Here is a 55,179-nt window from a genome sequence, read left to right on the forward strand (position 1 = left end):
CAATAAATTTGAGGAACTCGCGGTAGCGAAATAAAAACTGAAGGATACCTATAAAAAAGACCCAATAATTTTTAAATTATTGAGTCTTATATCAAAATTAATTCACTAAAAAACTGTATCGTTTTTTCAGGGCATTACAAAAACTCTTTTCTAGAATTCAGCACTTTTTGGTGCTCTTGGGAAAGGTATTACGTCACGGATGTTACCCATACCTGTCACAAACAATACAATTCTTTCGAATCCTAAACCGAAACCAGAGTGAGGTGCTGTACCGAACTTACGAAGCTCCAAGTACCACCAAAGCTCCTCTTGAGGAACGCCCATCTCATTCATTCTAGTCAACAGCTTGTCATACGACTCCTCTCTTTGAGAACCACCGATGATTTCACCAATACCAGGGAATAAAACGTCCATTGCTCTTACTGTTTTACCATCATCATTTTGTTTCATGTAGAATGATTTGATGTCTTTAGGGTAATCTGTAAGAATTACTGGCTTCTTATATTCTTTTTCTACTAAGTATCTTTCGTGCTCAGATTGTAAATCAATACCCCAATCTACAGGATATTTGAATTTACCTTTCTTGAATGGCTTAGATCTCTTCAATACTTCGATAGCTTCAGTATAAGTCAATCTTTCGAAGTCATTTTTAGAAACAAAGTCTAAACGCTCTAATAAACCAAGGTCTGAACGCTCATTTTGAGGCTTACCTTTTTGCTCTTGAGCATAACGCTGGTCTAAGAACTTCAAGTCATCAGGACATTGCTCCATAGCGAAGTCGATCAAGTATTTGATCATTTCTTCAGCAAGATCCATGTTGTCATCCAAGTCATAGAACGCCATCTCCGGCTCAATCATCCAGAATTCCGCCAAGTGACGAGAAGTGTTTGAGTTTTCTGCACGGAATGTAGGTCCAAATGTATAAACCTCACCCATTGACATTGCTCCAACTTCTGCTTCCAACTGACCAGATACTGATAAGTTCACTGCTTTACCAAAGAAATCTTCTTTGTAATCCACTTCACCGTCCTCTGTTTTTGGAGGGTTTAAAGGATCGAAGTTTGTTACTCTGAACATCTCACCTGCACCTTCAGCATCAGAACCTGTGATGATAGGCGTGTGCATATAAAGGAATCCTTTTTCGTTGAAGAACTTATGGATACCGTATGCTAAAGCGTTTCTTACTCTGTATACCGCACTCATTACTTGTGTACGAGGGCGTAAGTGAGCTTTCTCTCTTAAGAATTCTAAAGAGTGTCTTTTTGGTTGCAAAGGATACTCATCTGGATCCGCATCACCTAAAATTTCTATCTTCTCAACAACGATTTCGATGCTTTGACCTTTACCTTGAGATTCAACTACTTCACCGTCAATTGATACAGCAGCACTAGTAGTTAATCTTTTAAGTAGATCTTCGTCTGTATTTTCAAAATCTACCACTGCTTGCAAATTATTGATAGTAGAACCGTCATTCAAGGCAATGAAACGATTGCTTCTAAATGTTCTAATCCATCCTTTTACAGTTACTTTGGCTCCAACTTCACCGTGGGCCAGCAAGTCTTTAATCTTTGTTCTTTTCACTTGCGTGGTAGTTTAAATGTTTAAAATAAAAATGACATACTAAATATGTATGTCGAAAATTGAGCACAAATATAAAAAGTTTAGCCTAGTTTTATAGTTACTTTACAACGATTTAATGATTTATGCACTCTTTTATATTGATTCTATTCGAATTGATGTCTCTAAGTCATAATTAACAAAGGTTAATACGCAAAAGTATGTCCTGCCAATTATTTTGAGTAGAATAGAATGTTGAAATGGATAGTACCAATTAAAAATAGTTCCGTTTTATTAATTCAGATTTACAACATCTGTTATTCTTTAAATTCATCTAACTCTATCGACTAATGAAAAGCAAACCAATCCTAGCAGGAAGTGCTGGTGTTATAGTGTTAATCCTATCGTATTTTTTCTTTTTTAATGAATCCTCAGAAGAAGTATTACTGACTAAAGCAAGGTTTGGAGACCTGCATATCAACGTTTCCACTACGGGTGAACTAGAAGCCAAAAACTTCGTGGAAATTCAAGGGCCTATGAAAATGCAACAGGCCGGAATTTGGGAAACAAAACTCAACTCTTTGGTTCCTGAGGGAACTGTTGTCAAAAAAGGGGATAAAGTAGCTCAATTAGATGCTTCATCTTTGGCTGACAAACTCACACAACGTCAATCTGACCTTACAAAAGCCGAATCACAATGGGAACAAAATAAATTGGACACGGCACTTCAGCTTAGTCAGGAAAGAGACAAAATTATCAACCTTGAATTTAGTGTTGAAGAGAAAAAATTAGCATTGGAACAATCTGCTTTTGAACCCCCTGCCACAATCAAACAAGCAGAAATAGAAGTGCTCAAAGCAGAAAGAGATTTAAAGCAAACAAAGTCAAATTACAGCGTGAAGCAACAGCAGCTAAGTGCCAAAATGAGGGAAATTACTGCCACTCTAAATGAAGCGAAAAGGAAGGTTCAGTTTCTACAAGACTTGTTTGCAGAGTTTACCATTTTTGCCCCTGAAGAAGGAATGGTGATTTATGCAAAAGACTGGAATGGCAAGAAAAAGAAAGAAGGATCTACCATCAGAGGATGGGACCCCGTGGTGGCTACTTTGCCCGATTTATCTGTTATGATTTCAAAAACTTATGTCAATGAAGTCGACATCCGTAAAATTAAACCAGAGCAAAAAGTAATGTTAGGATTGGATGCTTTTCCTGATAAAGCACTGACTGGAAAGGTAACCAAAGTAGCCAACGTAGGAGAACAGAAACCTAACTCCGACGCTAAAGTTTTTGAGGTGATTATTCTTGTCAATGAATCTGACAGCACCCTCCGACCTTCTATGACTACTTCTAATGTGATTCAGACCAATTTTATTGAAAACACATTACTTCTGCCTTTAGAAGCCATCCATGCTGAAGGTGATTCTATCAATTATGTTTATAAAAAAGCTGTCAGTGGGTTTGAAAAAAGAGAAGTGAAAACTGGTGAAATGAATGATAAAGATATTGAGATTTTAGAAGGACTTTCTCCTGATGATGTGGTGGCATTGTCTACACCTACCAACGTTTCTAAAGATATTATTTTAATTCAATAAGCAATGGACAGAATACTTATCAACCTGTCAATTGCACTTGAAGCCATTTTAGCCAACACCGTACGATCCATCTTAACTGCTTTGGGTATCATTTTCGGTGTAAGTGCTGTGATTGCCATGCTTGCCGTTGGTCAAGGTGCACAACAGGAAATTTTGGATCAGATGAAACTGGTGGGTGTGAATAATATTGTGATCACTCCAAAAAAAGAGCAATCTGAAGAGAAAATTGCTCAAATGAATCAAGGAGACAAGGAGAAATATTCTCCAGGATTGACAATGCTCGATCTTGAAAATATTAAACATACCATCCCCAACATTCAAAAAGTCAGCCCTGAAATTGAGCTTGAAACTTATATTATTAAAAATGGTATCAGAAGGTCTACAAAATTAATTGGGGTCGAAAATGCCTATTTTGAAATCTATAATCACACCTTATCCTCTGGTACTTTATTTTCTGGTACTCATTTCAAATTTGGTCAAGCCGTCTGTATTATTGGTCGTGGTATTCAAACTAGATTTTTCAGTAAAGAAGATCCCATTGGAAAACAAATCAAATGTGGTGGTCAGTGGCTTACTGTTGTAGGAGTTTTAAAAGAGAGAAGTTCAGCATCTAAAAACTTAGAAAAATTGGGGATTAGAAATGCCAATTTGGATGTTTATATCCCTCTTCAAACCATGTTGATTCGATATCAGGACAGAGCAAAAGTCACAAAGTCTGATATTCAGCAAGCGGCTAGAGATGAGAATAGAAATAACAATGATGAAGAAGAACCAAAAACAGTCAACTATCATCAATTAGATAAAGTGGTGATTCAAATGTCTGAAAGTAACGAGCTTGCTTTAGCCTCTGAAGTTCTACAAAGAATGTTGACCAGAAGACATTTGGACAAAATTGACTTTGAAATTTCAATTCCTGAAATGCTCTTAAAACAGCAGAGAAGGACCAAAGATATATTCAATATTGTCTTAGGTGCCATTGCTTCTATCTCTCTTATTGTTGGCGGGATTGGGATCATGAACATTATGCTGGCTTCTGTACTGGAAAGGATTAAGGAAATTGGATTGAGAATTTCTCTAGGTGCCAAAAAGCACGACATCATTCTTCAGTTTCTATTAGAGGCTGTCTTAATTAGTCTTTCAGGAGGTACAACTGGTGTGATACTAGGTATCGTCTTGGCTGTAATGATTTCTAATATAGCCGACATTCCAACGATCGTTTCTTTCTCCTCTGTACTTATTTCATTTGGTGTGGCCACTTCTATCGGGGTGATCTTTGGTATTTCACCAGCAAGAAAAGCCGCTAATCAAGACCCAATTGAATCTTTGAGATACGAATAAACAAACCATTACTTCAAATGAACTTTAAAAACGCTTTTATATATATTCTTCTATTCTTGAACACTCCCCTATTTGCTCAAGAATTGATGTCGCTGGATCAGGTAATCAGTATTGCCAAAGGGCAGTCACTTTCTTCTCAGCAAGCAGAAAATAGAAAGGAAAATAATTACTGGGTTTACAAACAATTTAAATCCAATTACCTTCCTCAACTTGTTTTAGATGGCTATTTACCTGATTTCAACCGTTCCATCACACCCGTAACACAGCCCGACGGATCGAACGAATTTAGAGGTGTAAGTATGTCCACTTCTCAACTAAATTTAGCTTTACAACAAAATGTTGGTTTAACAGGCGGTTCAATTTATGTTGGATCAAGTCTACAAAGAATTGATAATTTTGAAGGTTTGAATCAAGGTGTTAGTTATGCCGGTCAGCCTTTGGTTATTGGTTTCAATCAACCGCTTTTTAATTTCAATCCTTACAAATATGATAAAGTCATTGAGCCTTTGAAATATGAGGAATCTCAAAAGAAGTTTTCCGAGGAAATGGAACAAGTGGGATATGATGCCACTGAGTATTATTTCAATTTACTGCTTGCTCAAGTCAACAAAAAGGTGGCCGAAACTAACCTTTCAAATAATGATACTATCTTCAAAATTGGTCAAGGCCGTTATAACTTGGGGAAGATTGCTGAGAATGAATTACTCCAGCTCGAATTAAGTGTTATTACTTCAGAAAGGAATTTACAGTCTGCCAATCTGGAAGTTGAAAGAGCCACTTTAAACCTTTTTACTTTTCTAGGTTTAACACCTTCTGACAATGGTGTAAAACTATCTCTCCCTTCAGAAATCCCAGATATATCGATCAGTTCTGATGTGGCTGTGGCTCAAGCAAAACTCAACAGACAACAATACATTAGTTTTCACAGAAGAAAATTAGAAGCAGAAAGAGCCGTTGCTCAAGCGAAGGGTGAAACAGGTTTGCAAGTCAATTTAAATGGTCAGTTTGGTTTAACACAGCAGGCCGGTCAACCTTCAGGTGTATATCAAAATCCGAATGATCAGCAACAGTTTCGTTTGGGCTTCAATATACCCCTTGTCGATTGGGGAAGAAGAAAGTCAAGAGTAGAAACAGCCCTTTCGAATCAAAGACTGGAAGAAAGTACGATTGCACTGCAAGAGCAACGCTTTACGCAAGAAATCTATATGCTGGCAAGGCAAATTCCAATCATCAGAACAAGAGTTCTTTCCACTGAGCGAGCAAAGCTGGTTTCTGAGAAGAGTTATGAAATTGCAAGACAAAGATACTTGGTCGGTAAAATTAGTGTGACGGACTTGAATATTACATTAAGAGACAAAGACAATGCTACAAAGGAGTATCTAGCGGCCTTGAAAGAGTATTGGCTTTCTTTTTATAGATTAAGAGTTTTCACGCTTTATGATTTCCAGAAGAATGAAAAAATTGGATTAAACTAATTTTGGTCTGCGAATTGATATAGTCATAAGTGATAACTTAATTGATCGTATAAAAGATTAAACATAATGAAAAAGATTCACCTTACCTTGGCGGCATTATTCTTCCTTATTTTTTCATGTTCAACAGAACAAACACAAAAGGAATCAGGAGAAGAGGAATATGAAGTGGAAGTAGAAGATTTAAGTAAAGTAGATTCTAAAGCATTATATCTTGAAATTGATTCTCTTAAAAAAGAGGCTTTTGCTTCTGAAGAGTTGAAAATTTCGAAAGCCAAAATGATTGTTCAGATTCTTAATCGCTCCAATGCGAAATTAGATAAAGAGAAAAAGAAAACGGCAAAGTCAGCTATTTCTAAAGCTTCAAAAGCAAAGTATTCTAACTCTAATTTCAATAATAATGAAGAAGTGATGCAATACGATCTACGTATCAGTGAAATGATTGCCGCCCTCAATGATTTGATTGACTCTGTTGATGATTTAGATGCTCAGGAAGAAACAGAGATGATGCTTTCAGAAGTTTCTGACGCAAGTGCTAGAGATACTTTTACAAGAGGATATTATAATAACGCGGTCAAAAAATGGAATAAAATGGCCAAGGATCATAAAGATAAATTGGAAAAGGAAAATCCTAAGGTGAAGATTACTTCGATGGATTATTTTTATGGGGAGGAGCCTTTGTAAAAATATTCTTCAAGAAAAAAGCCTTGTGAATTGTAGTAATTTTCACAAGGCTTTTTTTATTGCTTTTTTAATGATGGTGATAACACATTCACATCCCCATCAATATCATCAGGAACTTTTAATCCTAAAATCTTAGCCACTAAAGGATAGATGTGTATATTTTCAAAGGAATCTATTGTTTTCCCTTTTTGAAAATGATCACCCACACCATAAAAAACTGCATGCATATTTTTCACTTTATATGGATCATAGCCATGCATACCATTACTCACACTTCCTCTTAGATTCCTGAAGGTCATAGGAGGAATTGCCTCACAGAAAATAGCTGGAATACGTTGTCCTTTTGAAAAATGAAGTCTTTCAGGTACTTCTTCTTTTTTATAAACTACAAAACCTTTATTTTCTTGTGCTTTCAATTCTTGATAGGCTTTTTCGATATCAGCTCCTTTTTTAGGATATAAGAAGTATTGAATTCCACCTCCATTCACACATTCAAAATCCTTATATCTTCCAAGGCTTTCTAAAACAATTGAATTCTCTACATCCACCTGTTGCATACCATGATCCGAAACAATAATCAAATCAATAGGATGAGCAGAGGCTTTTACAACTTCGTATAGTTTTCCAATTACTTGATCTAAATATTCTACAGCTTCTTTTGTTTCATTTGCATCAGGCCCGAATAAATGTCCTTGTGTATCTACTAATGAAAAATAAGTAGCGATAAAAGTAGGTCGAACATCATCATCCAATGCTAGCCATTTTTCTATTTGATCTACCCTTTCAAAATAAGGTGTAGGTTTGTTGTATTTAAAATAATATGAAGGTGTCATCCCTTCTACTCTTGCGTCAGATACCGGCCAATAAAATGTAGCTGATTTCTGCCCTTGCTGTTCTGCCAAATTCCATAATGGCGTTCCTTTAAACCACGATCCATCTTTTTTACCAAGCCCAACTTTATAATGTTGTTCACGCTCAGGATCATAAAAATTATTGTGCACCAAACCATTGTTTTGAGGGTACATACCTGTCACAATAGAATAATGGTTAGGAAAAGTTTTGCTAGGATAAGCAGGAATCATAGACTTTGCTTTCACTCCATCCCTTGCAATCTTATCCAGATTGGGTGTGTTGTACTTTTCGGAATAATCGTATCGAAATCCATCTATAGAAACTAAAATAACGGTGTTTTTTGGCTTCTTCTCCTTCTGATGGATTTGGCAAGAAAAGAAAGTTAGTGGTAGAATTACCAAAAGCAGGTAACGATTCATTGTTCTTATTTACAGAAAGTTATTGATATATAATATACAAAAATAAATCTGATACTGTTGATCACAACCTCTGTTACCTTTTATTATGTAAATCAATTTAGAGTAAAGTTCAATTACAGATTCAATCAATTGAGTCTCAACAACTGATGATACTTTATCCTTTTCAAAAGCTCCATTTTATCACCCTCAGATTATTGAATGACACTACACTTGTCATATACCTTCAACTAATTTTAGGTCAACAAAAACAAAATAACAATTAATAAATAAATATTTTTAGGCTTGTCTAAATTTTTTACCTAGATTTGCAACAACAGATAATTAGTCAAATAGAAAACGAAACAACAAGCCATGAAGGCCTACCTAACTACATTTATATTTTTAGCTATTAATTTACTTAGCTTTGGAGGAGATAAAATAACTGTCAAAGGACATGTTACTTCTCATAATGAACATATACCTTTTGCTACAATTTCAGTAAACGACGGTGAATTTGGAACATCGTCAGACGAGACTGGGCATTTTCAAATCCAATTAGAAAAAGGAATTGAATATTCAATAATGATTTCTGCTGTAGGTTATTTACCTGTCACACAAAGTTTCAAAGCTAGAGGCGGGTCTGAAATTCACTTCGACTTGGAAAAAGACCTTCTACAATTAAATGAAGTGATTGTTTCAAGCAGTAGAAGAGAACAAAGCCGTAAGGAAACATCAGCAGTGGTTAATGTTGTGGGTAAAGAAATTTTTATGGCAAGTAACTCAAAAGTGGTTGCGGATGGATTAAACTTTGTTTCAGGAGCTAGAGTTGAAAATACATGTGGTAATTGTGGTGCAAGTGCTTTAAGATTAAATGGACTTGAAGGACCTTACACTCAGATTTTGGTAGATAGCAGACCTGTTTTTAATGGTCTTGTAGGTGTTTATGGTTTAGAGCAGATTCCTGTATCAATGGTTGATCAAGTAGAAGTCGTAAGAGGTGGGGGATCTGTATTATTTGGTGCAAATGCTATTGGCGGTACTGTAAATATTATTACTAAAGCCCCTCAATTCAACTCTTATGAAGTAGGTACTAACTTTGGTACAATTGATGGAAAATCAAACGATATCAATACTTATTTCAACACTTCATTAGTTTCAAAAAATGACAAAACAGGAGCCTACATTTATGGTTCTTATAGACATAGAGATGCTTGGAATGCTAACCCTAATGATATCTGGTATCATGAAGACGACATCAATCAAGCAAACCCAATTAAAGATAACTTCTCACAATTGCCAGAGTTAAAAACGGCTTCTATTGGTACTAAAGTTTATCATCAATTCAATGATCAAAATAAAATCACAGCAGATTTTAAATACTTGAATGAACATAGACGAGGTGGAAACAAATTAGATTTAGCACCACATGAAACCGATATTACTGAGATGATTGATATGAATATCTTAGGAGGAAGTGTGAATTACGACTGGTTTAGCCAAGACAAGAAAACACATGTCAATGCCTATTCTAATCTTCAATATGTCAATAGGGACAGTTATTACGGAGCAAACCAAGCTCCTGATGGATATGGTTTGACAACAGGTACAACTTACGTTGGAGGTGCTCAAGTAAATAGAGACCTTGGTAAAATGTTCAATGCAAACACTTATTTTGTAGCAGGTGTTGAATATATTTTCGATAAAATTGAAGATCAGAAAAATGGTTATACTGATCCTGAAACAGGTGAAAAAGTAGGAAATGCTATCATCTCTGATCAAGAGTCTAGCACAATGGCTGTTTTTGCTCAAAATGAATGGAAAGGAAAAAAGCTTTCTGTATTAGTTGGAGCAAGAATGGATTATGTTCAGATTAATGACTTGGCAAACGCTGAAAATAATAAGAGTGTACCTGCTATTAACCCTAGAATCAACTTAAAGTATAACTTAACAAAAGATATGCAAATAAGAGGTGGTTTTGCTACTGGCTTTAGAGCACCTCAAATGTTCTCTGAAGATTTGCACGTTGAAGTACAAGGAGGACAAGCGGTGAGAACTGTTTTAGATCCAGACTTAAAGCCTGAAACTTCACTTTCTTATAATTTAGCGTGGGATTGGGAGAAGAAAATTGGTAATGTACAAACCTACTTCTTAGTTGAAGGTTTTCATACAAGAATCAAAGATAGATTTGATAACCAATTGACTGAACTTGACGATGGCACTTTAATCAACTACAAGAGAAATTCCCTTTCTGATGCAGTAGTTCAAGGTTTCAATATCGAAGCTAAAGTAGCCCCTTCTCAGAACTTAGATTTCCAAGCTGGCTTTACTATTCAGACTGCAGAATATGAAGAGGAAAACCAATGGGGTGATGAAGAAACAAGTACTTCAAAATATATACTAAGAACACCTAATCAGTACGGATCATTTACGATGAATTACCGTCCTGCACAAAAGTGGCAAACTTCACTGACAGGTGTTTATACTGGTAGCATGCATGTACCTTACATTCCTGGAGGTTTTATCAATGGTGAATTGACAACTGAAGAGGAGCTGATTAAAACAGAATCATTTATGGATATGAGTGTAAAAGTGTCTTACACTACTAAATTAAGCAAGAATGCGAATATCCAATTCGGTGGTGGGGTAAAGAACATCTTCAACCAAATGCAAGATCAATTTGTAAGTGGTCCTGATAAAGACGCCGCCTTCGTTTATGGTCCTATTACTCCTAGAATGTTTTTCTTTGAAGTGAAAATTGGAAACCTCTTGAACTAATATTTAAGTTCAATTCATATCACACGGTGAAAAAAGCGCGATTCATAAACGAATTATGAGTCGCGCTTTTTTTTGTTTTTTTTCTTTTTAACTGGAGTACAATCGAAACAGAAGTCCGATAACTTTTCTAACTCACTTTGAATCTCTAAATGTTTACTCTCTAGAACCTCTTTTTTTCTCCCAAAATCAGATTCATTAAGAAGCTGAGACATTTCGGATAACATTTTTTGATGATGCATTGTAAAATAGGATTGAAAAATTGAGATGTTGGAAAATGTTTTTTTATTCAAAAATAACTCTTTTCTGATTTTCCTTGTGTACAATTCTGCTAAATCAAATTCTACTTGTGCATAATCAACCATACTCTGTGCCATCTCCATATTAGGTGCTGTTATAATTGCAGCGTTAGAATTAAATGTAGCTTTAAATGCTTGATTAAAATTTTTCTTAAACATTAATTCATACCCAGTCATTTGGTACCCCATTTCCAACATCACTCCTGATTGAATAGAATAAGATGATAGTGTATTTGATACTTGGGTGCTAGGAGATCGAAAATCTTCAAATGTTAGTTCAATATCTTCTTTCCATTGTATTTTCATTTGTCCGAACGCTGTAAAAGAAAAACAGCAGATCATTAATGTTAATATCAACTTCATAAATTAAAGAGGAGTTTGTTTAATAAATAGTTTATTTTTCAAATATAATTCTTTTTAAAAGAAAAAAGGCCTAACATGTTAATGTTAGACCTTTGTTATATCTATAATTTATATGACTATCTGTGCATCATATTTTCCATTGCTGCTATATTTCCTGCTTTAAAATTGGCTTCATCAACCATTCCTCCAATAAGGAATAAATCTATTATCCATCCTATTCCAAAAACTCCTCCTGTTAAAAGATAAACAATTCCTGAAGTTGTTTTTCCTAAATAAAATCTATGTATTCCTAAAAGTCCGAAGAAGAACCACAATAAATAAGCAACTAAACTTGATTTCATTTTACTATTTGTTTTTAATTGACACTTATTATATAATACGATTTTCAATAAGCTAGGTTGCATGTTTTATTAGAATTCTTGTAAGATTGTATATTCCGTATAAATCAAGACTTAAGTACCTGTTCAAAATTATCTATAGCTTAAATGCATTTAAACTATATTTAATTATGATCAGCTACTTATGAATTTTAAATGGATATTATTTGTGAATCGATTATAAATATAAGGGCAAACAAAAAAGGGCTAAACACTAAGTGCTTAACCCTTCAAATATAACTAAACGTTAAAATTAGTTCTGATAATCAGTCTCGTTACCTGAGAATGATGCACGAGTGAATTCTCTGTTCAATCTTGCGATATGAGAAATAGAGATTTCTTTCGGACATACAGCCTCACATGCACCTGTGTTAGTACAAGCACCGAAACCTTCAGCATCATGTTGCTCTACCATTGCGATCGCACGACGCTTACGCTCTGCACCACCTTGAGGTAATAAAGCTAACTGAGATACTTTCGCTGAAGTGAATAGCATTGCTGAAGCATTTTTACATGCAGCAACACAAGCACCACAACCGATACACTGCGCAGCATCCATTGCCTCATCCGCTACAGTTTTAGGGATAGCAATTTCATTTGCGTCAGGTACACCACCAGTAGATACTGTAACGTAACCACCAGCTTGCATGATTCTATCAAAAGAAGTACGGTCTACAACCAAATCTTTCAATACTGGGAATGCAGAAGCTCTCCAAGGCTCAACAACGATAGTTTCACCGTCATTGAAAGTACGCATATGCAACTGACAAGTAGTGATACCGTGCTTAGGACCGTGAGGCTTACCATTGATATATAAAGAACACATACCACAAATACCTTCACGACAATCGTGATCGAAGTGGATAGGGTCGTTACCTTTCTTTAATTCGTTCTCGTTAAGAACGTCTAACATTTCTAGGAAAGACATATCAACTGATACATCCTTTACTTCATATGACTCAAATTTACCCGGCTTGTTTTCACCAGCCTGACGCCAAATTTTAAGTTTTATATTAATTGTTTTTCCTGCCATGATCTTCAAATTGTAGGTGTTAGTTTGCTAACAACCTGTTTGTTGATTTTGTTTGAAGAAGAGTTGAGTCACCCCAACCCTTCGATAAATTACTTGTAAGAACGTTGCGTTAACTTCACGTTTTCGAATACAAGGTCTTCCTTAGTTAATGAAGGATCTTTACCTTCTCCTTCATAACCCCAAGCTGCAACATACGAGAACTCTTCGTCCTGACGTAATGCCTCACCTTCTTCAGTTTGTGATTCTTCACGGAAGTGACCACCACAAGACTCAGAACGGTTGTGTGCGTCAATTACCATCAACTCACCTAATTCTAAGAAGTCTTCTAAACGTAATGCTTTCTCAAGCGTCATGTTTAACTCCTCGTTAGCACCGATTACTTTCAAGTCTTTGTTGAACTCTTTACGTAATTCTTGGATCATACCACGAGCTTTCTCCAAACCTTCTTTGTTACGTGACATACCACAGTATTCCCACATGATGTGGCCTAATTTCTTGTGGATATCATCAGGAGTTTGGTTACCCTTGATATTTAATAATTTATCGATTCTTGCTTGCGCTTCTTTTTCAGCTTGAGCAAAAGCAGGATTTGATTTATCAACAGCTTGACCTAATGGAAGTGTTGCAATGTAATCACCAATTGTGTAAGGGATTACGAAGTAACCATCCGCTAAACCTTGCATTAATGCTGATGCACCTAAACGGTTAGCACCGTGATCAGAGAAGTTCGCCTCTCCTAATGCATAAAGACCAGGAACGTTAGTTGATAAATTGTAATCTACCCAAAGACCACCCATTGTATAGTGAACTGCAGGGTAAATCATCATTGGAACCTCGTAAGGGTTGTCGTCAGTAATTTGCTTGTACATGTCAAACAAGTTACCATACTTCGCCTCGATTGTTTTCTGTCCATCACGCTTGATTGCATCAGCGAAATCTAAGAATACAGCAAGACCAGTAACACCAACACCTCTTCCTTCGTCACATACCATCTTCGCGTTACGAGATGCTACGTCACGAGGTACCAAGTTACCGAATGAAGGATATCTTCTTTCTAAGTAGTAATCTCTTTCTGATTCAGGAAGTTTCATAGCTTCAGCAGCTGTGATCTTCGCATGTTTTTTATCTTTTGGAACCCAAACACGACCATCGTTACGTAATGACTCTGACATCAACGTTAATTTCGATTGGTAATCACCGTGTACAGGAATACAAGTAGGGTGAATTTGCGTGAAACAAGGGTTAGCAAACTTAGCTCCTTTCTTGTATGCTCTCCAAGCAGCAGAACCATTTGAAGCCATTGCGTTTGTAGAAAGGAAGAATACGTTACCGTAACCACCAGTACAAAGCAATACAGCGTGACCTGCGTGAGATTCAACTTTACCAGTTACTAAATCACGAGTTACAATACCTTTAGCAGCACCGTCGATAGTTACTACGTCAAGCATTTCTTTACGTGTGTGCATTTTTACTTTACCAGTGTTCACCATTTTAGTCAACGCTGAGTATGCACCTAATAGTAATTGTTGTCCCGTTTGACCACGAGCGTAGAACGTACGGGATACTTGAGCACCACCGAATGAACGGTTGTCCAATAACCCACCGTAATCACGAGCGAATGGTACACCTTGAGCTACACATTGGTCAATAATTTCTGTAGATACTTCCGCTAAACGGTGAACGTTTGCTTCACGTGATCTATAGTCACCACCTTTAATTGTATCGTAGAATAAACGGAAAACTGAGTCACCGTCATTTTGATAGTTTTTAGCGGCGTTGATACCACCTTGTGCTGCAATTGAGTGAGCACGACGAGGTGAATCTTGGAAACAGAACGCGTCTACATTGTATCCTAATTCTGCTAAAGTTGCAGCAGCTGATGCTCCTGCTAAACCTGTACCTACGACAATGATATTAAATTTTCTCTTGTTCGCAGGGTTAACAAGTTTTACGTTGAATTTATGTTTTTCCCACTTCTCGGCTAATGGGCCTGCAGGGATTTTTGATTCTAATGACATTCTATTCTATATTTTAATGTTATTGATTAATAACTCTGTAATGTTTTGTTTTGAAAAGTTGTTTTATTAACTGTTCAAAAACATTACAACTGGAATTGCTCCAAATAATGCTGGAACGATAATAGAATATGCTTTACCTAATAAAGCGATAATTGGAGTGTATCTCTTATTATTTAATCCTAATGTTTGGAAAGCACTTGCAAAGCCATGCCATAAGTGGAATGCCAATACAAACATAGAAATTACGTAAGCTGCAACAATCATTGGATTAGCATAAGATACGGCAACTACAGAATAAAGGTCTTTCATTACTACACCATCAATAGTTGTAGTTGAAATTTCGCCTCTTAATTCGTGCATCACTGCCCAGTATTGTGCTAAGTGAACTACTAAGAATACTGCGATTACAGATCCTAACACTCCCATGTACTTCGATACTTGAGAACCGTCTTTGTTTGTTACTTTGTAAGCTTCTCCGCCTCTAGCTTTTTTGTTTTGTGCAGTTAAAATAATTGCGTAAACAATGTGAGCTACGAAGAATGCCTTAAATACAGTTGCAATAAATTGAACTGCAGGATTGGTAGACATAAAATGTGCGTAAACATTAAAAGCTTCAGCCTTTCCAAATAATAACGTCATGTTACCAGACACGTGTCCGGCTAAGAATAAGATGAGTAAAATACCTGAGAGAGACATCATAATCTTTCTCCCGATTGTACTACTCAACGATTTCTGCCAACTCATAAAAATTAACGTTTAGATAAATATTGTGGTGAGATAGTTCTCTAATTTATTTCGTTGCAAAATTATACCTCAACTAAAACAGATACAATAATCGTGGTCAGCAGAACCTTATTTTGAATAAATCTAAACAACACAAACAGTTCACTTTCTGCCTAGATTTCTCTGTTCATATAACACTGAATTACAATGCAATACAACCTTGTAAATAAGATTTAATAGTCGACAAGACACTTGTAAAAGTAAAATGTTTCCTTTAAAAGGAAACAAAAGTCATCTTTTCAAATTAATGTAAATGCATAAAAAAAGGCTACGAATTTTCGCCAATTCATAACCTTTCATTAAATTACTATATTTTACCTTTATGATTCTAACATCCCAACCCAAGTAGTAAAGGCTGAAAAGTTCGTTTCAACGGGTTTAGTTTCAAAAATTCCAAAAAGAGTGGAACCCGAGCCAGTCATACTAGCATACATTGCTCCTTCCTTATACAATTGCTCCTTTATCTCTTTTATCTGCGGATAATTTTTAAAGATGCCTTGCTCAAAATCATTATTGACTTTCTCCTTCCAAACTGTCACTTCACCTTCTACCACCTTTTTCAAGTCTTCTTCTAATTCCATTGGAACCACTCCTGAATAAGCCTCTTTTGTTGAGATATGAATATTAGGATTGACCATCATAATCCATTTCCCTGAAAGGGATAAATCAATTTTAGAAAACACTTCCCCTCTACCTGTTACCCACATCGGGTTATTGGTAATAAAAAATGGACAATCACTTCCTAACTCCAAAGCGTATTCTTCTAGTTTTTCAACAGATAGATTTAATTCAAAAATATCATTCAACATTTTCAAAGCATAGGCACCATCAGCAGAACCTCCACCTAAACCTGCTCCAATTGGAATAGCTTTATGCAAATGCATTGCTACAGGTGAGATATCATAATCTTTTTTTAATAAGTGATAAGCTTTTAAACATAAATTTCCTTCAGCATCACCAGGTATATTAATCCCAGTACTGGAAAAGGACAATTCTTCACTTGGCACAATTTCTAGAACATCAGTCCATCCTATTGGATAGAAACACGATGCTATATCATGGTACCCATCTTCTCTTTTGTTTGTTATGGCTAAACCAATATTAATTTTAGCGTTTGGAAAGGAAATCATTATTCAATTGACGATTGTAGTTTTACTTGGAACAGCGAAGTTACGAATTGAAATGATTAATCTATACGTTACTTGACGAATTTTCTGTATAACCAATTATTAAAAATCAAGCCTATTATAATTAAAATCCCCCATTGTGTTATAATAGTGGCATTTGAATATACATCAAAGAAATTCCATTTACCTTCTTTCGTAAACCATGGTGCCTCACTATACCCTTGAGACATCCACCACCAAACAAGGAATACACCGATACCTATATTAAGGTACATTGCTATTTTATAAAGTAATGTTGGTATAATAATACTGGAGTCTTTATCGATATAACCTTCTTTAAATTTTTCAATTCCATTCTTTTGCACAGCAAAATTGATAAATAAACCTGAAATCAATAATCCAAGTCCCCATACCCAATCTTGATTCGAGAAAAAGTCCAAAGAAATGGCAGATGGCATTCCAAAAGCAATACATAAAATAGCCGTAATGATACTAGCCTTCGTTCTTTTGAATTCCAAATCTGTAAATGTTTTAATGCACAACTCAATCATACTGATTAAAGAACTAAAAGCGGCCATTGTGAATGCGATAAAAAATATAACCCCTAGAAACTCTCCATAAGGAATTCTAGCAAAAAGTAATGGAATAATCGTAAACGTCAAAGCTGTGTTCCCAGATTGTAAATAAGAGATCGCTTGAGTATCATCAACAGCAATTGCAAAAACGGCAGGCAAAATGGCTATACCCGCTATTAAAGACGCTACATTATTGCCAATCCCACTAATCAAGATATTAAAAGTCACATCTTCTTTTTCTCTGGAATAAGAGGCAATTGTTAGCATCAACCCCCAACCTGCTCCTGTACTCCATGCGGACTGTGTAACAGCTTCTATCCAAACTTTTGAATTGAAAAATAATGTAGGGTCAATATGAAACATGTATTGTAACCCTTTTGGTCCATTTTCTGTCGATAATGCCACTGCTGAAACTAACAGCATCAAAAAAAGGAGCGACGGAATGAGTATTTTATTTACTCTCTCCAAACCTTGCTGTATACCTTTGTATAACATAAAAACGGCAAACAAAACCACTCCAATATGCAGTGATACAGTCAATACACTCCCATTCGCTACATTCAGCCAATATTGATCTAGAAAACTTTGATTCAAATTTTCAAGAGCTGTTTTATCTTCTAATAACGTTGTTGAAAGCCCTACATATCTCAACCCCCAAGCTGTTACTACAGAATAATAAAACGTAATACCCAGTGTACAAACCGTAATAAAGAACCCCATCCAAGTGTACTTTTTTCCTGCCGCTTGAGCAAAAGAAGCTATTACTCCTTGTTTAAACTTTTTTCCGATAGAAAACTCTGAAAGTAAAATTGGAATTGACCATATAAATAAGAATAAAAACCATAGAATGATAAATGTTCCCCCATACTGCCCTGCCAAACGTGGAAACCTCCATAAGTTCCCTGCTCCAATAGCCATTCCTAATGAAGCTAAAATTACACCCCATTTACTACTGAACTGTTCAACATTTTCTTTCATAGTCTCGTTTGTTTATTATGGTTTAAATCACTAATTATTAAATTAGCTATGGTTTAAGTTGAGTTTAAAACTCCAAGTTAAAAAATAAAATTGAAGGACAGAGATGATTGAATCGATAAAACACTACATAAAAACATACATTAGTATAAGATATGGTTTAGCTGGAGCTCTCTTTTTAGGTGTTTTAGTTTTTGGTATCAATTACTATGATGCACAATCTATTCCTTTAGCCACAACTGCGGCATTAAAACAAAGTGCCTATACATTCCTTTTTGGTGGCTATGTATCGGCACTTTGTGAGAGATATACCTCGAAAGGTGAGTTTATAAAAGGAGTTTTGATTCCTTCAACTATAGCAATTATTGCAACTTATACAGTTCATTCCTTTAAAGGAACCCCTAACCCGGAATTATCAACAGTTCCAACTTTGATTTTTGCTCCTTTAGGTTTCCTATTTATTGCTAGGAACAAAAAGAAAGAAATTCAAAAAGAAAATTAAAGTGACCTCGCTATTCTCAAACCTAAGAAGTTCATCTTTACATCAGGTTTATCAAAATTACGGTAAGCTGGCCGGCAGAAAACTTCTTCACTTATAAAAGACCCTCCTCTATACACTTTTGTAGTTCCATTTTGAACGCCTTGAGGATTAGTTTTAGTGGCCTGTTTATAAGAAGACTCACTGTACCAATCATTGACCCACTCCCATACATTACCTTGCAGATCATAAATTCCCAATTCATTTGCTACTTTAGTACCAACTTCTTGATGTTGATTATCCTGTGCATTTGTGATAATCCAAGCTCTTTGGGAGATATTCTGAGAAGCAACATCTGTCTCAGATACTTTCTTTCCTCCTCGAGCAACATATTCCCATTCAGATTCGGTAAGTAAACGGTAATCTTTACCTGTCAATGTATTTAACTTTTTCAAAAACTCCTGACAATCATCCCATGAAACTGTTTCCACTGGATGGTTCCCCATTTTCATCTCACTGGGATTATTACCCATTACAGCTCCCCAAAGTGCTTGTGTCACTTCATATTTACCAACGAAAAAACCATCAATAGTAACCTCATGAACAGGAACAGACGGATTTACTCCATTATCTAATAAAAGATCTCCTTTTTTGTCTCCCATTTTAAAAGTGCTTCCTTTTACGAAAACCATATCAAAGCTTACACCTTGTGCTGTATCTGAATAGTTTTTTTTCTTTTGTGCAAAAGATGATTGAAATATCAATAAGCAAAAAAGAAATAGAACGGATTTTGTCATTTTATTGTACATGAAGCAATTCAAATAATTTAGTTTAAAGTATATAGTGTTTATTCCACCTTTACAGATGTATCATTTTATGAAAATAAATAAAAAAGGTCAAATAATGCTCTTTATTTGACCTTGTATTTATACTTTATAAAAGTTTTTTAATAATATCTACAATAGTAATCCCTTCTGCTTCTGCCTTAAAGTTTCTTACAACCCTATGTCGTAAAACGCTTACAGCTACAGCTTTGATATCTTCTATATCAGGGGAATATTTACCGGATAAGATTGCATGACACTTTGCTGCTATCACTAAATATTGTGATGCTCTTGGCCCTGCACCCCAATCCACGAATTTATTAGTATAATCATCTGCCAACTCAGAATTTGGACGAGTTTTATGCACTAATTTCACGGCATATTCAACCACATTATCAGCAATTGGAACTCTGCGGATTAAATGTTGGAAATATAAAATCTCTTCCGATCCCATTACTCTCTGTACCTCTTTTTTCTCATCATTAGTAGTTGCTTTCACAACATTTACCTCATCTGCATACGAAGGGTAATCCAAAATAATATTAAACATAAAACGATCTAACTGTGCTTCAGGCAAAGGGTAAGTACCTTCTTGCTCAATAGGGTTTTGTGTTGCTAGTACAAAGAAAGGCTTCTCTAATTGAAACTCTTGGTTAGCAATCGTCACCTTATATTCTTGCATTGCTTCCAAAAGAGCAGACTGTGTTTTTGGAGGTGTACGGTTAATCTCATCAGCTAGAATAATGTTTGAAAAAATGGGACCCTTAACGAATTTGAATTTACGATCTTGATCCATGGTCTCCGCACCCAAAATATCTGAAGGCATCAAGTCTGGCGTAAACTGAATTCTACTAAAGTCTAAATCTAAAGCCTGAGCCACAGTATTGATCAATAGGGTTTTCGCTAATCCTGGAACACCTTGTAATAAGGCATGTCCTTGACTAAAAATAGCCGTCAATACAAAATGCACGGTATCTTCCTGACCAATTACAACTTTCCCTATTTCCGCTTTTAATTGATTATATTTTTTATGTAATGCATCTGCTGCTTCTTTATCAGATCCAAAAGTGATTTTTGATGTCATGTTTTAATTGTTATTCTAGCGACATTATTGATTGCTAAAAGCAAAATAAAAAATCAATGAAGTATTCACTTATCAATTCATCCTAAATTTTAGGACAATTGAAATTAGTTGTTTTTAGGGAATAAATCAAGAATCAATTCATATGTCTAACAACAAAACTTCTCTGTATTTCAAAGATAAGTCAGATAGTAAAAAATGAAAGGGCCTTCCTATATTTCAAGGAAAGCCCTCTAATTGAAGAATGATCTCAAAAATGAGCTACATCAATCTATGTTTATTCAACTTCAACTTCTCTTCTACCTGTTCCGTAATCAACATCTAATACGATGTCAACACCTGGAAGAGCCATAATAGATGTTACTCCATTACTTGAATCAAAATCAGGCTCACCTCCAAGAATTTGGAAGCTTTGGTTACTTGTGATTTCGTTTACATTTTCTCTGTAACCTTTACCACCAACAATGATTAAATCACCGTCATCAAAAGTGTTGTCCCAGATATCACCATCCATATCTTGGAAAACTGAAGGAATCCATGCTAATGATGCAGTTTCTACTTCAGCAGGACCAACAGTTGTGATAGTAATAGCAGGCACAGTAGTTTTATCATAACCTTCACCTTCATCAGTAACCTCAAAACCAGTCACTTCTCCATGAGAGTTAATTCTTACTTCTGCTTTAGGAGCTACTGGTTGTTTAGCTTCAACAACGATTGTTGGCTCAGCTAAGTAGTATCCTTCTGTTTTCATCATGTTTCCAACATAAGACATTACTAATTCACCAGCAGTGATTTCAAAGCTACCATCATGGTTATATAATTCACCACCAATTGAGCTACCAGTTCCATCTGATGTAGATACACCAAGGATAGCACCAGATTTATCTTCTAAGACACGAGGTTTTTGGAAGTAGCTTGATCCACCTGCATTTACTGCAAATGCATATTGCTTACCAAATAATGACCAAGTTGCAGCAGCGTCAGCACCGTTACCACCTGAAATAGTGATTGTAGGTGTATCAACGTAATCTCTACCACCTTTACCATCTTCGATATAGATACCAGTTACTTTACCATTTAACATACCCACAGCTTCGAAATCACTGTCAGAGTTAGATGTAATTTTAATGTAACCTTGGTGATCTTCAGTTGGACCTGACTCGATCGCATAGTAACCATTTTTCTCGATGTTTACAGCAGTGATTTCACCCTTAAGAGTAATATCATCAGCTTCAACAAATGCTTGTCTTGTGAAACCAGTACCTGTTGGAGCGTCAATTGTAACAGTTGGCTTAGCAGTATAACCTGAACCTACGTTAGTAATTGTAATACCATCTACTTCGAATCCTAAAACAGCTGAAACTGTTGCTTGTGTACCTGATAAAGTACCTGGGTGAGCGATATCGATAGTTGGAGTATCATCGAAGTTAGAACCGTCATTTGTAACGATTACCTCATTCACTGCACCTAAAAGATCGAAACTAACTGAACCAGTTGATGATCCTCCAGAGTAATCAACATAGTTTTGTGGATCACTTACATCAATACTGATTGTGTAGTATGTAGTGTTTGTAGGATCTGTTGCATCATCTGCAATATTACCCCAACGGTAACCTGAACCTGCAGACGAAAGTGTTACGTTTGTAATACTACCGTTAATATATGCTAAGTAAGAAGCTACTTCAGAACCTGTTTTATTAGTATCTGTAATTGTAATTGTTGGCTCAGAGTTATAAGTACCTGTCTCATCCAAGATTAGGTTTAAACCACCAATCATAGTTACTGTTCCAATATCACCTACAGTAATTGTACCTGCAGCAGCGTCTGTAGCTTCTTCGAATACTTCAATATTAGTAATTGATAATGAAGATACTGTTGCTACTTCAGTTGAAACGTTTGTTGTAAATGGACCAGCAATTTCACCTGAACCATCAGCAGTAGCGTTAAATCTACCAATTTCGTCACCACCATTAGACACTACAATATAGTAATCTTCAGAAGCAGTTAAACCAGTAATTGCAGTTGTTAAAGTGAACCCTGTAACTGAAGCATCCTCTAAATCACCAAACGTTGCCGTTGCATTATCAGAATCTACACCTGTAGAGAAAGTAACTGTAGGCTTAGTTGCTGCATCATCAAAAGCATCGTTGTTGTCACCAGAGAATTGGTAACCTTCACCTGCACTTACTTGAACAATGTTGTTAACAGGACCTTCGATATCAAAATCAATTACAGCACCAGAACCAGCACCATACTCTTCGTCAATTGTAATTGTAGGACGACGGCTATTAGTATAACCACTACCTCCACCTGCAAGAGTTACTTCTGAGAAAGAACCTGAAAGGTTTGATACAAATGAACTACCATTAGATGGTGTAGCTGTGATAGTTGGAGTACCAGCACTAAATGCATAACCGCTACCTCCGCTTAATGAAGTTAATTCAGCAATACTACCATCTACTGTAGCTACTGCTGTAGCTCCAGAACCACTTCCTCCAGAAATTGTTACGTTTGGCACTGAAGTATAACCTTTACCGCCGTTTGTTACAGTGATTCCGTCAACCATACCTGAGAATGAAACTGAAGTCATTAAATCAACTTGATCACCTTCTACAGGGTTAAGGTCATTCATAGGAGTAATCTCTAAATCAACTACATCGTTTAAAGTGTTATCATCCCATATAAAATAATCTGCACTTTGAGTTTTGATTGTAACAGAAGCAACTGTTCCTTCAATTCTTGTATAAGCACAAGCGTCAACATCAGTAGTAGAACCTGAGATTTCAATGTTTACTGCATCATCTCCTTCACCACCAGTATAACCGCTACCAGCATTTGTGATTACCACTAAGTCATAGTTTTCACCACTGTTACGATCAGCATCTGTTACCCACTCATCATCAGTCAATGATCTTGGAACTACTGAACCTGTTAAAGTTGCACCGCTACCAGCTACTGGAGGAGTTTCAATTTCAATAGTTGCACCCAATACGTCTGGAATATCTTGGTCTACATAATCACTTGAGCTAGGCTCAGTTTCTAAATAAACAGAAGAGAATGTAGCTGCGATAGACTCAACTCTTGGTTTTTTCATGTTTTCACCTTTGATTTTGTTGAAAGCGATCTCTTGGTCAGCAGAGAAGTCACTAAATTTCAAGCAAATCGGTAAACCTTTAACAGCAGTAGGAACTCTTAAGTTGTATGTACCACCTGTTGTTGTTGTTGAAGAAACTGATCCCTCGTATACTGCTTTTAAGATACGTGGAGATAAGAAGTCTTGGTAGTCGATACCATCAATTTCTCCATTTGACATGTGCGAGTCTCCTGCGTAGTTATCTAAATAACGCTCAGTGAAATCTTCGTTTGAAGCATCAATTGAAGCAGAAATTCTAACACCGTCAGGAATTGCAGTTCTTGTTGCTGATACTAAACTAGAAACATAAACAGCTTTACCGCTGATAGATGATGTTCCTAAAGAATCCGCAGTGTTGAATACTGGAATAATAGTAGACGCATGTCTATATTGTAAAATATCTTTATCCTTTTCTAAGAAAGTTGGCATCCAAACCGAATCTTTCTCATTGTAGTAATAAGTAGAGTCATTTGACGAGAAAGGACCTACTAAAGAAAGAGCCTCAGGAGAAAGGAATTCAATGTTCATTGAAACAGGAGTATGGTCTGCTAATTCAACATTAACAGTTGCTACACCTGGCTTTACGTTAGCGAAGAACGCAAATCCTTGCTCATTAGCAGTAATTGTCGCTAATGAATCACCTTGGATGAAAGTTACAACAGCAGATGCTCCTGAGTGAGTATCCATTGTTCTAGCATTGTTAGAACTGAAAGAAGCTTCATTACCAGAAACTACCTTTACTGTATAATCGATTAAATAGCCATTTGTCTTAAGGCTGTCCATGATTCTTGCCTTCTCAAGAGAGTCTTGGAGTAAAGCGTTTTGTTCTGCGAGATTGGCCTGATCATTTAAGAAATCTTGCTCGGAATACTCTTTATTACATCCGATTAAACCCGCGAAAAGGAAGGAAGAGGCAATAACTAAGCCTTTCCAGTTTTTCCAACTGTAATTCATGATTTTGTTGTAATAGTTTTTTAATAGATTGATGTTTTCTATTTGATTGGGAGATTATTAATGAATGAAATAGTTAAAATTGATACATTGTAACATTAATACCCAAATGAAATAGTTAGCATGAAAGAATTATTCTTTAACTCTTTACCAGTTTGTGCTTCAGTGTTTAACTGTGAAGCGTTGACGTCGTCCATTCCTAAATTGTAACGAGCTTCAATTCTCATTGAGTAATCATTTACAATCTCTGGAATTTTAACACCAAGTGAAAAAATTAGTCCCCACGTATGACGTTTATATTCGTCATAGACATTTTGTGCTTGAGTTGGAGAAGTCTCCATTGCATCGCCTAAAGAATAAGTTCTTTTTGCGTTCTCATGTGCAGCAAAATTAAAATGATAGATACCACCAGCTCCAACATAAGGAGCAACACTTCCGACTGGCAACTCGTATGTCAGCATCACTGGAACCGAGACGTTTTGCAACAATACACTTCTATCGTGTACTTTTACTTGGTCTACTGAACCAATGTTGTAAGTTCTGATTTCATCTGGCTTACTTCCACCAGTCTGAAAATAGAGAACCTCACCTCTAACATTAAGTCCGTCAAAAATTGAGTAGGATCCATAAGCACCCAGAGCAAGGCCGTAACGTGTCCCTGAGTATCCTTCAAACGTACTTGCCGTTCCTCCTAGCGTAACTCCATAACCAAATTTGCTGTAGGCATACTCATCATCTCCAGAATAAGCATCTGAAGTACTAGCATCATCTGCTTGCCCCTCTGAAGAGGATACAGTTTCAGTAGTTGTTTCTGAGTCATTAACAGTCTGTGCATTGGCATGAAAAAACGTTAACAGGAGTAAGGAAGTAATAATAGTTAGCTTACTCATTTTTAACATTTTTTGAAATAATTAATTTACGTCACAAATGTATACCATAATATTTGATAATTCAATACACCTTTTATTAACAAAACATCAACTTCACTTCATAAAAAACTAAAAATCAAGGGAAAACACGCTTGTAATACTAAATAAAACACATTGTTAATGTTTGTTAATTACAAAACAAAAAGGGCATAATAATTTTTGTTATTATGCCCTTATTAAACCAATGCAATTATATATTTGATTTATTATATACCTTCTAAAATATTACATCCATCAAATTCAGGATCAATTTCGATGAAGACATCATTTTTTGCTGTTTTAATCCACTTTTCTAAGATCTCATTTTTCTGACTATTGAGCGTTGCTTGCTGTAACTTCTGATAGTCGTCTTTCAAATTAGCATAATGTGGAGGTTTGTAATCAGAATAATAAATAATTCTAACTGCATCTTGCCCATCCTCTGTACGGTATTTTAAAGGCTTGGAAGTATTGCCTACTGTCATCGTATCAATAGCGAAGAATACAACCGGATCCAACTCATCTGTGGCCATGTAAGAACTACCTGTCACGTTGTTTTTAAAATACCCAGCGTTGGCACGTGTGGGTTGATCATCAGAATATAAGTTTACCGCTTTTTCAAACCCCAAAGTATCTGAATCTGCTATCAACGTTCTAATACTATCAAGGAAGGCTACAGCATCTTTTACATCTTGGTAATTTGATTTCGGTCTAATTAAGATGTGTCTAGCTCTAAATCTACCACCTCGTCTTTCCAACAACTGAATCAAATGATATCCAAAATCTGATTCTACTGGATCTGCAATTTCATTAGGCTCAACTGTCAATGCGATTTCTTCGAATTCTGGTACCAACTCACCTCTACCATGCCATCCAAGGTCTCCACCTTTCCTAGCTGATCCATAATCCTGAGAGTATTGCTTTGCTAAAACTCCAAAATCTTCACCATCTAAGATTCGTTTTTTGATGTCGATCAATTGTTGCTTTGCTTTTTCCTTTTCAGATTCTGACACTTGTGGTTCTCTTACAATCTGACCTACCTTCACTTCTGCTGATAAGAAAGGAATACTGTCTTGAGGTATAGACTCAAAGTATTTTTTTACTTGCTTAGGAGTAATTGTAACATCAGAAATGATTTGCTGTTGCATTGTCTGCACCGTCATTTGTTCTTTTACTTGGTCTCTCAAATCATCTCTAAGATCATTTACAGAACTACCCAATGTTTTCTCCAGTTTTTCTTGAGAACCTGCTTGGAGAATAAAGTATTGCATACGTCTTTCTAATTCGTCAGACACTCTAGCATCATCCACTTCAATGGAGTCAATCTGAGCTTTTGCATACATAATCTTATTCACGATCAATCCTTTCAGGATATCACATTTTGCTTCTTGTTTATCATTAGGATATTGTCCATTGGCAAGCATTTGCTGATAACCAGCCTCAACTTCAGATAATAATATAATGTTATTATCTACTTTGGCTATAATTTTATCTACAGGCACAGCATCATCTTGTGCGAAAAGCGATGTTGCAAAAAGGAGTAAAAATCCTATTAAGGTGTAAGTACGTTGATTCATATTGACTCTATACTTCTATTTTTAAAGTATTTTCTGTTTAGCGTTTATTCTTCTGAGACAAAAATCTCATATTCATTATTCTTTGTAGCTTCGTCATATAATTGACTTTCCAACTCACTACGAAGCTTTAATTTTCTTTTACCTAAGATCACTTTCTTTACTTGTTGAGACACAAATTGTAAAGGTGGTGTCTGATCAACTATCTTATAATCATCGATTTTAAAGATATATGTATTTGATTCATCACTAGCCTCCCAAAGTTTATCTCTCTTCAATAATTTGGTTACCTCAGATTGTGAGTTCATAAATGGAGTTCCAAAAAGAAGTTCATCCAAATCTAACCACACAGAATCTTCCAAATGTACAAAATCTGCATAAGCAAAAGCAGAAGATCTCAATTTTTCTTTATCTCCCTCTTTTTTACTCTTTATCCAGCCTTTCACCTTTTTTAATTCCGGAGCCGAATTTGGATATCTTAAAAATGATCCTCTAACGATATTTGTTTTAAGTATAAAATCATCTGAATTCTGATGATAGTAAGACTTGACTTGTCCCTCTGTCACCACCGTATCAAGATGTGATGTAATATACTCTCGCTCATATTCATGCATGATCAATTGGAACTTATACTCTTCTAATCTCCTATCTAAATCCAATTTCTCCACATCTACTTTAGAAGCGGCCTTTTCAAGAGTAATTACTTTTCTAACCCACGTATTAATGTATCTGTCTCTGATATTGATAGAATCTTTTCGTGACATTCTTGCTGTAAAAAGATTTTTTATTTCAGTATCATATAACACTTTGTCGTTTACTCTAGCCAATGGAATCCTAGAATTCTGTATATTCTCTTCTTCTATTGCCTTTGAAAATGATTCTTTAATTTGATCACATGATGAGGCAAACAAGAGTAAGCCTATCAAGCTATATATGTAGAAGTTTTTCTTAATCATAAGGGCAAATTTAATTAATTAGAATTGCCGTGCATTATTCGTGACACACAATACTCCCTTTTTGATGAAAAAAAAGTATTAAAATTCTTTAAATTTAATCCCAAACATCAATTCTAAATACCCTTGAACACAGGTTAAGCTCGAAAAAATCTCCTATATTTGGACTTTAATGGATAAAAAGACTTGACCGGATATGGAATCAAGTTTTTACATAAAGTAAGAATTTTAATATGAATGCATCTCAGCTGAAAGAGTTGAAAAACCGTGTCAACGCATTAGATGGATACCTTGATATATCTTCAAAGAAAAATGAAATAGAAACCAAAGAAGCTGAAACTACCGTGGCAGGCTTTTGGGATGACCCCAAAACAGCGGAAGGTCTTCTTAAAGAAATCAAAGGTTTGAAATCCTGGGTTGATAAGTTTGATGAAATCAGTGCATTGCTTGAGGATTTAGAAACACTATTTGAATTTTTTGAAGCAGGTGATGTTGATGAAGAGGAATTGGATGCTGAAGGAAAGAAAACAGAAGAGGCTATTGAGGCGTTGGAATTACAAAAGATGTTGAGTAATGAAGAAGACAGCCTAAGTGCAATGATGGAAATCAATTCTGGTGCTGGCGGTACAGAATCCAATGACTGGGTAGAGATGCTTTTCAGGATGTATAAAATGTGGGGTGAATCACATGGCTATAAAGTAAAAGTCGTCAATACTAATGAAGGAGATGTTGTAGGTTTTAAACAAGCAACACTTGAATTTGAGGGCGATTTTGCTTACGGTTATCTTCAATCTGAAATTGGTGTACATAGAATGGTACGATTAAGTCCATTTGATTCCAGTGGTAAAAGACATACCACTTTTGGATCTGTCTTCGTTTATCCCGTAGTAGATGATTCTATTGAAATTGAGGTAAATCCTGCCGATATTACTTGGGAAACTTTCCGTTCTGGTGGTGCCGGTGGACAAAACGTCAATAAAGTAGAAACTGCCGTTCGTTTACGTCACACATCAGGCATTATAGTTGAATGTCAACAAGAGCGTTCTCAATTACAAAACAAAGAGAAAGCCATTAAAATGTTGAAATCAAGACTCTACCAACAAGAGGTAGAAAAAAGGAATGCAGAGAAAGCTAAGGTAGAAAACTCTAAGAAAAGAGTAGATTTTGGTTCTCAGATCAGAAACTACACAATGCATCCTTATAAATTGGTAAAAGATATCAGAACAGGTGTAGAAAAAACAGATGTTCAGAAAGTATTAGATGGAGATTTAGATGATTTCATCAAGGCATTCTTAATGCAAAATTAATCCAAATACATCTGAATTTTTTGATTCGATAAATAACCTTAAAAATACAAACGTAATTAATACGTTTATTTTTAAGGTTTTTCTTTGTCTTCATCTACTTTTTTTTCAACTTTGTTCCACCATTTAAACACATTACATATATAACATGAATACAACTTCGGTTCAATTAGACTTCCTTAAAGAATTAGGGATTGAACAACGCAACCCTGCCTATTCTACTGGTAGAAAGTTTGCAAAACTAGATGAAACCCGTGAAACCCGTAAAATCTACTCCCCTGCTGACGGTGAATTGATAGCTGAAGTAGAAATGGCTACTGAAGCTGATCTTGAAATTATCATTGAAGAAGCTCAAAAAGCTTTTGAAATATGGAAAGTTTTACCTGCTCCAAAAAGAGGTGAAGTTGTCCGTCAGATTGGAGAAGCACTAAGAAAATATAAAGAGCCTCTTGGTAAATTGGTTACTTATGAAATGGGTAAAATTTATCAAGAAGGTCTTGGAGAAGTACAAGAAATGATTGATATCTGTGACTTTGCTGTTGGGCAATCAAGACAGCTTTATGGTCTTGAAATGAAGTCAGAGAGACAAGATCATAGAATGTTTGAACAATGGCATCCACTAGGAATTGTAGGGATTATTTCAGCTTTCAACTTCCCAGTTGCTGTTTGGTCATGGAATTCAATGATTGCCTCAATTGCAGGAAATGTTTGTATCTGGAAACCTTCAGAAAAAACGCCTCTTACAGCTATTGCATGCCAATACATTCTTCAAGATGTGTTGAATGAAAATGATTTACCAGAAGGTTTATTCAGTTATATCATTGGAGATGCTTCAATTGGAGCGAAAATGTCTCATGATCAACGTTTCCCTCTGATCTCTGCCACAGGATCTACTCGTATGGGTAAGAAAGTAGGAGAAGCAGTGGGAGCCCGTTTAGGTAAATCATTGCTCGAACTGGGTGGAAACAATGCATTGATCATCACTGAAAATGCAGATATTGAAATGGCCATCAGAGCAACAGTTTTTGGAGCAGTAGGAACGTGTGGCCAAAGGTGTACTTCTACTCGTAGACTAATTGTTCACTCGAACGTTTACGAACAAGTGAAAGAACGTCTATTAAAAATATACCCATCATTATCAATTGGCAATCCTTTAGATGAAAGTAAATTGGTGGGTCCACTGATTGACAAAGATGCTGTTGATGCTTTCAAAAATGCAATTGAGAAAGCAAAGTCAGAAGGTGGAAAATTACTAATTGGAGGTGATTCATTCTATGCTGAAGGGCTTTCCGGCAATTATGTTTACCCAGCAATTATTGAAGCTGAAAATCATTATGAAATTGTGCAGGATGAAACCTTTGCTCCTATTTTATATCTGATCAAATATACTGGTGAAGTAGAGAATGCTATTCAAATCCAAAATGATGTAAAACAGGGCTTATCTTCAGCTATATTCACTAATCACCTTTTAGAATCAGAAGCGTTTTTAAGTGCAGCAGGTTCTGACTGTGGTATTGCCAATGTCAACATCGGAACATCAGGAGCAGAAATCGGTGGTGCTTTCGGTGGTGAAAAAGAAACTGGCGGAGGAAGAGAATCCGGTTCAGATTCTTGGAAAGCTTACATGAGAAGACAAACCAACACTATTAATTATGGTAGAGTCTTACCTTTAGCCCAAGGTATTAAATTCGACATTTAAGCACGTAAAAAGAGCTTCAAGTTTAAAAGGTTTGAAGCTCTTTTTCTTATCATACACATTAAACCTTACATTAAAAAGGGAAATAATGGATCATTTAATGGTCTATTTTTTTTGAGATTGCTCCTTCATTAGTTATATTGAATTAGAGATTATTTAACTAATACTGTTGGGTTTTCTCATTACTCTCTTTACATACAATAGTATATACCTATCAGCTTTAACATTACTTTATGGCTCAAAACAAATACTTTTCTGTGATGTTGATTGATGACAATGAAATCGACAATCTTATAAACCAAAAAATGATTGAAGCTTCTAAAATAAGCGACAATATATTTATCCATTCAGGAGCAAAAAGTGCAATTGAGTTTCTTCGTAACATAGAAAAGCTTGGAGATATAGCCGATCAAGTTTTACCTGAACTTATTTTTTTAGACATTGATATGCCTCTTATGGACGGTTTTCAATTTCTGGACCTATTTGATCAATTGGATGAAAAAACGAAAAGCAAATGTAATATAGTCATGCTTACCTCTTCGATTAACCCTCAAGATATAAGCAGATCACAAAACTATAGTTACGTGAAGAAATATGTCAACAAGCCGTTGACTCAGAAAAACTTGTCATTACTAGAAATTTAAATATACACACATGTAACAGTATCATTGTTAAACATGTTGAAGTAAGTCTTTAATTAGCAAAGTGAGAATTTTAAGGAGACGAAATTGTTCTCATAATTTTCTTACTTTTTTATTAACATAAAAGGTATTGATGTAAAATCAATACCTTTTTCATTCTCATATATTCAACGGACTATGGGCTTATCATACCAAATGAACGTTATGACATGCCCTTTATCTCAATTTCTATTCATTTTCACCGCTTACATAACGAATAAATTGATCATCCATTCTGATTTGTCGAGTAGGAGCAAAAATATACGGGGATTTTATCTGAGTATACTTTGTAATAATGTTCGATACTTTTGACATTTTATCCCGTTTTGCCTCACTCATACCTGTTTTGAGCATTTTCAAAAACAGTGAAATAGAAGGACAACTTTCTTTTCCCATCAAACGGATTTGTCTTTGAATACTGTTAGCCAATTGATTAAACAGTTCGTAATCCCTGATACAAACATATTGTAAAGCCAACAGGCATTTCACCTCCAAAAATGCGTGAGGATATTTTTTCAAACTCACTTCGTTTAATAGGTTATTTAAGAAACGAGCTGCCTCATCAAATTCTTTTGCATGATAAGCCGACATTGCTCTGTATACTACATAAGACACGTAGTTAGGAATATCTTCCTTATCTGGCTCATAATCAGCAAAAATATCTTTATTAGATTCAAATAATTCGGTTTGGGTATCGGTCTGTAAAGCCCTTTGTAATTTTGTCTGAAGGAACTGGGATGGGAAAGTATACAAATTACTATGCATTAATAACGGAACCACATCCTCATTGACAGAATCAAAATATTTGCTTGCTTTTCTAAATACACCATAGTGAGTGTAATATTCAAGCTTTAAAAATTCGAAAACATTGTGAAGGTGAAAATAGATGGAATCCATCTGATATTGGTCAAATACCTGATCTATTTTCAAGAAAATATCCTCAATTGGTTCTACATCTTCAGTGTCTGAAAACTTGACATTTGAGTTGTCTTCTATAAATAAGCGATGAAAAATATTCATACAACTTTGATATACAAAAGGCCTGTGTGACTCATACAATTTACAAGTATTCTGCATTTCCTGATGCAGGAGATCCAATCCCATTTTATCGATTTCATCACCTGTAAAGGCATAAACTCCAAACTTTTTGAAATAATCTGCCAATATATCTTCGATTTTATCCACCGCTAGCATGTAAGCAACATGCTTATTGTACAACTGAGAATAGACGAAATAATCAGGTGAATTAATATGAAGCCTTTTCAAAGCTTTATACACAACTGTCAACTCATTGGACAAATCATAATCCAAAAGTTCTTTTTCCAGTTTTTTGAGTGTAACAATTGAAATAGCTCTTTTTTTGGTAAAAACCATCTCATGAATATTGGCCACTTTCTTCAGTAAGTCAGCCCTTGGGCTTTCCATCTGCTGCAGCAAATATTCTTCAATTTTTTGATTCAGCCTTGATCTTAAAGTATAATAAGCATTTGTATTCACATCTAATTCAGACATTACCTGCTGATCAGATATCTTCTTTTCTCGCATAGAAGATAGTAGATATGCCGATTTCTCAGCATTACTTTCCATAAGAGAATTCCTTATTGCTTCGTAGTCTTTTTCAGATAATTGCTTTATGATATGTTTTAACCTCGCCATAAATTAGATACTGAGTGCTTTATTATTGCGTTGAAGAGACAATTCGAGAAAGTATGCCTTAATCAAGAAGATGAGGTTTAGTAGCAATAAAAATAGTAAACTTTTATCGAAATACTTAATTTTTCTATACTTCTCATATATAAATATAAGAATTGATTTTTAAAAACCGATGTATTATTTCATGGTGTTATTGGATATAAAAAGTAAAATCACGTTTTTCAATTATTCTCTTTCCAAGTTCCAATCCAATTCTTTAAAATATCCAATCCAAATTCAGTTAATATTGCTTCAGGATGAAATTGAACACCAAAAACTGGCAAATTTTCATGTGCAATCGCCATTACTTCACCTTCTTTTGAAGATGCAACTACTTTGACAGCATCTGGTACATTTGATAATATCAAGGAGTGATATCTCACTACTGAAAACTCTGCAGGAATTTTTTGGAATAAAGGTGATGGTTGGGCATCAATTTGTGATATCTTCCCGTGCATTGGTTTTAGTGCTTTTACTACCTTCCCTCCAAAATACTCTCCAATAGCTTGATGACCTAAACATATACCTAATATAGGATGTGTTTTATGATAATAATCAATTACCTCTAACATATTACCCGCTTTATCTGGAGTCTCTGGTCCAGGTGATAATACGATAGCATCATATTTATAAACTACAATTTCTTCTAAAGGGGTAGTATTTCTTACTACTTCCACCTTCTGTCCTAATTGAGTGAAATAATCTACTAAATTATATGTAAATGAGTCAAAATTGTCTAATAATAAAATCATGATGCTTAGTTTATTTGAGCACAAAAATAAAAAAGGGAAGTCATTTAACTTCCCTTTTCTTTATAAATTTTCTTCAAATAATTCATGAATCTCTTTACTATACCTTTTCATGCTTGGCATTATGGTACCGCCGGCATCTAATACCCAATCGTTTAACTCCAACAATTTGGGATAAACCACTGAATCTTCTGTGACATCTTTGGGCAAACCTAAACCTGCTGAATTAAAAAGGCCTAATATTACAGACAGGGATAATGCATATTTAAAACCACCTAACAAAAGTGCAGCTACATTATCCAAATCATCCAATACAGAATAGTCGATCTTATTTTGCAGCCATTTTCCTAACAGATTCAGTCCCATAGTTCCTGCAAAAAAGAAAACGACATAAGCAAAGAACACAGTGGATTTAGGTGTATTAACATAAGTCCTTGATGAAGAAAAAGCTCCAGCAACACCAAAGAAAATTAAAGAAGCACCTACTACAAATACCAATGTCGATATTATCTCTAATAAAAAGCCTCTTTTAAATCCTTTATAGGCACCATATACAATCATTCCAGCAAGAATGATGTCTGTGATTCTGATGTATGATGTAAAAAATCCTAAGTCTTGTTCCACTGTCTATATTAAATTTTTTGAATTACATTAACGCTTCTTTTACTTTTGCAGAAACAACTTTCATATCTGCAACTCCTGCAAACTTCTTACCAGCTGCACCCATCACTTTACCCATATCCTTTGGCGATGACGCACCCACTTCAGCAATCAATTCTTTTACTCCTGCAACAATCTCCTCATCAGACATTTGCTTTGGTAAGTATGTCTCAATCACTGCCAACTCCGCTAATTCAATTTCAGCTAAATCTTCTCTACCTGAGCTTTGGTAAGTTTCTGCAGACTCTTTTCTTTGCTTCGCTTCTTTCATTAAAAGCTTCAATTCTTCTTCAGTAGTTAGAACATATTCTTTTCCTTGTGCTGTCTCTGCTAACTGAATCTTCGCCTTTAACTGTTTTAACGTACCTAAAGTTGCTTTATCTTTATTTTTCATGGCCGTTTTCATAGCCTCTTGTACTTTTGCCTTTAAGCTCATTGTATTTATGTTAAGATTTAAAATCCATTTTCACCTACAAAAATAGCAACTTATTGCACGTTTACTATCAAGTTACAAAAAACCTTCTGAAATACCTTTAAAATGCAATTGGATAAGCCTAATTCTAGAACAGAAACCCTCTAAATTTTGTTATTACCTCGAAAAGGAACGTAATTTTTAGTCTATTTTTCCTTTACAGTTTATTAATTTTCCCTTTTGTTATGCTTTTATAAATGGAATAAAGCATTTTTGCATGAACTTTAAATTAAACTAGAAAATAGAATTATGACTCGATTAAGCGTCAACGTGAATAAGATTGCGACCATTAGGAATGCAAGAGGTGGGGACAATCCAAATTTGGTGAAAGTTGCAAAGGATGCTGAACGTTTTGGTGCAGAGGGTATTACAATCCACCCTCGTCCAGACGAGAGACATATTACTAGGCAAGATACATACGATTTAAAACCAGTTGTTACAACTGAATATAATATTGAAGGAAATCCTGAGCCTCGTTTTATGGAATTGGTACTGGATGTTGTTCCAGAACAAGCCACTTTAGTTCCTGATGCAGATGATGCCATCACTTCAAATGCAGGTTGGGATACAATTAAAAACAAGGAATTTCTTACAGAAGTAACAGCAAAGTTAAAGGCCAAAGGAATAAGAGTTTCTATTTTCGTAGATCCAGATCCTAAAATGGTAGAAGGTGCTGCTGCATGTGGTGCAGATAGAGTAGAACTTTATACAGAACCTTATGCTGCTCAGTTTCACGAAAACAAAGAAGAGGCAATTGCCCCTTATATAAAAGCGGCAGAGAAAGCAGTTGAATTTGGGTTAGGTTTAAATGCAGGACATGATCTTGATTTGGATAACCTTAAATATTTCAATGACAATATCAAAGGTTTAGACGAGGTTTCTATTGGTCATGCTTTAGTTTGTGATGCTCTATATTTAGGTCTTGAAAATACTATTCAACTTTATCTAAAGCAGTTGAAGTAATGCAATTTGAACAAATCATATATGATTTGAATAATCCCTTTGCCTCAGAGGAAGATGTGGACCAAGTAATTCAACTTGGGAAACAGCTTCCCTTGAAAGGGATCAATGTTCCTGCTTTTTGGGTGAAAAAAGTAGCAAGAGAACTTCAAAACAAAGCACTTATTATTCAATCCAATGCGGGCAGTCTTGACGGTAATGACCTTATTCAAACAAAGGTATTTGCTATGAAAGAGTTGATTAAAGTAGGTGTCAATGAAGTCGTTTCAACCCTAAATATTGGAGCGCTGAGAACCAATCCAGGTTGGTGCAAAATCGAAAGCTTACAACTTTCTAAAACTGCACACTCCTATGAAGTCCTTCATGGATTGAGAATACCTAATACGTTCATCGAGGAAAAAGAATGGAAAGAAATACTCAAAATAAGCCACCAAACAGGAGTTGACACTGTGACAATCCAAGAGATACACCTAAACTCCATTTCACTTATCAAACAAAAATTATCCAACAATATAGAATTATCCATCCAAACCTCTAATAAAGAGCTTTACGAAAAAGAACTGAAAATGCAGTTTGAAACTGTCAACTTATCATCTGATTTAATACATCCATAAGTCATATTGGCAGTAAAGTAGAAAAGGCATTTTAATTGAATGGTAATAATAAAATAAAGATAAACACTAACAAGATGAAACAGATCCTAATTACAATATCAATTAGCTTATTGAGTGGCTTTGGAGGTGCTTTATTCTATCATGAATATTTTGCAAACACAGAACAGGAAGAGTTCAAATTTGCCAACAACACCATTCAAAATCAACCTCTACCTACCCCTCTTACTAATATTTCATCTGACGATTTTACGGATGAAAACTCTAGAGAATTAAACTTAGCAGACTTTGCTGAAGCTTCAGCTGTCAGTACGCAATCTGTGGTCTATATTGTCACTTATGTAAAAGACAGGTATAGCAACAGAAGAACATGGAGTGATTTATTTTTCGGAAGGCCTACTCAAAAGAATCCTCAAGGCATTGCTGCCGGCTCTGGCTCAGGAGTGATTTTTTCGAAAGACGGATACATCGTTACAAACAATCACGTAGTCAAAGGAGCTGATAAAATAGAAGTCAATTATAATAAAAGAACTTATGAAGCAAAGTTGATTGGTATAGACCCATCAACGGATATTGCTTTGCTGAAAATAGAAAAAGACAATCTCCCTGCCATTCAAATTGCTTCTTCCAAAGCAGTAAGAGTGGGTGATTGGGTATTAGCCGTGGGTAATCCTTTTAACTTAACAAGCACTGTTACCGCAGGAATTGTCAGTGCGAAAGGCAGAAAAATAGGAATCATGAATGATGTATTTCCGATTGAATCCTTCATACAAACTGATGCTGCTATTAACCCAGGCAACTCTGGAGGAGCACTTGTCAATTTGCACGGTGATTTAGTAGGAATTAATACCGCTATTTTATCGAAAACAGGAAGTTACGCAGGTTACGGATTTGCAGTTCCTTCAGATATCGTAGCTAAGGTAGTTAATGATTTAAAGAAATACGGCGAGGTTCAAAAAGCCTTTCTAGGTGTGAGTATTAAAGCAGTGAACGAAAAGATTGCAGAAAAACTCAACATGAAAGAGATTAACGGAGTTGTGATCACTAAAATTGAAGGAGGAGCAGCTGAAAAGAATAAATTGGAAGTAGGTGATGTCATTTTATCCATCGATAACTTCTCCATTGAGACGGAGGCTGCTTATGATGAACAACTCAGTTATTATGTACCTGGCGATAAAATTTCAATAGAAATATTACGTGAAGGAAAGAAAATAGAAAAAAATGTTGTTTTAACAAACATTGATGGAACAACTAACGTAAATGAGAAGAAGATTTACGATGCTAAAGAAATCGGTGCTAAATTTACGGCGATTTCGAAAATAGAAAGATCCAAACTAAATCTTGAAACGGGTATTCGAATTGAGGAAGTGGAAAGAAATGGTTTGATCAGCGAAATGGGATTAAAACAGGGGATGATATTGGTTTCTATCAACCGTTACCCTTTAGATGATCCTAAAGATTTCGCTAAGATTCTTTCAAAAATTAGAGGTAGAGTGATTATTGAAATCATGAAGAAAGATCGCTCTCACCGTTATTACAGTTATTATTTTTAATAAGCACTCAAACAAAGTTTTTCTACAAATACTTTAAGAGTACTTATAAAGTTGAATTAGATATAAAATAAAAATAAAAAGATGTCAAGAGAACGTGTAAAAACCCTCATCATTGGTTCAGGCCCTGCAGGTTATACTGCAGCCATTTATGCTTCAAGAGCTAACTTATCGCCTGTATTATACCAAGGTCCTCAACCTGGTGGTCAGTTGACTATTACAAATGATGTTGAGAACTTCCCAGGTTATCCTAAAGGAATCATGGGTCCTCAAATGATGATGGAATTACAAGAGCAAGCAGAGCGTTTTGGTACTGATATTCGCACTGGCTTTGTAACAAATGTTCAATTTAACGAGGATGGTCCTCACGTTGCAACTGTCAATGAAGAGACTGAAATCGAAGCTGATTCTATCATTATTTCTACTGGTGCTTCTGCAAAGTGGTTAGGATTAGAATCTGAGTCTCGTTTAAACGGAATGGGTGTTTCTGCTTGTGCTGTTTGTGACGGTTTCTTCTATAGAGGACAAGATGTTGTTGTTGTAGGTGCTGGTGACTCAGCCGCTGAAGAGGCGCATTATTTATCAAATCTTGCAGCAAATGTACACCTATTAGTACGTCGTGATGAGATGAGAGCTTCTAAAATTATGCAAGAGCGTGTAATGAAGAAAGAAAACATCACAATTCACTGGAATACTGAAACAAAAGAAGTATTAGGTAAAGATGCTGTGGAAGGTGTAAGAGTAATCAATAACAAAACAAATGAGGAAAGTACTATTGACGTGACTGGATTCTTTGTTGCTATTGGTCACAAGCCTAACACTGATATCTTCAAAGGTCAATTGGACATGGACGATGCAGGTTACTTAATTACTAAGCCTGACAGCACTCAAACAAACATCAAAGGTGTGTTTGCAGCAGGTGACGTTCAAGATACAATTTACAGACAAGCAGTTACTGCAGCAGGTACTGGATGTATGGCGGCTTTAGAAGCTGAAAGATATTTAGTTGAGCTTGAGGACTAACCTTTATTAATATTGATAGAAAAAGGTGTGATAATTCATTTTATCACACCTTTTTTGATTTGTCACATAATGTATCATGATATTTAACGTTTACATGACAAATACTATTTAACATGCATTGCCTTTTAGCAATTACTTTAGTATTCTTGTATCCTATATTAATTTAAACGAACAAAAAACTTTATTTTTTAGTTCATCCGTGACAAATTAAATCATGAACTTGAATCATATTTCGAAGCCTACTTACATATTTACTGTTTTATTCTTGTGTGTGGTCCAATTTTCTTCAACAGAATCCTATGGACAAGGTTTCTTTAAAAAGATATTTAAAGGAAAAGAAAAAAAAGCAAGTACTGAGATAGTACAAGAAGAAATTATTCCTGAAGTTAACATCACAGCCCCTAAATTCACTTTAGAAAACGGGGTAGAGGACTGTCAACATCAAGATGAATTAGCCTCATTTCCTGAAGGCTATAAAAGAATTAATCTTAATGAAATTGAGCAATGTCAAAACCTTGTGGAGATTCAAGAGGGTAAATTTGTAGATGCCACTTATCTGACTGGATTTGATTATTATAATAATTGGGATAATTGGAATGTAAACCCTTACAATATTCCATCGAAGGTTCTAAAAGACAGTGTAAACCTCCACTTATATGATGAAGGAGACACTTTAGCTTGGGCTTTTCCTTTAGATGAGCAAAGAAAAGTAACATCAAAATATGGCTTCAGAAGATGGAGGTTCCACCATGGCATTGATGTAAAATTGGCTGTTGGTGACACGCTAAGATCTATGTTTGACGGTGTTGTCAGAATTGCAAAGTACAACAGAAGAGGATATGGCTATTATGTAATGATCCGTCATAAAAACGGTCTTGAAACATTGTACGGTCATATGAGTAGATACTTAGTGAGACCAGGACAAGAAGTAAAAGCTGGCGAAGTGATTGGTCTTGGAGGAAATACAGGAAGAAGTACAGGTCCTCATCTTCACTTTGAGATCAGGTACCAAGGTTATGCTTTTAACCCTGAAGACATGATTGACTTTGCCAATCATGAGATCATTCCTACTCCTGATTTCACCCTTTCAGCAAAAAATTACGAGTTATTGATTGAATCGAAAAAGAATGTTTACCATAGAATCAGAAGTGGTGACTCTCTTTGGAAGATCAGTAGAAGATATGGAACATCTATCACTAAAATCTGCAGCTTGAATGGTATTTCGAAACGAACTACCTTAAGAGTTGGCAGAACAATAAGAGTTAGATAATAAAAATGGCGATCTGAAAATAGATCGCCATTTTTATTTAGAAAGGTAAAACCCTAGAAACTTCATCTTTGTATTTCTGAAATGCTTCAGGTCTGTTTTTCATCATTTGCTTATCTTTTAAAGGAATGGAAGCAAACATAAACATAAGCCACATTCCAACGGAACCTAAAGCGGTATACCATGGTGCACTATAAGCCAATCCCATCATAGCCACTCCAAACCAAAACATCATCTCACCTAAATAATTAGGATTCCTTGATTTTGCCCAAATTCCTGTCCTCAAAATATCCGTCTTTTGCTTATTGGGTCTTTTTCGGAATTTGTCTAATTCATTGTCTGCTAAATATTCAAATATTGTCCCTATAAAAGCAGTCAAGGCTCCCAACATAAACAACCAGAGATTACTCAACTCTGCCCCTGAGTAAACCCACTCTATTCCCCATATACTCAAAAAAACAATACATGTCGGGTACAAGTGGATTGCTAAAAAATTAATAGGTTGAAAAAAGGATTTAAACTGAACTCTAAAATCAGCATATCTGAAATCTTCATGATGCCAACCGGGCCACCCCCTTCCCCAACTCAGTGTCAACCTCCAAGACCAGAAGGAAACCACAAATGCACAAACCCATTGTGGAATACTCCAATCTGTTCCATTAAATAAATAGAAGTATTGAAGTATAAAATAAAATGGAATTACACTCCAATAGGCATCATAAACACTGCTATTTTTCTTTATTAATGAAAAAATAAATGTCACAACCGTCATAGCCAAATCTGCCATTAGAAAACGAATGGTCAACGATTCATAATCTGCATATTGAAAAGTGAAAAAACCTACTATACCTACAGTCAGATATATAATAGTGATTTCAAAAAGAGCTTGTTGTTTTTTGTTCATGAGATTTTTGTAAGGTGATAATGATTTAAGGGTTGATATGTTTCTTCAAGCCAAGGTATTTTTCTTAAATCTTCTTTCGACATAGACTTGATGATTTTAGCGAACTTAGATACTATACCTCTTGCGTGCTTATCTTCATCATGGGTAGGTACCACACAAGTTGGATTAAATTCTTCAGCCAATTGCCTCACACCTTCTAAACCAGGAGAGACTGTTCCTCCAAGAAAAGCGGGCAATTGATAAAAGTTAAAGGGAGTCATTAGTAAAGTAACAGGACTAAACTCTCCCATTTCTTTGATGTATGTATAATCTATATCAAAACCATGTGTGGCCAAGCATATACTTTCGTTTCCATCATCAATCAAAAAAGCATCATAAATTGGGTCCATCCATCTTTTGGTGGGCAAAAAATGAAATGTCACCCCATCAACTGATTGTTGCTTTTTCTTTTTATTGAAAGAAATAAATTCAGCTTTTGGTAATATTCTTTTTACTTTTCTTCGAATACTTTCAGGACCCATCACTTTTTGAGGCTTCAGTTTCTTTAAAGTTTTACGATGAAAATGATCGGGATATTTTTGGGTAATCAATACGATATCATAAGTAGGTATTTCATCATATTTTAATGGAGGAGTACGATGCCACTGTTTATTAAACCAAGAGAAATAATCTATTTCGGCACCTTCTAGCCAAGGGTCTACTAGCAGTTTCAATGAATCTAATTCAATGTACCATGAATTGTCCATATTTAACCTTTGAATTTTTATCATAGTGAGCTCGAGTAGTTAATTTTTGATGTATTAAGCCAAGAATTACTTTGGTTTAATACTTATAACTAAGATAATCAGATTTATTAATAAAATGTTTAACATAAAGAACTAACATTAAGAATTCATTTTGAGAGTTGAATTATGCATAAAAAAATTTTATATTATAGTAAGTTTGACAATCAATGTCAATCTGTAACTTAAAGTATATCAATCCTACAGCCCAAACTACTATGACCATTATAGAACAAACAGTACTTATATTCCTACTTCTATTTAAGATCTATTTCAGTTGCGGGTTAATTTTTGGATTTTATTTCTATTTCTGGGGAGGCCAAAAACTAGATCCCTTATTAAAAGTCAGTTCAAAAAAAACACAATTACTTTTTGTCCCCGCAGCTATTATTTTATGGGTATATCTATTACCTAGGATCTTAAAACATTAAGTCAAAAAGCACAATCAGAAGAAAGCACCAAAGGAATAGGTGCTTTTTTTATGCTCTCATATTAAGTACTAAGACAAAATCAATTATCCTCCATTTCAAGCTTAGTACCTAATAGTTACAATGTCTAATAGACTTTCTAGTATAAAAAATCTTAAACGTATCAACTTTACGTTCTTCATCTCTAATTTTAGAATATCAAATATTTACTGAAGCAACAACTCAAAACAAAGTAAAAATGGCAACCGATTTTTTTTATAACCAGAAAGTTCATCAATACTCAAAAAGTGAAGGAATCACTGAGAAGAATTCAGTCTATCGTCTTGGAGTGGAATACATGGAAGATGATGATGATCAAACCTTAATTGAACTGATTGATGCTTTTCTTGATGATCCAAAATTAAAAGATGTAGTCGGACTAAGCATCGGTGTTTGGCCTAATGCCTACGATTCAGATTGTGAAAGTTTTATCAACAAACTCGTTGAGGAAAAAGAGCGTTTACAACACATTGAAGCACTATTTATTGGTGACATGGACTATGATGAATGTGAAATTTCATGGATTCAACAAGCCAACCTCAATGCTATCTTCAAAAACTTCCCGAACCTTAAGATGCTACAAATAAAAGGAAGTGAAGGACTGTCACTTGGTGAAATAGAACATCAAAACCTAGAAACACTTGTACTTCAATCCGGGGGCTTGTCCAAAAATGTGCTTCAAGAAATTGGTAATGCAGCATTACCGAAGTTAAAGCATTTGGAGATCTGGTTAGGAACAGATGACTATGGTTACGACTGTGAAGTAGAAGCTGATATTTTACCTTTATTAGAAATAGGTAAATTCCCTTCTCTATTTCACTTAGGGCTTCAAAACTGCATCGATGCTGATGACATTGTACAGTTGATTTCCGTGACTCCATTACAAGAAACAATTCTTTCTCTGGACTTATCAATGGGGACATTAGGAGATAAAAGTGCTGAAGGTTTACTCAATGCACCATGTATGCCACAACTATGCTATTTAAACCTAAGTAGTAATTATTTATCTAGTGGAATTGGCCAAAAGATCAAAGAGAAATTCCCGCATATTGAACTAAAAATGGGGGAACAAAAAGAAGAAGATGTTTATGACGATGAAACCTATCGTTATGTTGATGTAGGTGAATAATCAATCCTGTTTTGAAAGTAATACTTATAGGCAATCCTGAGAACCGTAGGCTTCAGATGATGCAAGAAGCGCTACACTCTTATCAATTAAACTACCAAACAATAGCGTGGATAGATTTTCTATCCACGCCTCATTCCTTTGAAAGCATTGTTGAAGAAAACGACATCATAAAAATTGATTCCTTTGGTGAGAATTTCGATGTCTTTAAAGGATTATTGAAATGGGGAAGTGAAAGCATAAAAAAAGAAGAATTTCATCAAATCTCTAAAGAGAAAATTGATTCTCTTCCTAATGACAAAGGTAGAATTCAATATTCTAGACAAGCTTACTTAGGGTTTAAAGAAGCGTTGAAGTTTGTAGAGAATTGTGCCATAAAGAAGGATAACGTAAGGTTTATTAATACCCCTACGGCTATTCTTCAGATGTTTGATAAGAAGAACGCCCATCAAATTCTTTTGGAACATCATGTTGCTAAAACAAAATTCTTAGGGACGGTTCGGAGTTATGAAGAATTACATCAAATGATGGATCAAGCAAAAGAACATCAAGTTTTCATCAAGCTTACACACGGTTCTTCCTCTTCGGGAGTAATGGCTTATAGAAGAAGTAAAAGTAGAGAAGTATTAAAAACGTCTGTTGAAATTGATAAATCTTCCGCTTTATATAACTCATTAAACATTAGTACTTATCGTGATGCTACTAAGATTGAATTGATCATCAATCAATTGGCGAAAGAGCACCTTATTGTTGAAAAATGGGAACCTAAAGCTACTTTCAACAATAAAGTATTTGATTTACGATTGGTCGTCATTGGTCAAAAAATAGAACATGTGGTGATGAGATCCAGCACCTCACCGATGACCAATCTACACCTTGGCAATGAGAGAGGAGACCTCAATGGATTGATCGATTATTTGGGAAATGAAAAGTGGGAAGAAATAGAACAGACAGCGATACAAGCAGTCAAATCATTTCAAGGTGCTGTGGTGGCAGGAGTTGACTTGATGGTCCAATCCAACAGTCATAAAGTAAAAATTATTGAAGTGAATGCTTTTGGTGATTTAGTGCCTAGAATTGTCAATTCCGAAGGCAGAACAACCTATGAAGAACAAGCTTTTATCATTAAATCCATTTTCGATGAAGTCCTTACCTAAAAATATTAAATGTCTCGTTTTCGATTTAGATAATACTTTAATCGATAGAGACAAAGCCTACAGTACTTACTTAGAAAAAGCATTTGAGTTTGTCAATCAACCTAATATATGGACTGAAAATAAAGCGACCATTCTTGAATACGATAATAAAGGGTACAGATCAAGAGATACTTTTTATCAATGGCTTATTTCAAAATTCATTCATCAAAAATTATTTGAGGAGTTTCAGAAGAAGTATGTCGTTGGGGATTTTGTGGAGAAAATAGACACTTCAATCCTTCAATTTTTAGCGGAATTAAAAGAACATTTTCACCTTGTATTACTAACAAATGGAGGGAATCATAATCAACAGAAAAAGATTGTAAACTCTGGATTATTTAAAATCTTCCCTCCAACTTCTACTTTCATATCAGGAGATTATAGTTTTGAAAAGCCTAATCCACTTTTCTTTCATTTAATTCAAATGGAATATGGGTATACGCCCGAAGAAATTGTTATGATCGGTGACGATTATGACAAGGATATCAAAGGTGCTCATCAAATGGGATGGAAAACAATTCACCTCAACCCTACTAAAACAAAAGAATCAATTGCGGATATTCAAATCAATGACATTCAAGAAATAGCCAATTATATATGATCAATACGAATAAAATAGTGGGTGATTATGATATTGTTTTGATCACTTTGGACACATTGAGATATGATGTCAGCCAACAACTTTTTAAAGAAAAGCGATTACCTCAACTTCAAAAATATCTACCAGAATCAGGTTGGGAGAAAAGACATGCACCGGGGAGTTTTACCTATGCTTCTCATCATGCTATTTTTTCGGGCTTTTTCCCCACTCCCATTGATCAACCAAAGCAAGAACGGTTGTTTGCCACTCAGTTTGCGGGGAGTGAAACAACCAACACCAACACTTTCACATTTGAACAAGCCACAATTATTGATGGGTTAAAAGCAAAAGGATATCATACAGCTTGCATTGGTGGAGTGGGCTTTTTCAACAAAAGGACTTCATTGAGTAACGTGTTTCCGTCCATGTTTGATGAAAGTCACTGGGAAGACTGTCTAGGTGTCACCTCTCCTTTTTCTACAAAATACCAGTTTCAAAAAGCAGAGGAAATTGTACAGCAAAATCAGCAAAACAGGCTTTTTCTGTTTATCAATATTTCAGCCATACACCAACCCAATTATTTCTACCAACAAGGAGCCAAAGTGGATTCAATCACTACACATGCCAAAGCATTAGAGTATGTGGATAGTCAATGGGAAATTTTGATGAATGCTTTCAAGGGACGACCAACCTTATTTTTACTTATGGGAGATCACGGAACTGCTTATGGGGAAGACGGATTCAATGGACATCGATTGGCCCATGAAGTCGTTTGGAATGTCCCTTATGCTGAATTTTTAATGAATGAAAAATGAATTTAAAAGAATATATCAACCAATCATACTATCATTCTTATGCCTACTCTTACCCTCATAAAATGGCATATAGAAACTTTGAAAAACCACTATCACTCCAAGAAGTGTGGAGCGTGGAAAAGAAGCGTGATGTTTTTCTATACCTTCATCTTCCCTTTTGTGAAATGAGATGTGGCTTCTGTAATCTATTTACAATTGCCAATCCAAAAGGCAACCTCCAAAACGAGTTTCTTAATGCATTGACAAGACAGGTTGAAGCCGTTAAAGAGGAATTAGGAGACCTTCATTTTGCCAATTTTGCTTTTGGAGGAGGTACCCCAAGTTACCTTTCAGCAGAAGAACTACAGTCTGTTTTATCAACGCTGAATTCCTCTTTAGGATTAAAAACTGAAGTCGTCAATTCCGCTATTGAAGTTTCTCCTAAAACTATTACGGCCGATAAAATTCAACTCCTTAAAAAAAAAGGCTTCTTCCGGGTAAGTATGGGCGTGCAAAGCTTCATTGAACAGGAAGTGAAGGCAATGGGAAGACCCCAAAAAGTGGAAGAAGTGAGAAGAGCAATCAGAGACTTAAAAGAAGCTCAATTTCCATTACTCAACTTGGATTTGATTTATGGAGCTGAAAATCAAACAACGGAAAGTTGGCAATATACCTTAGATCAAATGATAGAAATTTCACCCGAAGAGGTTTTTCTTTACCCTTTGTATGTAAGACCATTGACAGGTTTGGGATTGAAAGAACAAGCTTGGGATGATTTCAGAATGAAGTTATACCTACAGGCAAGGGATTTCTTAATGAGCAATGACTATGAGCAAATCACAATGAGACAATTCAAGAAAAAGAACGCTCCTTCATTTGCTCACCCCGATTATTTACCACAAGAAAATGCAATGTTAGGATTAGGTGTAGGAGCTCGCTCTTATACCAAATCGCTGCATTACAGTAGCGATTACGCTGTCGGGAGATCTTCCATTAAGCATATTATCGAGAATTATAACAACACTTCTAAGGAGGAGTTCAAAAAAGTGAATTATGGTATTCAACTTGATCTAGAAGAAGAGAAAAGAAGGTATTTCATTAAGTCCTTCTGCGAAGGAACAGGTTTACCCATTGCTTCTTATCAAGCCTACTTTAATTCTTCTGTATTGGAGGATTTCAAACTTGAAATAGAAGAGATGTACCAACTCCAATTGATTGACATCAGCACATCATCCATCCAACTCAACCTAAAAGGACGAACACTGGAAGACGTGATTGGCCCTTGGTTGTATTCTCATTCAATAAAAGAATCTATTGCTCAATTTGACTTAGTATAATGCATAAAACTTGGAATATTCTTTACAGAGGACCATTGACCAGCTGTAATTATTCTTGTCACTACTGCCCTTTTGCCAAAACAAAAAACACAAGAGAAGAATTGGCGATTGATGCTCAAAAGTTAATGCAGTTTCAAAATTGGGTAAAGCATAGAAGTGAAAGAATTGGTATTTTATTCACGCCTTGGGGAGAAGGATTAATCCGAAAATACTATCAACAGGCGATGACTGCATTGAGTCATATGAACAATGTTTATAGGGTCGCCATACAAACTAATTTATCCTGTAGTACCGATTGGATGGATGAAGTCAATAAGGAGAGTTTTGCATTATGGACCACCTATCATCCTAGCCAATTGTCCTTAGACGCATTTCTGGAAAAATGCCATTCATTGATTGAGAAAAATATTAGATTTAGTGTGGGAACTGTGGGTTTAAAAGAAGATCTTGATGTGATTACTCAATTAAGAAAAAGACTTCCTTCCTCCGTGTATTTATGGGTAAACGCTTACAAGAGAGAAACCGATTATTATGAGCAAGAGCATTTGAAAAGAATCCTTGAAGTGGACCCATTATTCCATTGGAACAATCAACGGCATGAGAGTCTAGGCAAACCCTGCCATGCTGGCTCCACTACTTTTTCAGTGGATGGTGATGGCAATATGACTTCCTGCCACTTTATCAAAGATCAAATTGGGAATATCTACCATGATAATTTTGAAGAGGCATTACAGCCCAAATTATGTTCTAACACTACTTGCGGTTGTCATATAGGATATGTTCATCTTCAAGAATTAGAGCAAGATAAAATTTATGGAGATGGAATTTTAGAGCGAATCCCATTGGTTTAAAATAGAAAAAGAGACCACATTTTTTTAAAACTGTGGTCTCTTTTTTTATCATTTTCAGCAGAAACATTCTACCAGTCTGGCTTGTTTCTATCCTGTTTTTTGGACTTTTTCTTTTGCTGTTGGAAGTATTGCACTTCCTTATTTTTTAAGGCATCCAAAATCATCTGAGCTTGAGAGGCAGGCATTTTGATTTCCTCCATTCGGTTATTGAAGTTGGCTTGTTCTTCCGCTTTTTCACGTTCTTTACGCTCTTCCTCAGTTTCCTCTCCCTGTTCTCCTTCTTGCTCTTGATTCTCTTCCTGATCACCCTCTTTTTGATCACCATTCTGAGAATCTTTTTGATCTTTATTATCTTTCTGATCACCTTCCTGTTGATCCTGTTGCTCTTGGTTCTCGTCTTGATCTTGTTCCTGATCCTGATTTTGATCGTTCTGATCTTGGTTTTGGTCCTGCTGATCCTGTTGATCTTGCTTATCCTGATTTTCGTCGTTTTGATCTTGGTTCTGATCCTGATTCTGCTGTTCTTGTTCCTCTTGTTCTTTCTTTTGCTTCAACAACATCTCATAATCATACCTTGCACCCATATTTTGAGGGTCATGCTTCATTGCCGCTTTCAAAAAGGCCAGCGCTTCCTCCAACTTTTGTTCTTGAGCTTTGAGCACTCCTAACTGTTGGTTTGCAATAGAAGCAATTTTCTTGTTTGCTGAATTCTGAATGCTGGCATAGCGTTTAGTTGCATTCTCCTTATCTTCAGAAAGGAAATAAGAATGTGCTAAATCAAGCATTGCCGCATCATCTTCAATTTTCATAGAGTCCAGTAGAATAGTATAAGCATCAATTGCAGTTTTATAATCTTTTGCAATAAATGCTTCCTCTCCTGCGGATTTTTGTTTATTAGCTTCCGCGATTCTTCCGATTCCGTTATGATCTGAAAATATATTTAAGACGATTAATAGTGTTAAAATCGTATTCATATATTTTTAATGTTAAAAAATCTTACAAGTTCATTTCTTTACAACGAAAGACGTGAAAAATTTACTTTAAAGTGATTTTTCACGTCTTTCGATATTTATACAACTATTCTAACAGTTTCAACTCAATTTTTCAAATCTTTTTTAATAATCAGAGATGAAATATCAGACAGTATCTGTTTTTTAACTTTTTATTTAACAACTTCACCGTATAAATCAAACGGTTCAGCACTTGTAATCTTCACATTAGCAAAGTCTCCTAAACGAACGTGGTTCTCTTCTGTGACAGGTACTAAAACTTCGTTATCTACTTCAGGAGAATCAAATTCTGTTCTACCTACAAAATATCCACCTTCGATCTTATCGAATAATACTTTGTAAACTTTTCCTACTTTTTTCTGGTTTAACGCATCAGAAATTTCTTCTTGAAGTTGCATAATCTCGTCTGCACGGTCTTGTTTTACATCTTCAGGAACATCGTCTTCCATATCATCGCCAGCATGCGTATCTTCTTCATGAGAGTAAGTGAATACCCCCACTCTCTCGAACTGCATTCTTTCTACGAAATCATACATCTCATTATACTCCTCTTCCGTCTCACCTGGGTGACCTGTGATCAAAGTAGTACGGATAGCAATACCAGGAACTCTCTCTCTGATTTTATTGATCAAGTCTTCTTGTTTTTCTCTAGAAGTACCTCTTCTCATTCTTTTCAACATTGCTGTTGAACCGTGCTGTAATGGAATATCAAGGTATTTGGCAATATTATCTCTCTCCGCCATAACATCTAATACATCCATCGGGAAACCTGTTGGATATGCATAGTGCAAACGAATCCACTCTAAGCCTTCCACATCAGATAATGCTCTTAAAAGATCAGCCAACTTTCTTTCCTTGTAGATATCCAATCCATAGTACGTAAGGTCTTGAGCAATCAATAACAACTCTTTTACACCTTTTGCTACCATGTCTTCCGCTTGTTTCACCAAATCCTCAATTGGCACTGAAACATGCTTGCCTCTCATCAATGGAATGGCACAGAAAGAACATGGTCTGTCACAACCTTCAGCAATTTTCAGGTATCCGAAATGCTTATCTGTAGTCAACAAACGCTCTCCAAGAAGTTCTTTTTTATAATCTGCATTCAATGCTCTTAATAAATTAGGCACTTCACGCGTACCAAAGAAAGCATCTACTTCAGGAATTTCATGTACTAAATCTTCTTTGTACCTCTCCGACAAACAGCCAGAAACATACACTTTATCAATCAATCCTTCTTTTTTAGCATCAGCATAACGAAGAATAGTTTCTACAGATTCAGTCTTAGCATGACCAATAAATCCACATGTATTGATCAATACAATATTGAATTTGTCGTCTTCAGCCTCGTGCACTACATCAATGCCATTGCCTTTCAACTGAGTCATAATTACCTCTGAGTCTACAATATTCTTAGAACATCCGAGTGTAATAATATTGACTTTATTTTCTTTAAGTGTCTTGGTTTTCAAGAGATTACTTCTTTTAATTTCCTATTAATGAGAACACTTCATTTTACCGGTGAATAAATCACTATTATGATATTTATTCATTATCAGCAAAATAAGTTCTGCAAAAATATCAGATAAAATCTTGCATAACAACCTATTTAGTTAAAGAGATGTTACTCATTTAATAACCTTAAGAATTACTTAGTGTTATATCCCTATACTTTATATTCGTTAATAGTCTTGTTTTTTTAGTCTAAACTCAGCTATATATATTAATATTATCGGAAAAACAGATATTTTTGTGTGAATGACCTATGTAAACAGTTGGTGTCAGATTAATTGATTTTTTTATCACTGACTTCTCTAATATTAATTAAAATAAGATGAAGCTCTTCGAGCAAAATACTACACATAAAGAAAAGAAAGAAAGAGTATCCGAGGCTACCTTTATTCCAGTAATGACCTTATCGGTAATCGCGATTACTTTTTTGGTTGGTATATGGTCTATCAAAGAACTTAGAGATTATAAACTTGATGTTAGTCAATTAGAAATTGAGTTTACTAACAAACAGAAAAATGTTACGGTCAATGAAGTAAACAATGCCTTTAAATATATCCAATACCTTGAAAAAAACACTGAAAAGAGATTAAAGGAAAATCTGGTCAACAGAGTGGATGAAGCTTTTCAAATTGTAGACAACATCTATAAAAGAAACAATGGAAAGCTTACCCAGAAACAGCTTATTGAGCTCATCAAAGATTCTTTAAGACCCATACGGTTCAATAGCAATAGAGGTTATTATTTTATTGATCATGTGGATGGATATGCTGTAATGAACGCCTCCTCACCTGAATCTGAAGGGTTGCCCATCATGGATCTTCAAGATGCTAGAGGTGATTATTTCATCAGAAAAGAAATGGAAATTGCCAAAACCAAAGGCAAAGGCTTCTTCCAGTATTATTGGATTAAACCTGGACAGGATGGAGACAAGCAATATCCTAAGACTTCTTACTTAAGGTATTTCGAGCCTCTAGGCTTAGTGATTGGCACTGGCGAATACATGGACAACGTGACTCGAGATATGCAGAAACAGGCCTTGGAACGTATGTCATCTATACAGTTTGGAAAAGATGGTTATCTGTTTGTCAATAAAAGAGGAAATCCCTTGTTGATGAACTGGGAATATTTTGATGAAGCCTATCAACTTACGGAAGAGCAGCATTTAAGCCTTCCTATTACAGATGAAAATGGTGACACAACCTATTTCAAAGACTTGCCATTTTTCTTGATGAACACAGAAAAGAAAGGCGGTTTTTATTACTATGACTATAAAAAGCCTAATTCTGACGAAATCAAAAGAAAGTTCTCTTATATCATTTATTTTAAAGAATGGGACTGGACTATTGGTGCTGGTGTATATCTTGATGAATTGGATGATCAAATTGCGACAAAGAGAAGTTTATTGATTACAGAACTGACGACAGAACTTTTCAGAATTTTGTCTCTTTCAACATTGTTGATTGCCATTCTTTGGTGGCGATTGAGAAAAGTGGCCACTGGAATCACCAATAATATTGAGGAATTCTCCAACTTTTTCGATGAAGCTTCTAAAGAGCATGTCAAAATCAATAAAGACCGGTTGGCTTATGCAGAATTTGATCAGTTGGCCACATTGGCAAATAAAATGCTGGATGATCGAGAGAATGATAGAAGAAAAATCATTGAGGCCTATCATGAAATTCAGACTTCTGAAGAAGAACTGAGACAGCAGTCGGAAAGCTTGCTTTATACCAATCAAAAGTTGGAAGAAGCTATGCAAGAACTCAAATCCGCACAAGTTCAGCTGATCAATTCAGAAAAAATGGCCTCTTTAGGTCAGTTAACAGCCGGTATTGCACATGAAATCAATAACCCTATTAACTTTGTGAGTTCGAACGTACAACCTCTGAAAGATGATATTGATGATCTGATCCGACTTTTAGAAAGTTGTAATGACTTGACCAAAGAATTTGAGAGTAAAGAAGCTTTCCAACAAAGGGTAAGCGAAATCAATGAACTGGCTGAAGAAATTGAAATTTCTGTCATTACTGAAGAGATCAAAGAGTTGATAAACGGTATTGAAGAAGGTGCACTTCGAACAAAAGAAATTGTATTAGGTTTAAGAACATTCTCAAGGCTTGATGAAGACACTTTCAAAAGTGCGAACATCAATGAGGGCATTCAATCCACTATTACAATTTTGAATAATAAGGCGAGGAAAAAAGATATTTCAGTAGAGGTAGATCTTCAAAAAGATTTGCCTGAGATAAAATGTTTACCAGGAAGATTAAATCAAGTATTTATGAATGTCATCAACAATGCCATTCAAGCTGTAGATGAAAATACTGGTAAAATCAAAATTTCTTCCTCGTTTACAGAAGGAGATGAACATATTAATATTAAGGTAAGAGATAATGGTGAAGGTATGCCTCAAGCCATAATTGACAAAATTTTCGATCCATTTTTTACAACCAAAGAAGTTGGTGAAGGAACTGGGCTTGGTTTGTCCATCTCTTATGGAATCATAAAAAAGCACGGAGGTGAAATTATGGTTTCATCAAAATATAAAAACGACAGTTCTGGCGAAGAGTCTTTTACAGAATTTTCTATCATTCTCCCTCTAATTGGTGAAGATGATTTAAAAAACGAGTACTAAAAAAATATGAGTGATTATCACGTTCCAGTAATGCTGCAAGAGTGTGTAGATGGTTTACACATTGACCCTACTAAAACTTATGTTGACGTTACTTTCGGTGGCGGAGGACACACAAAAGAAATATTAAGCCGTTTAACAACGGGAAAATTGGTGGTCTTTGATCAAGACCCTGACGCGAGAAAAAATGCAGAGGCAATTAATGATGACCGCCTGATTTTTTGTGCTGCCAATTTTAGATATCTAAAAAGATATTTAAGATTGAATGGCATCAAAAAAGTAGCTGGGATTTTAGGTGACCTTGGTATCTCATCTCATCAAATTGATGAAACATCAAGAGGTTTTTCTACTAGAGGTGATGCTCCTTTGGATATGCGTATGGCACAAAGCGGTGCTTTAAGTGCTAAAGAGGTGATCAATAATTATGAGGAAATTGAACTTCGCAAAATGTTTAAACTTTATGGAGAACTCAACCAACCTCATAAAGCAGCTAGTTTAATTGTCCATGCACGTTCTGCTGGAGAGATTGAAACTACACAACAATTGATGGATGCTTTAAAGCCAATGGCACCAAGAGGGAAAGAAAACCGTTTCTATGCTCAAGTTTTCCAGGCTATCAGAATTGAGGTCAACGAGGAATTGGTAACGCTTAAAGAGATGATCGAGCAAGGCGCCGAAGTTTTAGAAGAAGGTGGTTACTTTGTAATTGAATCTTACCATTCTTTGGAAGATCGCTTGGTAAAGAACTTTTTCAAAACGGGTAATTTTGAAGGGGAAATGAACAAAGATTTCTATGGTAATCTTTTACGCCCATTGAAGCCTTTGAAAAGCAAGCCGATCACTGCTTCTGAAGAAGAAATTGCTAGAAATAGAAGAGCAAGAAGTGCTAAATTAAGAGTGGCGATTAAGTTGCCTGTAGATAATAAGAAGTAATCTGTAAACTCTTATCAAGTGTAATGCCCTGAAAAAACGATACAGTTTTTTAGTGAATTAATTTTGATATAAGACTCAATAATTTAAAAATTATTGGGTCTTTTTTATAGGTAGCCTTCAGTTTTTATTTCGCTACCGCGAGTTCCTCAAATTTATCGATGCAAAATTGATTCGCTTCGCTGTCAATTTCACCTCAATAAATTTCGAGGCTTATTGTGTGACTTTTACTGCCCGATAAGTCCTTCGTTTCTTACCTCTTGTTTTATGCATCTGA

At 35.5% G+C, this 55,179-nt stretch carries 45 protein-coding genes; 22 read left to right on the top strand and 23 right to left on the bottom strand.

Annotated elements, in window-relative coordinates:
• Window positions 1-150: 150 nt before the first annotated feature.
• Entirely contained in the window at window positions 151-1,581 is a 1,431-nt protein-coding gene (asnS, locus tag AVL50_RS03285; RefSeq protein ID WP_062615058.1) for an asparagine--tRNA ligase, read from the bottom strand.
• Window positions 1,582-1,907: 326 nt separating this feature from the next.
• Between asnS and AVL50_RS03290 the strand changes: the two genes are divergently transcribed.
• The 4 genes from AVL50_RS03290 to AVL50_RS03305 all read left to right on the top strand — a co-directional run bounded on the left by AVL50_RS03290 (window position 1,908) and on the right by AVL50_RS03305 (window position 6,643).
• Window positions 1,908-3,149, top strand: coding sequence for an efflux RND transporter periplasmic adaptor subunit (locus tag AVL50_RS03290; RefSeq protein WP_062615059.1), 1,242 nt, complete (start codon window positions 1,908-1,910; stop codon window positions 3,147-3,149).
• Between the two features lie 3 nt (window positions 3,150-3,152).
• Complete coding sequence (locus AVL50_RS03295; protein ID WP_062615060.1) at window positions 3,153-4,487, top strand: ABC transporter permease; 1,335 nt, start codon at window positions 3,153-3,155, stop codon at window positions 4,485-4,487.
• A gap of 17 nt (window positions 4,488-4,504) precedes the next feature.
• The gene (locus AVL50_RS03300; protein ID WP_063850526.1) at window positions 4,505-5,962 is read left to right on the top strand and encodes a TolC family protein; all 1,458 of its coding nucleotides are present in this window, start codon (window positions 4,505-4,507) and stop codon (window positions 5,960-5,962) included.
• Window positions 5,963-6,028: 66 nt separating this feature from the next.
• Entirely contained in the window at window positions 6,029-6,643 is a 615-nt protein-coding gene (locus tag AVL50_RS03305; RefSeq protein WP_062615062.1) for a hypothetical protein, read from the top strand.
• A gap of 56 nt (window positions 6,644-6,699) precedes the next feature.
• Here the strand turns inward: AVL50_RS03305 and AVL50_RS03310 are convergent, their stop codons facing one another.
• Window positions 6,700-7,914, bottom strand: coding sequence for an ectonucleotide pyrophosphatase/phosphodiesterase (locus AVL50_RS03310; protein WP_062615063.1), 1,215 nt, complete (start codon window positions 7,912-7,914; stop codon window positions 6,700-6,702).
• Between the two features lie 351 nt (window positions 7,915-8,265).
• Here AVL50_RS03310 and AVL50_RS03315 point away from each other — a divergent pair, with 351 nt between their 5' ends.
• On the top strand, window positions 8,266-10,668 hold the full coding sequence (locus tag AVL50_RS03315; protein ID WP_062615064.1) for a TonB-dependent receptor: 2,403 nt from the start codon (window positions 8,266-8,268) through the stop codon (window positions 10,666-10,668).
• A gap of 53 nt (window positions 10,669-10,721) precedes the next feature.
• On the opposite strand, the gene AVL50_RS03320 is transcribed toward AVL50_RS03315, so the two are convergent.
• The 7 genes from AVL50_RS03320 to AVL50_RS03350 all read right to left on the bottom strand — a co-directional run bounded on the left by AVL50_RS03320 (window position 10,722) and on the right by AVL50_RS03350 (window position 18,218).
• A complete protein-coding gene (locus AVL50_RS03320; protein ID WP_157491125.1) occupies window positions 10,722-11,270 on the bottom strand; it encodes a hypothetical protein in 549 nt (182 codons plus the stop codon).
• 173 nt (window positions 11,271-11,443) lie between these two features.
• Window positions 11,444-11,668 (bottom strand): TM2 domain-containing protein, encoded by a 225-nt coding sequence (locus AVL50_RS03325; RefSeq protein WP_062615066.1) that lies wholly within the window; start codon window positions 11,666-11,668, stop codon window positions 11,444-11,446.
• Between the two features lie 289 nt (window positions 11,669-11,957).
• Window positions 11,958-12,722, bottom strand: coding sequence for a succinate dehydrogenase/fumarate reductase iron-sulfur subunit (locus tag AVL50_RS03330; protein ID WP_062615100.1), 765 nt, complete (start codon window positions 12,720-12,722; stop codon window positions 11,958-11,960).
• A gap of 104 nt (window positions 12,723-12,826) precedes the next feature.
• Window positions 12,827-14,755, bottom strand: a complete 1,929-nt coding sequence (locus AVL50_RS03335) for a fumarate reductase/succinate dehydrogenase flavoprotein subunit (protein WP_062615067.1) — start codon at window positions 14,753-14,755, stop codon at window positions 12,827-12,829.
• Between the two features lie 66 nt (window positions 14,756-14,821).
• Window positions 14,822-15,499, bottom strand: a complete 678-nt coding sequence (locus AVL50_RS03340; protein WP_062615068.1) for a succinate dehydrogenase cytochrome b subunit — start codon at window positions 15,497-15,499, stop codon at window positions 14,822-14,824.
• A 359-nt stretch (window positions 15,500-15,858) separates the two neighbouring features.
• The gene (gene ispE / locus AVL50_RS03345) at window positions 15,859-16,668 is read right to left on the bottom strand and encodes a 4-(cytidine 5'-diphospho)-2-C-methyl-D-erythritol kinase (RefSeq protein ID WP_062615069.1); all 810 of its coding nucleotides are present in this window, start codon (window positions 16,666-16,668) and stop codon (window positions 15,859-15,861) included.
• A 68-nt stretch (window positions 16,669-16,736) separates the two neighbouring features.
• Window positions 16,737-18,218: a sodium-dependent transporter gene (locus AVL50_RS03350; protein ID WP_062615070.1), complete on the bottom strand. Its 1,482-nt coding sequence runs from the start codon at window positions 18,216-18,218 to the stop codon at window positions 16,737-16,739.
• Between the two features lie 103 nt (window positions 18,219-18,321).
• Here AVL50_RS03350 and AVL50_RS03355 point away from each other — a divergent pair, with 103 nt between their 5' ends.
• Window positions 18,322-18,717 carry a hypothetical protein gene (locus AVL50_RS03355; RefSeq protein ID WP_062615071.1) on the top strand — a complete coding sequence of 132 codons (396 nt, stop codon included), beginning with the start codon at window positions 18,322-18,324 and terminating at the stop codon, window positions 18,715-18,717.
• Here the strand turns inward: AVL50_RS03355 and AVL50_RS03360 are convergent.
• The 6 genes from AVL50_RS03360 to AVL50_RS03385 form a co-directional block, all read right to left on the bottom strand.
• A complete protein-coding gene (locus AVL50_RS03360; RefSeq protein ID WP_172826752.1) occupies window positions 18,714-19,490 on the bottom strand; it encodes an SUMF1/EgtB/PvdO family nonheme iron enzyme in 777 nt (258 codons plus the stop codon). The genes AVL50_RS03355 and AVL50_RS03360 overlap by 4 nt on opposite strands.
• A 136-nt stretch (window positions 19,491-19,626) precedes the next feature.
• Entirely contained in the window at window positions 19,627-20,601 is a 975-nt protein-coding gene (locus tag AVL50_RS03365; RefSeq protein WP_371258982.1) for an AAA family ATPase, read from the bottom strand.
• A 274-nt stretch (window positions 20,602-20,875) separates the two neighbouring features.
• The gene (locus AVL50_RS03370; RefSeq protein ID WP_062615073.1) at window positions 20,876-24,685 is read right to left on the bottom strand and encodes a hypothetical protein; all 3,810 of its coding nucleotides are present in this window, start codon (window positions 24,683-24,685) and stop codon (window positions 20,876-20,878) included.
• A 95-nt stretch (window positions 24,686-24,780) separates the two neighbouring features.
• Window positions 24,781-25,572 carry an outer membrane beta-barrel protein gene (locus AVL50_RS03375; protein WP_172826753.1) on the bottom strand — a complete coding sequence of 264 codons (792 nt, stop codon included), beginning with the start codon at window positions 25,570-25,572 and terminating at the stop codon, window positions 24,781-24,783.
• A gap of 245 nt (window positions 25,573-25,817) precedes the next feature.
• Window positions 25,818-27,167 (bottom strand): peptidylprolyl isomerase, encoded by a 1,350-nt coding sequence (locus AVL50_RS03380; RefSeq protein WP_062615075.1) that lies wholly within the window; start codon window positions 27,165-27,167, stop codon window positions 25,818-25,820.
• Between the two features lie 44 nt (window positions 27,168-27,211).
• Window positions 27,212-28,120, bottom strand: a complete 909-nt coding sequence (locus AVL50_RS03385; RefSeq protein ID WP_062615076.1) for a hypothetical protein — start codon at window positions 28,118-28,120, stop codon at window positions 27,212-27,214.
• Window positions 28,121-28,350: 230 nt separating this feature from the next.
• Here AVL50_RS03385 and prfB point away from each other — a divergent pair, with 230 nt between their 5' ends.
• The 3 genes from prfB (at window position 28,351) to AVL50_RS03400 (ending at window position 31,761) form a co-directional block, all read left to right on the top strand.
• Complete coding sequence (gene prfB, locus AVL50_RS03390; protein WP_062615077.1) at window positions 28,351-29,424, top strand: peptide chain release factor 2; 1,074 nt, start codon at window positions 28,351-28,353, stop codon at window positions 29,422-29,424.
• A gap of 145 nt (window positions 29,425-29,569) precedes the next feature.
• Window positions 29,570-31,120 (top strand): aldehyde dehydrogenase family protein, encoded by a 1,551-nt coding sequence (locus AVL50_RS03395; protein ID WP_062615078.1) that lies wholly within the window; start codon window positions 29,570-29,572, stop codon window positions 31,118-31,120.
• Window positions 31,121-31,350: 230 nt separating this feature from the next.
• Window positions 31,351-31,761, top strand: a complete 411-nt coding sequence (locus AVL50_RS03400; RefSeq protein ID WP_062615079.1) for a response regulator — start codon at window positions 31,351-31,353, stop codon at window positions 31,759-31,761.
• A gap of 225 nt (window positions 31,762-31,986) precedes the next feature.
• Here AVL50_RS03400 and AVL50_RS03405 read toward each other — a convergent pair whose 3' ends face one another.
• The 4 genes from AVL50_RS03405 to AVL50_RS03420 all read right to left on the bottom strand — a co-directional run bounded on the left by AVL50_RS03405 (window position 31,987) and on the right by AVL50_RS03420 (window position 35,334).
• Entirely contained in the window at window positions 31,987-33,453 is a 1,467-nt protein-coding gene (locus tag AVL50_RS03405; RefSeq protein WP_062615080.1) for a hypothetical protein, read from the bottom strand.
• A 218-nt stretch (window positions 33,454-33,671) separates the two neighbouring features.
• A complete protein-coding gene (locus AVL50_RS03410; RefSeq protein ID WP_062615081.1) occupies window positions 33,672-34,241 on the bottom strand; it encodes an aminodeoxychorismate/anthranilate synthase component II in 570 nt (189 codons plus the stop codon).
• A gap of 60 nt (window positions 34,242-34,301) precedes the next feature.
• Window positions 34,302-34,862 (bottom strand): CvpA family protein, encoded by a 561-nt coding sequence (locus AVL50_RS03415; protein ID WP_062615082.1) that lies wholly within the window; start codon window positions 34,860-34,862, stop codon window positions 34,302-34,304.
• Window positions 34,863-34,884: 22 nt separating this feature from the next.
• Complete coding sequence (locus AVL50_RS03420; RefSeq protein ID WP_062615083.1) at window positions 34,885-35,334, bottom strand: GatB/YqeY domain-containing protein; 450 nt, start codon at window positions 35,332-35,334, stop codon at window positions 34,885-34,887.
• A 285-nt stretch (window positions 35,335-35,619) separates the two neighbouring features.
• On the opposite strand from AVL50_RS03420, the gene AVL50_RS03425 reads away from it, so the two are divergent.
• The 5 genes from AVL50_RS03425 (at window position 35,620) to AVL50_RS03445 (ending at window position 40,784) form a co-directional block, all read left to right on the top strand.
• Window positions 35,620-36,333 carry a pyridoxine 5'-phosphate synthase gene (locus AVL50_RS03425; protein WP_062615084.1) on the top strand — a complete coding sequence of 238 codons (714 nt, stop codon included), beginning with the start codon at window positions 35,620-35,622 and terminating at the stop codon, window positions 36,331-36,333.
• Window positions 36,333-36,944: a hypothetical protein gene (locus AVL50_RS03430; protein ID WP_062615085.1), complete on the top strand. Its 612-nt coding sequence runs from the start codon at window positions 36,333-36,335 to the stop codon at window positions 36,942-36,944. Before AVL50_RS03425 ends, AVL50_RS03430 begins: the two co-directional genes overlap by 1 nt.
• Window positions 36,945-37,018: 74 nt before the next feature.
• The gene (locus AVL50_RS03435) at window positions 37,019-38,494 is read left to right on the top strand and encodes a trypsin-like peptidase domain-containing protein (RefSeq protein ID WP_062615102.1); all 1,476 of its coding nucleotides are present in this window, start codon (window positions 37,019-37,021) and stop codon (window positions 38,492-38,494) included.
• An 81-nt stretch (window positions 38,495-38,575) separates the two neighbouring features.
• Window positions 38,576-39,514 carry a thioredoxin-disulfide reductase gene (gene trxB, locus AVL50_RS03440; RefSeq protein ID WP_062615086.1) on the top strand — a complete coding sequence of 313 codons (939 nt, stop codon included), beginning with the start codon at window positions 38,576-38,578 and terminating at the stop codon, window positions 39,512-39,514.
• A 214-nt stretch (window positions 39,515-39,728) separates the two neighbouring features.
• Entirely contained in the window at window positions 39,729-40,784 is a 1,056-nt protein-coding gene (locus tag AVL50_RS03445) for a peptidoglycan DD-metalloendopeptidase family protein (protein WP_062615087.1), read from the top strand.
• 37 nt (window positions 40,785-40,821) lie between these two features.
• On the opposite strand, the gene AVL50_RS03450 is transcribed toward AVL50_RS03445, so the two are convergent.
• Together AVL50_RS03450 and AVL50_RS03455 are read right to left on the bottom strand one after the other, a co-directional pair.
• Window positions 40,822-41,685 (bottom strand): DUF1295 domain-containing protein, encoded by an 864-nt coding sequence (locus AVL50_RS03450; RefSeq protein WP_062615088.1) that lies wholly within the window; start codon window positions 41,683-41,685, stop codon window positions 40,822-40,824.
• Entirely contained in the window at window positions 41,682-42,455 is a 774-nt protein-coding gene (locus tag AVL50_RS03455) for an MBL fold metallo-hydrolase (RefSeq protein WP_082795641.1), read from the bottom strand. The genes AVL50_RS03450 and AVL50_RS03455 overlap by 4 nt, the downstream gene beginning before the upstream one ends.
• Window positions 42,456-43,133: 678 nt before the next feature.
• Between AVL50_RS03455 and AVL50_RS03460 the strand changes: the two genes are divergently transcribed.
• Genes AVL50_RS03460 through AVL50_RS03485 form a run of 6 tightly spaced genes read left to right on the top strand, consistent with a single transcriptional unit; the run spans window position 43,134 to window position 48,818 of the window.
• On the top strand, window positions 43,134-44,063 hold the full coding sequence (locus AVL50_RS03460) for an STM4015 family protein (RefSeq protein WP_062615090.1): 930 nt from the start codon (window positions 43,134-43,136) through the stop codon (window positions 44,061-44,063).
• A gap of 11 nt (window positions 44,064-44,074) precedes the next feature.
• Window positions 44,075-45,217, top strand: coding sequence for an STM4014 family protein (locus AVL50_RS03465; RefSeq protein WP_157491127.1), 1,143 nt, complete (start codon window positions 44,075-44,077; stop codon window positions 45,215-45,217).
• Window positions 45,201-45,857 carry an HAD family hydrolase gene (locus AVL50_RS03470; protein ID WP_062615092.1) on the top strand — a complete coding sequence of 219 codons (657 nt, stop codon included), beginning with the start codon at window positions 45,201-45,203 and terminating at the stop codon, window positions 45,855-45,857. Before AVL50_RS03465 ends, AVL50_RS03470 begins: the two co-directional genes overlap by 17 nt.
• The gene (locus AVL50_RS03475; protein ID WP_062615093.1) at window positions 45,854-46,651 is read left to right on the top strand and encodes an STM4013/SEN3800 family hydrolase; all 798 of its coding nucleotides are present in this window, start codon (window positions 45,854-45,856) and stop codon (window positions 46,649-46,651) included. Before AVL50_RS03470 ends, AVL50_RS03475 begins: the two co-directional genes overlap by 4 nt.
• Window positions 46,648-47,967, top strand: coding sequence for an STM4012 family radical SAM protein (locus AVL50_RS03480; RefSeq protein ID WP_062615094.1), 1,320 nt, complete (start codon window positions 46,648-46,650; stop codon window positions 47,965-47,967). The genes AVL50_RS03475 and AVL50_RS03480 overlap by 4 nt, the downstream gene beginning before the upstream one ends.
• Window positions 47,967-48,818 (top strand): STM4011 family radical SAM protein, encoded by an 852-nt coding sequence (locus tag AVL50_RS03485; RefSeq protein ID WP_062615095.1) that lies wholly within the window; start codon window positions 47,967-47,969, stop codon window positions 48,816-48,818. The genes AVL50_RS03480 and AVL50_RS03485 overlap by 1 nt, the downstream gene beginning before the upstream one ends.
• Window positions 48,819-48,886: 68 nt before the next feature.
• Here AVL50_RS03485 and AVL50_RS03490 read toward each other — a convergent pair whose 3' ends face one another.
• On the bottom strand, window positions 48,887-49,792 hold the full coding sequence (locus AVL50_RS03490) for a hypothetical protein (protein ID WP_062615096.1): 906 nt from the start codon (window positions 49,790-49,792) through the stop codon (window positions 48,887-48,889).
• A 188-nt stretch (window positions 49,793-49,980) separates the two neighbouring features.
• Window positions 49,981-51,300 (bottom strand): 30S ribosomal protein S12 methylthiotransferase RimO, encoded by a 1,320-nt coding sequence (gene rimO / locus AVL50_RS03495; RefSeq protein WP_062615097.1) that lies wholly within the window; start codon window positions 51,298-51,300, stop codon window positions 49,981-49,983.
• Window positions 51,301-51,662: 362 nt separating this feature from the next.
• Here rimO and AVL50_RS03500 point away from each other — a divergent pair, with 362 nt between their 5' ends.
• Entirely contained in the window at window positions 51,663-53,975 is a 2,313-nt protein-coding gene (locus tag AVL50_RS03500) for a cache domain-containing protein (RefSeq protein ID WP_062615098.1), read from the top strand.
• A gap of 6 nt (window positions 53,976-53,981) precedes the next feature.
• Window positions 53,982-54,905: a 16S rRNA (cytosine(1402)-N(4))-methyltransferase RsmH gene (gene rsmH, locus AVL50_RS03505; protein WP_062615099.1), complete on the top strand. Its 924-nt coding sequence runs from the start codon at window positions 53,982-53,984 to the stop codon at window positions 54,903-54,905.
• The last annotated feature ends 274 nt before the right edge of the window (window positions 54,906-55,179 follow it).

Source organism: Flammeovirga sp. SJP92 (genome assembly GCF_001583495.1).
Taxonomy (GTDB): Bacteria; Bacteroidota; Bacteroidia; order Cytophagales; family Flammeovirgaceae; genus Flammeovirga.

What these genes read in the sequence shown, in the direction of transcription:
- AVL50_RS03290 (WP_062615059.1), top strand. Translation starts at nt 1,908, where the DNA reads ATGAAAAGCAAACCAATCCTAGCAGGAAGTGCTGGTGTTATAGTGTTA.
- AVL50_RS03295 (WP_062615060.1), top strand. Translation starts at nt 3,153, where the DNA reads ATGGACAGAATACTTATCAACCTGTCAATTGCACTTGAAGCCATTTTA.
- AVL50_RS03300 (WP_063850526.1), top strand. Translation starts at nt 4,505, where the DNA reads ATGAACTTTAAAAACGCTTTTATATATATTCTTCTATTCTTGAACACT.
- AVL50_RS03305 (WP_062615062.1), top strand. Translation starts at nt 6,029, where the DNA reads ATGAAAAAGATTCACCTTACCTTGGCGGCATTATTCTTCCTTATTTTT.
- AVL50_RS03310 (WP_062615063.1), bottom strand. Translation starts at nt 7,914, where the DNA reads ATGAATCGTTACCTGCTTTTGGTAATTCTACCACTAACTTTCTTTTCT.
- AVL50_RS03315 (WP_062615064.1), top strand. Translation starts at nt 8,266, where the DNA reads ATGAAGGCCTACCTAACTACATTTATATTTTTAGCTATTAATTTACTT.
- AVL50_RS03320 (WP_157491125.1), bottom strand. Translation starts at nt 11,270, where the DNA reads ATGAAAATACAATGGAAAGAAGATATTGAACTAACATTTGAAGATTTT.
- AVL50_RS03325 (WP_062615066.1), bottom strand. Translation starts at nt 11,668, where the DNA reads ATGAAATCAAGTTTAGTTGCTTATTTATTGTGGTTCTTCTTCGGACTT.
- AVL50_RS03335 (WP_062615067.1), bottom strand. Translation starts at nt 14,755, where the DNA reads ATGTCATTAGAATCAAAAATCCCTGCAGGCCCATTAGCCGAGAAGTGG.
- AVL50_RS03340 (WP_062615068.1), bottom strand. Translation starts at nt 15,499, where the DNA reads ATGAGTTGGCAGAAATCGTTGAGTAGTACAATCGGGAGAAAGATTATG.
- ispE (WP_062615069.1), bottom strand. Translation starts at nt 16,668, where the DNA reads ATGATTTCCTTTCCAAACGCTAAAATTAATATTGGTTTAGCCATAACA.
- AVL50_RS03350 (WP_062615070.1), bottom strand. Translation starts at nt 18,218, where the DNA reads ATGAAAGAAAATGTTGAACAGTTCAGTAGTAAATGGGGTGTAATTTTA.
- AVL50_RS03355 (WP_062615071.1), top strand. Translation starts at nt 18,322, where the DNA reads ATGATTGAATCGATAAAACACTACATAAAAACATACATTAGTATAAGA.
- AVL50_RS03360 (WP_172826752.1), bottom strand. Translation starts at nt 19,490, where the DNA reads ATGACAAAATCCGTTCTATTTCTTTTTTGCTTATTGATATTTCAATCA.
- AVL50_RS03365 (WP_371258982.1), bottom strand. Translation starts at nt 20,601, where the DNA reads ATGACATCAAAAATCACTTTTGGATCTGATAAAGAAGCAGCAGATGCA.
- AVL50_RS03370 (WP_062615073.1), bottom strand. Translation starts at nt 24,685, where the DNA reads ATGAATTACAGTTGGAAAAACTGGAAAGGCTTAGTTATTGCCTCTTCC.
- AVL50_RS03375 (WP_172826753.1), bottom strand. Translation starts at nt 25,572, where the DNA reads ATGAGTAAGCTAACTATTATTACTTCCTTACTCCTGTTAACGTTTTTT.
- AVL50_RS03380 (WP_062615075.1), bottom strand. Translation starts at nt 27,167, where the DNA reads ATGAATCAACGTACTTACACCTTAATAGGATTTTTACTCCTTTTTGCA.
- AVL50_RS03385 (WP_062615076.1), bottom strand. Translation starts at nt 28,120, where the DNA reads ATGATTAAGAAAAACTTCTACATATATAGCTTGATAGGCTTACTCTTG.
- prfB (WP_062615077.1), top strand. Translation starts at nt 28,351, where the DNA reads ATGAATGCATCTCAGCTGAAAGAGTTGAAAAACCGTGTCAACGCATTA.
- AVL50_RS03395 (WP_062615078.1), top strand. Translation starts at nt 29,570, where the DNA reads ATGAATACAACTTCGGTTCAATTAGACTTCCTTAAAGAATTAGGGATT.
- AVL50_RS03400 (WP_062615079.1), top strand. Translation starts at nt 31,351, where the DNA reads ATGGCTCAAAACAAATACTTTTCTGTGATGTTGATTGATGACAATGAA.
- AVL50_RS03405 (WP_062615080.1), bottom strand. Translation starts at nt 33,453, where the DNA reads ATGGCGAGGTTAAAACATATCATAAAGCAATTATCTGAAAAAGACTAC.
- AVL50_RS03410 (WP_062615081.1), bottom strand. Translation starts at nt 34,241, where the DNA reads ATGATTTTATTATTAGACAATTTTGACTCATTTACATATAATTTAGTA.
- AVL50_RS03420 (WP_062615083.1), bottom strand. Translation starts at nt 35,334, where the DNA reads ATGAGCTTAAAGGCAAAAGTACAAGAGGCTATGAAAACGGCCATGAAA.
- AVL50_RS03425 (WP_062615084.1), top strand. Translation starts at nt 35,620, where the DNA reads ATGACTCGATTAAGCGTCAACGTGAATAAGATTGCGACCATTAGGAAT.
- AVL50_RS03430 (WP_062615085.1), top strand. Translation starts at nt 36,333, where the DNA reads ATGCAATTTGAACAAATCATATATGATTTGAATAATCCCTTTGCCTCA.
- AVL50_RS03435 (WP_062615102.1), top strand. Translation starts at nt 37,019, where the DNA reads ATGAAACAGATCCTAATTACAATATCAATTAGCTTATTGAGTGGCTTT.
- trxB (WP_062615086.1), top strand. Translation starts at nt 38,576, where the DNA reads ATGTCAAGAGAACGTGTAAAAACCCTCATCATTGGTTCAGGCCCTGCA.
- AVL50_RS03445 (WP_062615087.1), top strand. Translation starts at nt 39,729, where the DNA reads ATGAACTTGAATCATATTTCGAAGCCTACTTACATATTTACTGTTTTA.
- AVL50_RS03450 (WP_062615088.1), bottom strand. Translation starts at nt 41,685, where the DNA reads ATGAACAAAAAACAACAAGCTCTTTTTGAAATCACTATTATATATCTG.
- AVL50_RS03455 (WP_082795641.1), bottom strand. Translation starts at nt 42,455, where the DNA reads ATGATAAAAATTCAAAGGTTAAATATGGACAATTCATGGTACATTGAA.
- AVL50_RS03460 (WP_062615090.1), top strand. Translation starts at nt 43,134, where the DNA reads ATGGCAACCGATTTTTTTTATAACCAGAAAGTTCATCAATACTCAAAA.
- AVL50_RS03470 (WP_062615092.1), top strand. Translation starts at nt 45,201, where the DNA reads ATGAAGTCCTTACCTAAAAATATTAAATGTCTCGTTTTCGATTTAGAT.
- AVL50_RS03475 (WP_062615093.1), top strand. Translation starts at nt 45,854, where the DNA reads ATGATCAATACGAATAAAATAGTGGGTGATTATGATATTGTTTTGATC.
- AVL50_RS03480 (WP_062615094.1), top strand. Translation starts at nt 46,648, where the DNA reads ATGAATTTAAAAGAATATATCAACCAATCATACTATCATTCTTATGCC.
- AVL50_RS03485 (WP_062615095.1), top strand. Translation starts at nt 47,967, where the DNA reads ATGCATAAAACTTGGAATATTCTTTACAGAGGACCATTGACCAGCTGT.
- AVL50_RS03490 (WP_062615096.1), bottom strand. Translation starts at nt 49,792, where the DNA reads ATGAATACGATTTTAACACTATTAATCGTCTTAAATATATTTTCAGAT.
- AVL50_RS03500 (WP_062615098.1), top strand. Translation starts at nt 51,663, where the DNA reads ATGAAGCTCTTCGAGCAAAATACTACACATAAAGAAAAGAAAGAAAGA.
- rsmH (WP_062615099.1), top strand. Translation starts at nt 53,982, where the DNA reads ATGAGTGATTATCACGTTCCAGTAATGCTGCAAGAGTGTGTAGATGGT.